This window comes from Mesosutterella faecium, from assembly GCF_022809315.2.
GTDB classification, from domain to species: domain Bacteria; phylum Pseudomonadota; class Gammaproteobacteria; order Burkholderiales; family Burkholderiaceae_F; genus Mesosutterella; species Mesosutterella faecium.
In genome coordinates, this window is record NZ_JAKZJU020000001.1 from 1805378 (window position 1) to 1862498 (window position 57121).

At 65.0% G+C, this 57121-nt stretch carries 46 protein-coding genes and 1 riboswitch (2 of these 47 cut by a window edge); of the genes, 23 read left to right on the forward strand and 23 right to left on the reverse strand.

Translation table 11 applies throughout. From position 1 onward, the window contains the following. On the forward strand, window positions 1–937 hold the 3' portion of the coding sequence (gene cuyB / locus MUN46_RS08310; protein WP_243376384.1) for a cysteate racemase. The gene continues 182 nt to the left of window position 1, outside the view; the window shows 937 of its 1119 coding nt (coding positions 183–1119); its start codon lies beyond the left edge, outside the window; the stop codon is at window positions 935–937. Between the two features lie 355 nt (window positions 938–1292). Here cuyB and MUN46_RS08315 read toward each other — a convergent pair whose 3' ends face one another. The 3 genes from MUN46_RS08315 to MUN46_RS08325 all read right to left on the reverse strand — a co-directional run bounded on the left by MUN46_RS08315 (window position 1293) and on the right by MUN46_RS08325 (window position 4574). Continuing rightward, window positions 1293–2324 carry a LysR family transcriptional regulator gene (locus MUN46_RS08315; RefSeq protein WP_243376385.1) on the reverse strand — a complete coding sequence of 344 codons (1032 nt, stop codon included), beginning with the start codon at window positions 2322–2324 and terminating at the stop codon, window positions 1293–1295. Window positions 2325–2469: 145 nt separating this feature from the next. Then, window positions 2470–3996: a flavocytochrome c gene (locus MUN46_RS08320; protein WP_243376386.1), complete on the reverse strand. Its 1527-nt coding sequence runs from the start codon at window positions 3994–3996 to the stop codon at window positions 2470–2472. Window positions 3997–4238: 242 nt separating this feature from the next. After that, on the reverse strand, window positions 4239–4574 hold the full coding sequence (locus tag MUN46_RS08325; RefSeq protein ID WP_285230592.1) for a hypothetical protein: 336 nt from the start codon (window positions 4572–4574) through the stop codon (window positions 4239–4241). Window positions 4575–4799: 225 nt separating this feature from the next. Here MUN46_RS08325 and MUN46_RS08330 point away from each other — a divergent pair, with 225 nt between their 5' ends. Both MUN46_RS08330 and MUN46_RS08335 read left to right on the forward strand, forming a co-directional pair. Then, on the forward strand, window positions 4800–5825 hold the full coding sequence (locus MUN46_RS08330) for an AAA family ATPase (RefSeq protein WP_243376388.1): 1026 nt from the start codon (window positions 4800–4802) through the stop codon (window positions 5823–5825). A gap of 15 nt (window positions 5826–5840) precedes the next feature. Next, complete coding sequence (locus MUN46_RS08335) at window positions 5841–6989, forward strand: vWA domain-containing protein (RefSeq protein WP_243376389.1); 1149 nt, start codon at window positions 5841–5843, stop codon at window positions 6987–6989. Between the two features lie 87 nt (window positions 6990–7076). Here the strand turns inward: MUN46_RS08335 and dsbI are convergent, their stop codons facing one another. Then, window positions 7077–7748: a protein-disulfide oxidoreductase DsbI gene (dsbI, locus tag MUN46_RS08340; RefSeq protein ID WP_243376390.1), complete on the reverse strand. Its 672-nt coding sequence runs from the start codon at window positions 7746–7748 to the stop codon at window positions 7077–7079. A gap of 15 nt (window positions 7749–7763) precedes the next feature. Beyond that, window positions 7764–8426 (reverse strand): thioredoxin domain-containing protein, encoded by a 663-nt coding sequence (locus MUN46_RS08345; protein ID WP_243376391.1) that lies wholly within the window; start codon window positions 8424–8426, stop codon window positions 7764–7766. Between the two features lie 199 nt (window positions 8427–8625). On the opposite strand from MUN46_RS08345, the gene MUN46_RS08350 reads away from it, so the two are divergent. Beyond that, complete coding sequence (locus MUN46_RS08350) at window positions 8626–9564, forward strand: LysR family transcriptional regulator (RefSeq protein WP_243376392.1); 939 nt, start codon at window positions 8626–8628, stop codon at window positions 9562–9564. A 177-nt stretch (window positions 9565–9741) separates the two neighbouring features. On the opposite strand, the gene MUN46_RS08355 is transcribed toward MUN46_RS08350, so the two are convergent. After that, on the reverse strand, window positions 9742–11583 hold the full coding sequence (locus tag MUN46_RS08355; protein ID WP_243376393.1) for an aryl-sulfate sulfotransferase: 1842 nt from the start codon (window positions 11581–11583) through the stop codon (window positions 9742–9744). 381 nt (window positions 11584–11964) lie between these two features. Here MUN46_RS08355 and MUN46_RS08360 point away from each other — a divergent pair, with 381 nt between their 5' ends. From MUN46_RS08360 to MUN46_RS08380, 5 genes are all read left to right on the forward strand, one after another. Further along, window positions 11965–14304 carry a molybdopterin-dependent oxidoreductase gene (locus MUN46_RS08360; protein WP_243376394.1) on the forward strand — a complete coding sequence of 780 codons (2340 nt, stop codon included), beginning with the start codon at window positions 11965–11967 and terminating at the stop codon, window positions 14302–14304. Between the two features lie 122 nt (window positions 14305–14426). After that, window positions 14427–15350 (forward strand): carbon-nitrogen hydrolase family protein, encoded by a 924-nt coding sequence (locus MUN46_RS08365; RefSeq protein WP_243376395.1) that lies wholly within the window; start codon window positions 14427–14429, stop codon window positions 15348–15350. Further along, a complete protein-coding gene (locus MUN46_RS08370) occupies window positions 15347–15889 on the forward strand; it encodes a YbaK/EbsC family protein (protein WP_243376396.1) in 543 nt (180 codons plus the stop codon). The genes MUN46_RS08365 and MUN46_RS08370 overlap by 4 nt, the downstream gene beginning before the upstream one ends. Further along, a complete protein-coding gene (locus MUN46_RS08375) occupies window positions 15886–17124 on the forward strand; it encodes an RluA family pseudouridine synthase (RefSeq protein ID WP_243376397.1) in 1239 nt (412 codons plus the stop codon). The genes MUN46_RS08370 and MUN46_RS08375 overlap by 4 nt, the downstream gene beginning before the upstream one ends. 129 nt (window positions 17125–17253) lie before the next feature. Continuing rightward, the gene (locus MUN46_RS08380; RefSeq protein ID WP_243376398.1) at window positions 17254–18615 is read left to right on the forward strand and encodes an MATE family efflux transporter; all 1362 of its coding nucleotides are present in this window, start codon (window positions 17254–17256) and stop codon (window positions 18613–18615) included. A 91-nt stretch (window positions 18616–18706) separates the two neighbouring features. Here MUN46_RS08380 and MUN46_RS08385 read toward each other — a convergent pair whose 3' ends face one another. Beyond that, complete coding sequence (locus tag MUN46_RS08385; RefSeq protein WP_243376399.1) at window positions 18707–20308, reverse strand: amidohydrolase; 1602 nt, start codon at window positions 20306–20308, stop codon at window positions 18707–18709. A 327-nt stretch (window positions 20309–20635) separates the two neighbouring features. Here MUN46_RS08385 and leuE point away from each other — a divergent pair, with 327 nt between their 5' ends. Then, a complete protein-coding gene (gene leuE, locus MUN46_RS08390; protein WP_243376400.1) occupies window positions 20636–21277 on the forward strand; it encodes a leucine efflux protein LeuE in 642 nt (213 codons plus the stop codon). Window positions 21278–21431: 154 nt separating this feature from the next. On the opposite strand, the gene MUN46_RS08395 is transcribed toward leuE, so the two are convergent. Next, window positions 21432–22550: a porin gene (locus MUN46_RS08395; RefSeq protein WP_243376401.1), complete on the reverse strand. Its 1119-nt coding sequence runs from the start codon at window positions 22548–22550 to the stop codon at window positions 21432–21434. A 371-nt stretch (window positions 22551–22921) separates the two neighbouring features. Here MUN46_RS08395 and MUN46_RS08400 point away from each other — a divergent pair, with 371 nt between their 5' ends. From MUN46_RS08400 to MUN46_RS08410, 3 genes are all read left to right on the forward strand, one after another. Beyond that, window positions 22922–24337 (forward strand): flavocytochrome c, encoded by a 1416-nt coding sequence (locus MUN46_RS08400; RefSeq protein ID WP_243376402.1) that lies wholly within the window; start codon window positions 22922–22924, stop codon window positions 24335–24337. A 270-nt stretch (window positions 24338–24607) separates the two neighbouring features. Next, window positions 24608–24955 (forward strand): NifB/NifX family molybdenum-iron cluster-binding protein, encoded by a 348-nt coding sequence (locus MUN46_RS08405; RefSeq protein WP_243376403.1) that lies wholly within the window; start codon window positions 24608–24610, stop codon window positions 24953–24955. 159 nt (window positions 24956–25114) lie between these two features. Then, window positions 25115–26038, forward strand: coding sequence for a poly(ethylene terephthalate) hydrolase family protein (locus MUN46_RS08410; RefSeq protein ID WP_243376404.1), 924 nt, complete (start codon window positions 25115–25117; stop codon window positions 26036–26038). 139 nt (window positions 26039–26177) lie between these two features. Here the strand turns inward: MUN46_RS08410 and MUN46_RS08415 are convergent, their stop codons facing one another. Next, complete coding sequence (locus MUN46_RS08415; protein ID WP_243376405.1) at window positions 26178–27665, reverse strand: lyase family protein; 1488 nt, start codon at window positions 27663–27665, stop codon at window positions 26178–26180. A gap of 162 nt (window positions 27666–27827) precedes the next feature. Between MUN46_RS08415 and MUN46_RS08420 the strand changes: the two genes are divergently transcribed. Continuing rightward, window positions 27828–28787: a LysR family transcriptional regulator gene (locus MUN46_RS08420; RefSeq protein WP_243376406.1), complete on the forward strand. Its 960-nt coding sequence runs from the start codon at window positions 27828–27830 to the stop codon at window positions 28785–28787. Window positions 28788–28931: 144 nt separating this feature from the next. Further along, window positions 28932–30320, forward strand: coding sequence for a C4-dicarboxylate transporter DcuC (gene dcuC, locus MUN46_RS08425; RefSeq protein WP_243376407.1), 1389 nt, complete (start codon window positions 28932–28934; stop codon window positions 30318–30320). 76 nt (window positions 30321–30396) lie between these two features. On the opposite strand, the gene MUN46_RS08430 is transcribed toward dcuC (MUN46_RS08425), so the two are convergent. Further along, window positions 30397–31731 carry an NAD(P)/FAD-dependent oxidoreductase gene (locus MUN46_RS08430; protein ID WP_243376408.1) on the reverse strand — a complete coding sequence of 445 codons (1335 nt, stop codon included), beginning with the start codon at window positions 31729–31731 and terminating at the stop codon, window positions 30397–30399. A gap of 207 nt (window positions 31732–31938) precedes the next feature. Here MUN46_RS08430 and MUN46_RS08435 point away from each other — a divergent pair, with 207 nt between their 5' ends. After that, window positions 31939–33054 (forward strand): M20 family metallopeptidase, encoded by a 1116-nt coding sequence (locus MUN46_RS08435; RefSeq protein ID WP_243376409.1) that lies wholly within the window; start codon window positions 31939–31941, stop codon window positions 33052–33054. A 71-nt stretch (window positions 33055–33125) separates the two neighbouring features. On the opposite strand, the gene MUN46_RS08440 is transcribed toward MUN46_RS08435, so the two are convergent. The 3 genes from MUN46_RS08440 to MUN46_RS08450 all read right to left on the reverse strand — a co-directional run bounded on the left by MUN46_RS08440 (window position 33126) and on the right by MUN46_RS08450 (window position 35229). Then, a complete protein-coding gene (locus MUN46_RS08440; protein WP_243376410.1) occupies window positions 33126–33335 on the reverse strand; it encodes a hypothetical protein in 210 nt (69 codons plus the stop codon). A 318-nt stretch (window positions 33336–33653) separates the two neighbouring features. Continuing rightward, window positions 33654–34004, reverse strand: coding sequence for a hypothetical protein (locus MUN46_RS08445; protein ID WP_243376411.1), 351 nt, complete (start codon window positions 34002–34004; stop codon window positions 33654–33656). A gap of 634 nt (window positions 34005–34638) precedes the next feature. Further along, complete coding sequence (locus MUN46_RS08450) at window positions 34639–35229, reverse strand: hypothetical protein (protein ID WP_243376412.1); 591 nt, start codon at window positions 35227–35229, stop codon at window positions 34639–34641. A 360-nt stretch (window positions 35230–35589) separates the two neighbouring features. On the opposite strand from MUN46_RS08450, the gene MUN46_RS08455 reads away from it, so the two are divergent. Beyond that, window positions 35590–36081 carry a hypothetical protein gene (locus MUN46_RS08455; protein ID WP_243376413.1) on the forward strand — a complete coding sequence of 164 codons (492 nt, stop codon included), beginning with the start codon at window positions 35590–35592 and terminating at the stop codon, window positions 36079–36081. A gap of 281 nt (window positions 36082–36362) precedes the next feature. Here MUN46_RS08455 and MUN46_RS08460 read toward each other — a convergent pair whose 3' ends face one another. From MUN46_RS08460 to MUN46_RS08475, 4 genes are all read right to left on the reverse strand, one after another. After that, on the reverse strand, window positions 36363–37544 hold the full coding sequence (locus MUN46_RS08460; protein WP_243376414.1) for an MFS transporter: 1182 nt from the start codon (window positions 37542–37544) through the stop codon (window positions 36363–36365). A gap of 15 nt (window positions 37545–37559) precedes the next feature. Beyond that, window positions 37560–39086, reverse strand: coding sequence for a UxaA family hydrolase (locus MUN46_RS08465; protein WP_243376415.1), 1527 nt, complete (start codon window positions 39084–39086; stop codon window positions 37560–37562). Between the two features lie 388 nt (window positions 39087–39474). After that, window positions 39475–41340, reverse strand: a complete 1866-nt coding sequence (gene thiC, locus MUN46_RS08470; protein ID WP_281069856.1) for a phosphomethylpyrimidine synthase ThiC — start codon at window positions 41338–41340, stop codon at window positions 39475–39477. 85 nt (window positions 41341–41425) lie between these two features. Then, window positions 41426–41529, reverse strand: a riboswitch (TPP riboswitch). Window positions 41530–41543: 14 nt separating this feature from the next. Beyond that, a complete protein-coding gene (locus MUN46_RS08475; protein WP_243376416.1) occupies window positions 41544–42293 on the reverse strand; it encodes a FadR/GntR family transcriptional regulator in 750 nt (249 codons plus the stop codon). Window positions 42294–42624: 331 nt separating this feature from the next. On the opposite strand from MUN46_RS08475, the gene MUN46_RS08480 reads away from it, so the two are divergent. After that, complete coding sequence (locus MUN46_RS08480) at window positions 42625–43542, forward strand: fumarate hydratase (RefSeq protein ID WP_243376417.1); 918 nt, start codon at window positions 42625–42627, stop codon at window positions 43540–43542. A 3-nt stretch (window positions 43543–43545) separates the two neighbouring features. Then, the gene (locus tag MUN46_RS08485) at window positions 43546–44142 is read left to right on the forward strand and encodes a FumA C-terminus/TtdB family hydratase beta subunit (RefSeq protein WP_243376418.1); all 597 of its coding nucleotides are present in this window, start codon (window positions 43546–43548) and stop codon (window positions 44140–44142) included. 343 nt (window positions 44143–44485) lie between these two features. Here MUN46_RS08485 and MUN46_RS08490 read toward each other — a convergent pair whose 3' ends face one another. Beyond that, a complete protein-coding gene (locus tag MUN46_RS08490; RefSeq protein WP_243376419.1) occupies window positions 44486–46888 on the reverse strand; it encodes an autotransporter outer membrane beta-barrel domain-containing protein in 2403 nt (800 codons plus the stop codon). Window positions 46889–47317: 429 nt separating this feature from the next. Between MUN46_RS08490 and MUN46_RS08495 the strand changes: the two genes are divergently transcribed. From MUN46_RS08495 to MUN46_RS08510, 4 genes are all read left to right on the forward strand, one after another. Continuing rightward, a complete protein-coding gene (locus MUN46_RS08495; protein WP_243376420.1) occupies window positions 47318–47692 on the forward strand; it encodes a DUF488 domain-containing protein in 375 nt (124 codons plus the stop codon). 208 nt (window positions 47693–47900) lie between these two features. Beyond that, window positions 47901–48893, forward strand: a complete 993-nt coding sequence (locus tag MUN46_RS08500) for an aldo/keto reductase (protein ID WP_243376421.1) — start codon at window positions 47901–47903, stop codon at window positions 48891–48893. Between the two features lie 92 nt (window positions 48894–48985). After that, window positions 48986–49504 (forward strand): flavodoxin, encoded by a 519-nt coding sequence (locus MUN46_RS08505; protein ID WP_243376422.1) that lies wholly within the window; start codon window positions 48986–48988, stop codon window positions 49502–49504. A gap of 104 nt (window positions 49505–49608) precedes the next feature. Next, window positions 49609–50508: a LysR family transcriptional regulator gene (locus tag MUN46_RS08510; protein WP_243376423.1), complete on the forward strand. Its 900-nt coding sequence runs from the start codon at window positions 49609–49611 to the stop codon at window positions 50506–50508. A 118-nt stretch (window positions 50509–50626) separates the two neighbouring features. On the opposite strand, the gene MUN46_RS08515 is transcribed toward MUN46_RS08510, so the two are convergent. The 5 genes from MUN46_RS08515 to MUN46_RS08535 all read right to left on the reverse strand — a co-directional run. After that, window positions 50627–51964: an MmgE/PrpD family protein gene (locus MUN46_RS08515; RefSeq protein ID WP_243376424.1), complete on the reverse strand. Its 1338-nt coding sequence runs from the start codon at window positions 51962–51964 to the stop codon at window positions 50627–50629. Window positions 51965–52042: 78 nt separating this feature from the next. After that, window positions 52043–53440: a C4-dicarboxylate transporter DcuC gene (dcuC, locus tag MUN46_RS08520; RefSeq protein WP_243376425.1), complete on the reverse strand. Its 1398-nt coding sequence runs from the start codon at window positions 53438–53440 to the stop codon at window positions 52043–52045. Between the two features lie 131 nt (window positions 53441–53571). Further along, a complete protein-coding gene (locus MUN46_RS08525) occupies window positions 53572–54762 on the reverse strand; it encodes a mandelate racemase/muconate lactonizing enzyme family protein (protein ID WP_243376426.1) in 1191 nt (396 codons plus the stop codon). A gap of 329 nt (window positions 54763–55091) precedes the next feature. Further along, entirely contained in the window at window positions 55092–56504 is a 1413-nt protein-coding gene (locus MUN46_RS08530; RefSeq protein WP_243376427.1) for a DASS family sodium-coupled anion symporter, read from the reverse strand. A gap of 325 nt (window positions 56505–56829) precedes the next feature. Next, on the reverse strand, window positions 56830–57121 hold the 3' portion of the coding sequence (locus tag MUN46_RS08535; RefSeq protein ID WP_243376428.1) for an AEC family transporter. It continues 674 nt past the right edge of the window; the window shows 292 of its 966 coding nt (coding positions 675–966); its start codon lies beyond the right edge, outside the window; it ends in the stop codon at window positions 56830–56832.

Genomic DNA, 57121 nt, shown 5'->3' on the forward strand with positions numbered 1-57121 from the left:
GCTCGCCTGCGACGCCGCGCTGCGGCTTCAGGCGAAGGGCGCCGACGTGATCGTGATCCCGAGCGCCCGCGTCTCCGGGTACCTCCCGGAGCTGCAGGCCGAACTCACCACGCCGGTGGTCGCCCTGGGGCCCGAAGACTGCCCGGACTGCGCCGCGAAGAAGCTCTTCGAGTCTGCTCCGAAGCCGGTCGCACGCGGCTTCAGGCTCGGCCTGATCGGCGGGCTCGGGCCCGCGGCCACCGTGGACCTCTTCAACAAGATCGTGAAGGCGACGCCCGCGAAGACCGACCAAGAGCACTTCAAGCTCATGATCGACGAGGATCCGCAGATTCCGGACCGCACGGCCTGCCTGCTCGCCGGCGGCACTGATCCCACGATCTCCCTCTACCACACCGCGAAGCGCCTCCAGGACAACGGGTGCGACGCGATCATCATCCCCTGCAACACGGCCCACGCCTTCCTGCCCTACATTACGCGGCGCATCCGCGTGCCCTTCATCGACATGCAGGTGGCGGCGCTCGAAGACATCCAGAAGCGCTTCAAGGAGCCCAGAATCGGGCTGCTTGCCACCTCCGGCACCGTGAAGACCGGCATCTACTCGAAGAAGGCCGAAAAGATGGGGCTGCCGCTTTTCGTCCCCGACGAGGAGCACCAGAAGCTCGTGATGTCTGCCATCTACGGCCCGAAGGGCGCCAAGGCGGGCTACACCGAGGGCGAATGCCGCGATCAGCTGCTCGCCGCCGCCGAGTACATGGTGCGCGAGAAGGGCTGCAACGTGCTCATCCTCGGCTGCACGGAGCTGCCGCTGATCCTGGACGAGACCGATGCCTTCCCGATCGCCGGGACCACGGTCGCGATCGTCGATCCGACCGCGGTGCTCGCGCGCAAGGTCGCCAAGCTCGCGATGGACGAGAACGCAAAGCGCGGGGCGAGGTAACAGGCTCCGCATTAAGCGCCGTCTCCGGCGCTTTAAGGCCCCGGGACCCGGGGCCCGCGCCCCGCGGGGACTGTCCCCCGCGGGGATTTTTGTCTCTCTGGCCCCTGTTTAAGCGAGTTGTTTCCGCTTTGTATCCCGCAGAACACTTCGTAGCACTTTTAAACCCCTGATTTCAGGCTTCTCCGGTAAAGTTCTTTCCGTGCGATGGGACAGCACAGGGTGCTTTCCCACCGGCCCTGCCGCCGACAGGGCCCTGGCGCATGAGGCAATCTCTCCTTTGGATATGGTCGGTATAGACCTAATTTTAAGCGTGGCATGAAGTGTGCCACGCTATTTTTTTGTTTCTTATAGAATTTTAATCAGTGTTTTTAAACGCCCCGGTTCGTCCGGCGGCACAAGCCCCTTCGGCCGCGCTCCCCCTCCTGCGCCAGTACGCTTCAATCAGCCTGAAGGCCTCGCTGCGGTCCCGCTCAAAGGCGGCCCCGACTTCCGCGGCGAGCCTGCCCGCGATTTTTCCGAGCAGCGCGGCCCGGGGGTTGTCCCGCGCGAACACGACGCTGTAGGTCCAGGAATCGCGGCGCCAGTGCCGCAGGATCGGCACCAGGCGCCCTTCCCGTAGATCCGAGAGGAACATGGAGACCGGCAGGTCGATCGAAATGCCCCGTTCCGCGAGCACCGCGTCCCGTATGGCCTCCATGTCTGAAAACACGAAAAGGTTGCGCCAGCGGCAGGCCTGCCTTCGGCCCGTTTCCTCATGCGTGAGGAAGGCGCTCGGAGGAAAAAGGTCAGCTGAGCGGATGATGCCGTCGTGGCCGGTGAGATCTCCGGGGTCGGCCGGCTCGCCGTGCAGTGAAAGATACCGGGGTGAGGCGAGCGGCACGGTGCTGCCCCGGATGGAGGTCCGGGCGTCAAGCCTCGGATCGGAGACATCGGCAGCGGTAAAGAGAATGTCGCACCGGCCCTCAAGCACGTCGCTGACCGTCATGCCGGGCTTCACTTCGCACATCAGCCCTTCGACGCCCTTCTTCTGAGCCAGCCGGTAGAGCGCTTCGCCTATCTGGCGCTTGCACATGGCGATCGGTCCGGAGACTGTGATGCGGGGCAGGAGAGCGCCCCCGGCGCTACGGACGGAGTCGACGGCGGCCGCAAAAGCCCGCCAGGGCGCCTCGATCCGGTTCAGGGCGCGCTCGCCCAGCGCGGTGAGCCTGCAGGGCCTCACGCCCCGGTCGACCAGCCTGCCGCCGAGCTCCTTTTCCAGCCACTGAATGCGCCTTGTCACATTCGAGGTCGTGCAGTCGCATTCAACGGCTGTCTGAATGAAGCTGCCGGTTTTCGCCAGGGACAGGAACGTCTGCCAGATCCGCGCATCGTAAGGAGAAATTTTCATACCGCGGCCGAATGCTGAAATCCAGAGTGCATTTTTTCATTTTGACCCTGAAAATACTGGGAACAGATTAGGTGTTTCCCCCAAAAAAAGAACCCGCCGGCCTCCGGGAGAGAGAGACTGGCGGGCTAGCGCAAAGCGGCGCTGCTCAGCGCTTCGCGACCTCACGGCCCGCGATGCGGCCGTTCACGACGCAGTCGGTCGTCGCGCAGGAGCCGAGGCGGACCGCCCCGTGGACGCCGCCCGTTGCCTCGCCGGCTGCAAAGAGCCCCGGGATCACCGCACCCTTGTTGTCGAGCACCTCCGCTCTGGAAGTCGTGAGGATGCCGCCCATGCAGTGGTGAACCTTGGGGGAAAGCCGCGTCACGAACCAGGGACCGTCGCCAAAGGTGTGCAGGTCCTCGTTGACGCGGCGTCCGAGGGGATCTTTCCTCGTTTTCACCGATTCGTTCACTTCGGCCACCGTCTTGAGGAACGCTTCCTTCGGGATTCCGTGGGCCCTGCAGAGCGCATCCGTGTCCGCGTATTCCTTGAGAACCCCGATCGCTTTCTGGCGTGACAGAAAGCCCGGACGGATCTTTTCAAATAGCGCCGCGCTCTTGGCGTCGCCTACCGACAGGCACTCGTGCCCCATGCCCAGATGCGCGAAGATCGCGTCACAGCGGATTTTTCGGTCGGCCAGCTCGTTTACGAAGCGCTTTCCCGTGGCGTTGTCGATCCAGAAGCCGTAAGCCTGGGTGTGCCCGGCCCAGGCCCAGCCGATTCCGAAGCCCTTTTCATCCGGGCTCGTGTAGGGCAGACACTGGATCCAGTCGGTCTGAATCATCTGCGCCCCGATCGTGGCGGCCTCGCGCCAGGCCTCGCTCGTCGCGCCGGGCTGATTGGTGCTCTGGATGCCGCTGCCCAGCCTCGGGTCGAACATCGAGCGGTAGGCGATGTCGTTGCCAAACCCGCCGTAGGCGAGCACGATGCCCTTGCGGGCGCGGATATTTTTCGCCCTGAGGGCCGAAGGATTCTTCCCCAGGCGGTAGCCTTCGCGGATCGTCACGCCCTCGGCCGCTCCCTGGTCGCTGAGCCAGATGCGCTCCATGAAGGTGCGGGTGCGGGGCCTGACGCCTGCCTGGGCAAGCTTCGCGAGAAGCTTGTTCACGATCTCGGAGCCGCTGCCGTTGATCGTGTAGAGGCTGCGAGGCACCGAGTGCCCGCCCTCGTGCTTGAGAATCGTGTCGCTGAACTTCACGCCGATCTCGTCCACCAGCATCCGGTAGGCGCCGTAGGCCTCCCTGCAGAGCGTGCGCACCTTGTCGGCGTGGTTCAGGTACAGGCCGGCCTTCATCATGTCGTTGTACATCTGCTCGGGGGAATCCTTGATTCCCTTGCGCTTTTGAATCTCCGTGCCGGGCACGCCCATGATGCCGCCGTTGATGATGGAGTTGCCGCCCGCGGTCGGCATCTTCTCGAGAATGACGACCGAAGCGCCGGCCTTATGGGCCTCGTAGGCCGCGCACAATCCCGCAAAGCCCGAACCGACCACGATGACGTCGACCGTCTCGTCCCACTTCGCGGGAAGAGGCCTGCACGCTTCCGCCGCACGCGCTCCGGCGCTGCCGAGCGCGAGGCCCATTGCTGCCGTCGTTCCGAGAAAGCGCCTGCGGTTGATTTTCTGTGTACTCATGCTGTCTCTCCTTAACTAACGAACCACGCTTTCATTTAAACAAAGGGGAGAAGCCGCAGAAACCCGTCCCGCGCAACGCTTTTTGAATGCGGCGCAATATGCGGAGGAAGAAATGAAGGGAGGATCTAATGACAGAAAAGCGCCGGCTCCTCTCTTCTTGAAAAGAGAAGGCCGGCGCCTCTATTTCCAGTCCCCTGCCCTTGAAGGAGCGGCCGAACCGCGTCCGCCAGGGACCCAGGAAATCAGAGAGCGGACTTGATCGCGCGGCGGGTGGCCTTGGTGGCCGCACGGCTGGCGGCGCGCTCCGCTGTCCCGGTCGGGTCCTGCGCCGCGTCGCGCACTTTCTTCGCCTTCTTCACCGCCTTGCGGGCGGTCTTCGCGTCCTGGGCCGCGTTCCGGCCGGCAACGCTCTGCTCGACCTTCTCGCGCGCGGCCTGCTTAGCCTGGCTCTGGGCCTCGGTCTTTGCCGCATTGACGGCGGCGTCGGTCACGGAGCCCACGGCGGAGGCGCAGGCGCCCGTGCTGTAAAGAATCGCGGCCGCCGCGACCGCGGCGGCGCAAATCGTCTGTTTCATCATGGTTTTCTTCTCTATTTCTGCAGAATCCGGGGCTCAGGCCTCAATAAAAGGCCTCCCGGTTCCGCCCGGATCGATTCCAGGCGGATCGTCCATTATAGTTTCCGGAATTCGGAAAATCGCGCCCGGACAACACCGGCCCCTCTCCCCTGTTTCCAAACGGCGGGGCCCGGACTTATCATCAAAGGCTCCGCCCATTACATCCCCTGCAGGGAAGAAAACCCGCCCATGAAGTACTCAGACATCAAAGCCTCGGTCCTCGAACAGTTCGCAGCCCCCGGAGGGTTCTCGGTCGTGCCCTACATCACGGGCTGCCCCGGGGGCGGCAAATCCGCCTGCGTGAGGGAGATCGCCCGCGCGCTTCAGGAGCGGCGCGGCATCCCCGGCTCCCGGGTGATCGAGTTCAACCCGTCGCTGCGGGATCCCGTGGACATCCTGGGGATCCCGGACACGCGGGGCGAGTACTGCCGGTGGCTGCCGCCCGAAGAGTTCTACGCGATCCGCGCCGGGCAGGGCCCCTCCGTGCTCATCATCGAAGAGCTCTCCGACGCCTCGATGGCGATGCAGAACCCGCTCTGCCGGGTGATCCTCGACCGCTGCGCCGGGCAGCTGAGGCTCTCGGAGGAACTCTACATCCTCGCCACCGGCAACCGCACGCAGGACCGCTCCGGGGCGAACCGCCTCAGCACGAAGCTCGGGAACCGGATGCGGGAGCTGCGCTTCGACACGGATCTCGAGGACTGGTGCCGGTGGGCCGCCCTCAACAACATCCGCCCGGAGATCGTGGGATTCCTTCGCTTTCGCCCGGCCCTTCTCTCGGACTTCGATCCGCTCCGAACGGTGAACCCCACGCCGCGCTCCTGGGAGGACGCCTCGAAAATCCCGACGAGCCTTCCCGAACCGGTCTTCTACGAGCATCTGGCGGGCTCCGTGGGCGAGGGAGCAGCGGCCGAGTACGCGGGCTTTCTCAAAATCTACCGGAGCCTGCCCGACATGGACGAGTTCCTGCGAAATCCCGCCCGAGTGAAGATCGGAAAAGAGCCCTCCGTGCTCTTTGCGCTCTGCGCAAGGATCTCGAGCGTCGTCTCGAAGGAGAACTTTCCAAAGTTCTACAAATTCTTACGCACCCTGCCCGACGAGTTCTGCGTGATGGGCGTGAGGGAGTGCCTGCTCGCCTGTCCCGCGATCGCCTCGACCAAGGCCTTCGCGGACTTCGCCGAGCGGCACCAGAACGCCCTTCTCGGCCAGAACTGATAAAAGGGACAGAAGATGGAGGAAGCGCAAAGAAAACTTTCTCTGGCGAAGTCGCGGCTGCTCCTTTGCTCCCCGTTTTTCGGCTCGATCGTCTGCAGGCGGCCGCCCATTCTCACCGGCCGGGTTCCGACCGCGGGCGTCGACGCCCGCGGCAGGCTCTACGTGAACCCGGACTTCATCGAGTCGCTGAGCACGGGCGAGCTCGTCTTTCTGCTCGCCCACGAGACCATGCACATCGCGCTTCTGCACGCGCTGCGCGAGGGCGGCCGCAGCCACCTCATCTGGAACATCGCGGCCGACGCCGTGATCAACGCGAGGCTCAGCCTCCTTAAGATCGGCACCCCGATCGAGGGCGGCGTGAGCCTGCGCGGCTGCGCCGGCCGGTCCGCCGAAGACGTCTATGACTTTCTGCTTGAAAAATATGCGAAAAACAGGGGCGTGCCCTGGACCTACAGAAAAACGCGCGATCCTTTAAACGGCGACGTGGATGCCCGCGGCGCCTCGGGCATGAGCGAGGCGCAGCGGCGCGAGGCCGAGATCGAGTCGAGGAGCCTCGTGGCCGAGGCCGCCGCGGCGGCCCGGATGCAGGGCGGCGCAAGCCCGGAGCTCGAAGCGCTGATCTCCTCGATCCTCGGGCGGCCGATTCCCTGGCCGCTCGCGCTCGAGCGTTTTCTCTCGGCCCGCAGCAGCCAGAGCCAAAGCTGGAGCCGCCCCAACCGCCGCTACCGCAGGGTCGCCTACCTTCCGGAGACTTCGCCCCTGCCTTCAGCGGGCGAGCTGGTCGTAGGCATCGACACCTCCGGGTCCCTGTCGGAAAAAGACCTGGGGATCATCCTCGGGCGCCTCAGCGAGCTCGCCCTGCAGTTCCGCCCCACGCTCCTGCGGGTTCTTTACTGCGACAGCGAAGTGCGCCGCGAGGACGACTTCACGATGGACGACCTTCCCATCGTCCAGGCCTCGGTCCCGGGCCGCGGGGGCACCGACATGCGGAAAATCTTCGAGTACATGGCGCGCCGGGGAATCGAGCCCGACGCGGTGGTGATCTTCACGGACGGAGAGACTGAATTCCCGGAGAAAACGGAAGTCCCCACGATCTGGATGATTTCCTCCGACAGGACGGCCCCGGCCGGGGCCGGAGAGACCGTCCGCATCGGCAGGTTCTGAGGAGCCGGCGCGGCGAGGAAAAAAAGCCCTCCCCCCGGAAGAAGGTCACCGGAGGGAGGGCCGGCCGCTCTTGGAGAGAGAAAAGCGTCAGGCGGTCTTGCGCACGAACTTCACGTAGAGGAAGCAGGCGGCCATCACGAGGAGGATCACCAGCATCAGGCCGAAGGCGAGCTCGCAGCACTGGGCCATGCTCATGAACTTCCACTTCGGAATCAGGTACCACGAATCCGAACTGTTGTACATGTTGATGAACCACTCCTGCAGGGAGGAGAGCTGGGTGCCGTCGGGCACCACCGCGAGGTCGTAGCCGCAGTCGCCCGTCGGCTTGAACCAGTCCGGGGCCCAGTCGGCCAGCGGAAGGTCAAACGGATAGTGCGGGTCGGTGGAGCAGCCCTGCATGCCGAACATCGCGGTCGGGTCGTCGCTGTGCACGGCGTGGTGGATCGCGGAGAGCTTCACGGAGCACTTGAGTCCGTAGACAGCCCCCGCGATGGAAAAGACGTAGCCCAGCGCCTTGAGCACGAGGTTTTTGGGAGAGATCAGGCAGAGGATCCCGCCCACGGCCATCGTGAGGAAGCCGAACCGGATGTAGACGCACTGCTCGCAGGGAGCCATGTAGAGCCACACCTGGAACACGTAGTGGGCGATGAGGACAAGCAGCACGCACACCGCGGTCATCAGGGCCCAGGGCCAGCGCATGTCCTGCCAGGAGGCCACGGTCCCCACCGGGTCGCCCTTCAATTGATCAAACCATTTCATCGCTGTGCCCCGCCGTCACATCTTGGAGAGCTTCTTCACGAGGGCCACAAAGCCGTCAATCGACTTGATCGACTTCGTCATCACCAGCCACTTGCCGTTCACGACATAAGCCGGAATGCCCTGGATCTTCGCCACGGCGTACACAGGCTTCCAGGAGTCGGCGAGGCTCTTCACGGCAGCGCTCTTGCGCTCCTTCGCGAAGTCTGCCGCAGAGATGCCGGTCGCGGCGGTGAGCGTTTCAATGAAGGCGCCCTCGCCCTTCGTCCAGCGCTCCCCCTTCCTGTGGTAGGCCTGGTACACGGCGTCCTTCGCCTTCTTAAAGAGCGAGTTCGGGGCTTCGATCGAGCGCCCGGCCTTCTGGTCCATCAGAATGCACATCGCGAAGAACTCCGAGGCGCAGCGGCCGTACTTGCCTTTCGTCTCAAGGTGGCGGGGCTCGAACTTGAGTCCTGCCTTCTCAAACATCGGGACGGCCTTCGGATCAACGCCGATGTCATAGCGGAAGCAGAAGGGGCAGTCGTAAGAGAAGATCTTGATCACTTTGCCCTGGCCGCCTGCGAGCGGAGTGCTGAGCTTCTGATAGTCCACCCCCTCCTTGAAGTCCTCCGCGAAGGCGAAGCCGGAAAACGAGGCTGCGGCAGCCGCGACGGCGGCGGCAATGAAAGAACGGCGCTGCATTTTTTTCTCCTTTAGGTGCTTTCAAATTCAGAAACAGGGCTGAGGCGCTCGGCCCGCGGCCCGTTTGTTCTGGGAAAAATTTTCCGCCCGGCCCCTCTTTTTCGTTAGTGACAGATTCCCCGCCCATATTGAAAGAAAAAGGATTCATAATTGCAGAATATGAAAAGATCTCTCCGTCTTCATTCTTTGCCGAAGCGCCATGTCTAAAAATTCAAAAAACCCGACCCTGTCCCTGTCCAGGCTGCAGCTGCTGGAGTCGATTTTCAGGAACCGGTCGCTGTCGGCCGCCGCGAAGGAATGCGGCCTTTCGGTTTCGGCGGCGAGCCGCCAGCTCTCCCAGGCGAGAGAGGATTTCGAGGACGAGCTTTTCGTGCGCTCCGGCTACGACATGATTCCCACCGACCGGATGAGCGAGCTCGAGGAGGAGCTCGCCCCGCTTCTGTCGAGGCTGCAGTCGCTCACGGACAAGGAGGACTTCGATCCCTCGAAGATCCAGAAGACCTTCCGCATCATGACGGCCGACAACGGGTTCATCGCCTTCATCGCCCCGGCGCTCAAGGACATCAACCGGCAGGCTCCGAGGGCGAGCATCGAGATCCTCAACCTCAGCCCCGACAGACTGGGGGAGTTCCTGCGGGAGGGGCGGGCGGATCTTGCCATCATGCCCCGGGTGCCCGCGGCCGCGGACCTCGCCTCCCTGCCCCTGGCCCGAATCAGGAAGCACATCATGATGCGCCGCGACCATCCCCTTGCGCTCGATCTGATCCGCAACGGAGTTTCCAGCCTCACGATTGAAAAAATCATCCGGTGGCCGCAGGCCTACACCAGCCTCACCCCTCAGGCCAAAATTCTTAAGTTAGAGGAGGCCCCCTGCCACCTGAGTTTTCCCTACCTGAACTCTTCGCCCGCCGTGCTGCTTGATACGGACTACATCGACTGGGTTCCCGAGTCGTCGGTGAAATACTGGGAAAGAATTCCCGGGCTCATCAGCTTCGAGCTGCCGGACTCCATCTGCCCCCCGTTCACGCCAAAGCTCATCTGGTCGCGGCGCAGCAGCGGCAACCCGGAAAATGTCTGGCTCAGAAGCCTCATCATCGGAAAGGCGCGCGAAAACTACGGGCCGGCGCCGGAACCCTAAGAGGACGGGAAAGCCTCCTGAGGCTCCCCGTACCGAAAGCCCCATCGAGCATTCCCGGGGAAGGCCCTGCGCAAAACAGCGCTGCAGCCAAAGTCTGCAGCGCTGTTTTTTCTGTTTTGAAGCCGATTTTCCTCAGGCGGGAGGAGCCCTCCGCGGCAGCCCCCGCCTAAAGCGAAATCACAGGTTTCCGTCCGTATGGTGGAACGCCTTCTGGATCCTGAACGGCATCGCCTGGTATCCCATGGAGCCCAAAATTCGGATCTCGACCGCCGGGGTCTTGGAGCCGTAGTTGAATTCCATCAGATACGGATTAGGCGCGCCAACCGCCTTTCCGTGCTCGAGCTTCATCTCCGGCGTGGCGGAATAGACCATGACGGAGTCCTTGTCCGCCTCGTACTGCACGAGGGAGGTCACCGGGCTGTACCACTTGTGGCCCAGCTCCTTGCCGTACTCCCAGAGCTGCTGAACCGTCCTCTTCTGCTGGTCGATCTTGAAGATGACGGCGCGGCTGTACTTCATGTCAGCCAGGGCCGGCTGCTCAAAGTGGCGCCCGTCGCCGTTGTCGAACACGGAGAGATAGACGAACCGCTTGTCGGACTTCTCATCGATGCGGAACGCCGTATGCTGGGTCCAGGTCCAGTCGAAGTCCGTGTTCTCGCAGATGCCGTGCTCGCACTTCAGGGGCTTGCCGTCCTTGTCGACCGGCGTGAGCGTGAGGCGCGCAAGCTCGGGCTTCCAGCCGTCGGGCGCGCCGAGAATCCACTTCACCTTCTTGTCGCGTCCGATCTTGACGATCGCGGACTGGTGGCGCGACGAAATGATGATGGAGTCATCCGTCGGGTCATAGTCGACGGAATTCACGTGCGCCCAGTTGCGGCCGATGCCGACCCCGGTGATGTCGCCCCACTTGTCGCTCTTGTCCTGCTCCGCCAGGTCCTTGGCGGAAAGCGTCTTGCCGGCTGCGTTGGCGTCCAGGTTGAGGCAGACCGCGCCCTGGTCCAGCGACTTGATCACGATCGAACGATAGGGATCGAGAATGTCAAACAGACGCCATTCGTCCACCACCCGGCCGTCCGGAGAAAGCTCCGTGATCACGTCGCGCACGCTCCTCACGTTCTTGCCGTCGGCGCGCTTCACGTCGCTGCTCGCAACGCGCAGGAAGTAATGCCCGTTCTGCGCCTGGTCCATGGAGTGGGAGAAATCGTTGTAGCTGATCGGCAGGCGGCGGTTGAAGATCTTGCGCCCCATGATGTCGTACTTCACGTAGCGCTGCCCGTAGCCCCAGGTGAGGGCTCCGTCCTTGCCCTGCTGGAACCCCATCATGACCCCGGCGTGATAGACGCTTGCCATATCATAGATGCTGTCCGGATTCAGATACCAGCGCACCTCGCCCGAGGCGTCGATGATGGCATTCTGCGGATAGAAGGACCATTCCAGGGCACCGCCCGCGGGGTTGTTCCAAATCACCCGGGAGCCCTTCGGGGGAGACACCAGGAGATTGTTCACCAGATAGAGGCGGTCCTTGAACTTGGGATCGCTCTTGACGACCCGGGTCTTGAACATCGTGGACTTCATGCTGACCGAACCGTTCACTTCTGTGTTGACCGGCGGCGCGTAAATGGTGTACTTCTCGGAGATCGCCTTTCTCTCTCCGGTTTCCGAAATCCGGGTGTAGGAGACTTCGACCGTGTTCACATAGTCCGGGTAGAGCCCGAAGACCGGAATGCCGCCGTGCGTGCGCAGCTCGGAATCATCCACCGTGTACTTGATCTCAGAGCCGTTTGGCTTGGGCACAATCCTCACGGTGACGCCGGTGAGCTGGTAACCACCGTTCCTGATGATCGCGGTGAGAGGGGCGATCTTATAGGGGTTGGTGATGATCTCACCGATCTGCCCCTGCTTCGCATACCGCACCTGAGCTCCGGAGGAGCCGCCGGCCGCATAGGCCGCGGTTCCGGTCGCAAGCGACAGCACAACGGCTGCGCAGGCCACTAAAACGGGTTTTGCGCGGAACATCATAAATTTCTCTCCTTAAAAATCATTTGAAATTTCAGGCTGTCCGTTTCCTGCGGCAGCCCCCGTCCTGCATGGGGAAAATTCTCCGGCGCGCCCGCCCGAGAAAACAGAGAGAAATTCACTGCCAGATTTGCAAAATAATAAAATTATTTTTTCTTTATTCTCAAAATGAGGGTCATTTCTTTCCAAACCGTTGAAAATACAGCGTCTGGCATTCAAATAAAGGTAAAAATAAAAATTTTAATATTGAATATTCCGCAAGCATTCAGCCTCCTTTTGCCATGGAAGCGGGGCCGAGCCACTTCCGCGAGGGCTCAGGGCGGCGGGGCACGCACAAGCTTCATGAATGGCGGAAAATAAAGTCCCGTATACGAGCAAGCGACCATGAGCACTCACGAGCCTATTTCACCGGGACTGACCACCGCCTCGCACTGGGGCGTCTTCCGCGCCTGGCCCCAGGCGGGGAAAATCGGCGCCGCCGCCCTCAAGTGCGACCGGCGCGGAATCCCGAACCTTCGCGCGGTCACGGAGCTGCCCTTTCTTGAAAACCGGATCCGCACGCCCGCCGCACGGGCCTCCTTTCTGGAAAAGCGGGCCGGCTACACCCACCTGCGGGGCGAGGACCGCTGGGTGGCGCTCTCCTGGCCCGAGGCGCTTGATCTGGCCGGCTCCGAGATCAACCGGATCTATGACCTCTACGGCCCCTCGGCCGTCTTCGGGCACTCCTACGGCTGGAAGTCCTCAGGGGCGCTGCACGCCCCGGCCGCCCTCATCCGGCGGATGCTCGCCCTGCGGGGCGGGTACGTGAGGGGCGAGAACAACTACTCGAACGCCGCGATGCGGAAAATCCTCCCTTACGTCGTGGGCCAGAAGCACCTGCGGCCGCAGTGCCTCGAGGTGATCGCGGAGCACACCGAGCGGCTCGTCTTCTGGGGGGCGGACCCCGAGGTCACAAACGAGATCGACTGGTTTTCGACGGTACACTCGTCCGAACCGGCCTGGGAAAAGATCGAGCAGAGGGCCCGCTCGGGGGCCCTGCGCACTTTTGCCGTGAACCCTGTGCGGCCGCTTTCGGCCCGGCGCTTTGCCTCCGAGTGGCTGCCCGTGAGGCCCGGAACCGACGCCGCGCTGATGCTCGCGATGATCCACGTGCTCGACGAAGAGAACCTCTGCGACCGGGATTTTCTCCGCACCCACGTGCACGGGCTCGAGGCTTTCCTCGACTACGTGCGGGGCAAAGACGACGGCTGCCCGAAGAGCCCGGACTGGGCCGCTCCGATCTGCGGCCTCCCCGCGGAGACGATCGCGCGGTTCGCCCGCGAGCTCGCCGCCCACAGGACCTTCCTGATGCTCGGCTGGGGGCCGCAGCGGGCGCGCTTTGGCGAGCAGTTCCACTGGGCGGGCTTTGCCCTTGCCGCCTTCCTGGGGCAGATGGGGCTGCCGGGCGGCGGCGTCTCGGGCGAGAACCACACGGGCGACGGCGGCGCTCCGGAAAGCGCCGGCCCCTGGGTCGAGAACCTCCCGGTCCCCCAAAGCGCCGCGCCCTGCCCCGTGATCCCAACCGCGCGCTTCGCCGACTGCCTGCGGCACCCGGGCCGCACGATCGACTTCAACGGGCGGCGCTGCACCTACCCCATGCTGCGGCTCATGCTCTGGGGCGGGGGGAACCCCTTCGCCCACCAGCCCGACTCGCTCGGGCTCTACCACGCCTGGCGCTCCCAGCAGCTCGAGGCCGTGATCGTCTGCGACACGCACTGGAGCGCGACCGCCAAAATGGCCGACATCGTGCTCCCCGCCTGCACGTTCTTCGAGCGAAACGACATTTCGGGCGTGGGCGAGTACTCGAGGGACGGGATCGCCGCGATGCACCGGATCATCCCCCCGATGTACGACTCGCGCACCGACTACTGGATTTTCTCCGAGCTCGCGGAAAGGCTGGGCGTGGGGAAGGCCTTCACCCAAGGGCTGGATGAAGAGGGGTGGCTGCATCGTCTCTACGGGGAGGCGGCCGGCCGGGCCCGGGAAAGCGGGCTCACGCTCCCCTCCTTCAACGCGTTCTGGGAAAAGGGCTGGGTCCCCTTCCCGGTTCCGGAGAAAGCCCGCGGCTTCGTCGACTTCGCCCTCTTCCGCGAGGACCCGGAGCGGCACCCACTGCCCACGCCTTCCGGGCGCATCGAGCTCTTTTCGGAAAAGATCGCCTCCTTCGGCTACGGGGACTGCCCGCCGCACCCCGCCTGGCTCGACCCCGCCCCGGAGGATCCCCGCGTGCGGAGCCGCTTTCCGCTGCGGCTCGTGAGCCCGAAGAGCCGCTTCAGGCTGCACAGCCAGCTCGATCCCTGCCCGAGAAAGGACCGGGGGCCCTCGGACCCCGAGTGGCTGCGGATCCACCCGCGGGACGCCCGCGCCCGCGCCATCGCCCAGGGCGACCTCGTGCTCGCCCGCAGCCCCCGCGGCGCCCTTCTCGCCCGGGCCTCGGTCACGGAGGACGTGATGGAGGGCACGGTCGCGCTCGCGCACGGCGCGTGGTTCGAGCCGGAGTGGGTGGGCGACGAGCTCCTTGACCTCCACGGCTCCTCCAACACGCTCACGGAGGACGTCCCCACCTCGGCGCTTGCCTGCGGGAACACCGCCTCGGCCTTCGATGTCGAAGTCTGCCGCTGCCGCGAGCAGGACTTCCCCTTCAGGCCCTTCGCTCACCCGCTCCCCGGGGGACCGGCCCACTGAAAAAGGCGCACGCTCTCCGCCCCGGCGGGCGCCCCGGGGCGGCGTCCCCGCCCCGCCCGCCCGGGGCGATAATTTGAAGGTTTCGGAACTTTCATTTTTTCCCCGCACAAAGGAGCTCTCCCTTGAAGGATCTGAAGAAAAACTGCCGCGCCGCGGTCATTCAGTGCGCCCCCGTGCTTTTTGACAAGGAGGCCTCAGCCCGCCGGTGCGCGGAGCTGATCGGCGAGGCCGCCAAGGAAAAGCCCGACCTCATCGTGCTCCCGGAGCTCATCGTGCCGGGCTACCCCTACGGCATGACCTTCGGCTTCACGGTGGGCAGCCGAAAGGAGCCGGGCAGGCGCGACTGGCTGCGCTACGCGAAGAACTCGGTCCTCGTGCCCGGCCCCGAAACGAAGCTCTTTGGCGAGGCGGCCCGCGCCGCCCGCGCCTGGGTGAGCGCCGGGATCTCGGAACGCGACCCGGTGACCGGAACCCTCTACAACAGCAACGTGATCTTCGCGCCCGACGGGAGGCTCGCCGCCCTGCACAGGAAGCTCAAGCCCACGGGCGCGGAGCGGCTCGTCTGGGGCGACGCCGACCGGAACTTCTTTCCCGTGGTCGACACGCCCTGGGGGCCGATCGGCTGCCTCATCTGCTGGGAGGCCTACATGCCGCTCGCGCGCGCCGCGCTCTACCAGAAGGGCGTCACGATCCTCATCTCCTGCAACACAAACGACAACCCGGAGTGGCAGGCGACGGTGCGCCACATCGCGCTCGAGGGGCGCTGCTACGTGATCAACTGCGACCAGTTCTTCCGGCGCTCCGACTACCCCGCGGACCTCGAGGAGCGGGAGGCCGTCGAGGCGCTGCCCGAGACGGTCTGCAGGGGCGGCAGCTGCGTGGCCGCCCCCTTCGGGCACTGCCTCTGCGAACCCGTCTGGGACCGCGAGGCGATCCTTTACGCCGACCTCGACCTGGACCGGGTCGCCGCAAGCCGCATGGAGTTCGACCCCTGCGGGCACTACGCGCGGCCCGACGTGCTGCGCCTTGAAGTCAACGACAAATGACGAACGGACAACCGCAGGAAACCCCGGACATGGACACGAAGGAAAACCGTCAGGCCGTGATCGGCTTTTTGGAGCAGGCAGGCATCCCCTTTGAGCGGCTCGACTACGAGCCGATCCACACCGCCCAGGAGGGGCTTGAAGTCGCGCGCCGCCTGGGGTCGTTCTGCTGCAAGAACCTCCTTTTTAAAAACAGGAAGGGGAAGTTCTTCCTCTTCATGATCCCGGGCGGGCGGCGCTTTCCCTCGGGCGCGGTCGCCCGGGCGCTTGGCACCGGGCACCTCTCCTTTGCCTCCCCGGAAGAAATCGGGGAGCTCCTTCACGCCTTCCCCGGCTCCGTGGGGCCGCTCGGCCTCATCTTCGACCGGGACTCGCGCGTGCAGCTCGCCCTCGAGGAGTCGATCCTTCGCGAGCCCTTCATCGACTGCCATCCCTGCGACAACGGCTGCAGCCTGAAGATCGCCGTCGCCGACTTCACCGGGCGGTTCCTGCCCGCCGCGGGCCACGGCTTCATCACCTTCAGGCTTCCGGAGGAGGCGTGATCGGCTTTCCCTTTTCAGAGCCCCCCTCCAAAGAGGCCCGGGAAGCGGCCGGGCGCGCCCCGGCGCCCGCGGGCTTCAGGGGACGGGCCGGGGTGCTCGTGTTGCGCCGGGGGCCGGAGCATCAGGCGCTCTACGCCTTCGAGCCCCTTCTGAGCGCCCCCGCGCGCTGGGAGGATCTTCATGGCGCTCTCTGGCCCGAGCGGCTCGAGCCTGAGATGCCGAAAGTTGAGCTCGTGAACGGCCGGGGCGAAAAAGCGAGCCTCACGGAACTCTCCCGGCGCTTTCTCTCCGGGCGCTCGCAGCCCCTGTCCGCCCGGCACGCGGGGCAGTGGCGGGAGGCTTTCTGCCGGGCGATCTCCTCCCCCACCGTGCGGCTCCTTCTTGAAAGGAACGTCGCTTATCGCGGCTGGGAGCCCGAAGGCAGCGCCGAGTGGTGGGTCGGGGCGCCTCCCCCGCAGGAAGTCCGCTGGCCCGGCGCCTTCTATCCCCCGGCCCGGACCGCGGCTCCCCTCGTGCGCTTCCTCCTTGAAGGGTGCGGCTCGGGCCCTGAGAGGCCCCTCTGCCTGGGGCCGATGGATCTGCCCGTGCTCTACGAGGATCAGGATCTCGTCGTCGTGAACAAGCCCTCGGGCCTGCCCTCGGTGCCCGGGACGCGCGAGGTCTGGAGCGCGAAAAGGCTCCTCGAGCAGCGCTTCGGGTCGCTCTTTGCCGTGCACCGGCTCGACATGGAAACGTCCGGCATCCTCCTTTTCGCGAGGAACCAGGAGGCGGCCTCGGCGCTCGGGCGGGCCTTTCGGGAGCGCCGGGTGCGAAAGCGCTACCGGGCGCTGCTCGAAGGGGTGCCCGCGCAAAGCCGCGGAACGGTCGCCCTGCCGCTTGCGGCCGACGCGATGGACCTCCCGCGGCACATGGTGCTTCCCCCGGCGGCCGGCGGCAAGGAGGCCGCGACGCGCTTTGAGACCGCCTCGGTCCTCAAGTGCGCGGACGGGCGGCGACGGGCGCTCGTGGACCTCCTTCCCGAGACCGGGCGCACGCACCAGCTGCGGATCCACTGCGCGCACCCCGCGGGACTGGGCTGCCCGATCGAGGGCGACTCGATCTACGGCTCGCAGGGCTCGCTCGCGCTTCGCTCCGGGCGGCCGCTGTGCCTTCACATGGCCGAAATCGAGTTCGAGCACCCGGCGGAGGGCCGCCTGATGCATTTCGCCGCGGAGCCCGGCTTCGGCCGCCTTTAAGGAAGTCCGGCCGGGCGGGGCCTCCTCCGAAAGACCGGCATAAAGGGGCAGCCGCGGCGCCCTTTCAGGCAAGACACTGACCTGCGGCAGCCGTAGAATGAATCTTTTCGCTCACGGAGGGGGTCAGTCATGGCGTCAAACAAACGCGACATCGACATGCTGCACGGGACGCTCTGGGACAAAATCTTTATTTTTGCCCTGCCGCTTGCCTTCACCGGAGTGATGCAGCAGCTCTTCAACACCGCGGACGTGGTCGTGCTCGGCCGCTTCGTCTCGAGCGAGGCGATGGCCGCGGTCGGCAACAACGTGCCGGTGATCGGCCTCATCGTGAGCCTCTTCATGGGGCTCGCGCTCGGCGCGAACGTCGTTGTCGCGCGCTTCATCGGGATGGGCAGTCCCGGGGAGGCGAACACGGCCGTGCACACGGCCCTCACCCAGGCGGTAAAGTACGGGCTTGCGACCCTCGCGCTGGGCGAAGCGCTGGCCGGCCCCTTCACGTCGCTGCTCGGGGTCCCCGCCTCGGTCGCCGCATATTCGGAAACGTACCTTCGGGTGCTGCTGCTCGGCCTGCCCTTCGTCGCGGTCTACAACTTCCTCGCCGCCATCTACAGGAGTACGGGCGACACCCGCACGCCGCTTTACGCGCTCATCGCGGGCAGCCTCTTCAACATCGCGGGGAACCTCTTTTTCGTGCTCGCGCTCGGGCTTGACGTCGGGGGCGTCGCGCTGGCCACCGTGCTCGCGAACCTCCTTGCCGCCTCGATCCTCTACGTGAAGCTCACGAAGGTCGAGGGCCCCCTGAGGATTGATCGCAGAAAGCTCTTTGCCTCCGACCGGCGCAGCGCCCGGGCGATCTTCCGCATCGGGATGCCCGCCGCCGTCCAGAGCATGGTCTTTTCGCTCTCGAACCTCGTCATCCAGTCGGCGATCAACAGCCTGGGGCCGGACGCGATGGCGGGGTCCGTGGCGGGCTTCACGATCGAAATCAACATCTACTGCTTCATCAACGCCTTCGGGCTTTCGGCCACGACCTTCGTGAGCCAGAACTACGGCGCGGGGAACCTCGAGCGCTGCCGGCGCGCGACCTGGGTGTCGATGCTGCTCAACTTCGCGGTGACGTTCCTGCTGATCGGGGTCGTGCTCGCGGCCGGGCGGGAGCTGCTCTCGCTGTTCACGACGAGCGAGGCAGTGATCGCGCTGGGCTTCGTGCGAATTCTCTACGTCGTGACCCTGGAGCCCGTGAACGTCATCATGGAAACGGTCTCGGACGCGATGAGGGGCTACGGGTATTCGCTGCCGCCGGCCGTGATCACGCTCGTGCTGATCTGCAGCATCCGCGTGATCTGGGTCTACACCGCGTTTGCCGCCTCGCCCACCTTTGAAACGCTGATGACGGTCTACCCCATCAGCTGGATCGCGACCACCGTGGCGCTGTGCGCCCTCTACTGGCACCACCAGAAGAAGATCCTCCCCCGGAAGGCGGCCCTTTAAAGTCTCAGGGGGGACGGGTGAGATAAGCCCGGCCGCGCGGCATGCCGCCCGGCCGGGCCAAAGGGAAAGGGCCTCTTTCCGCTTCCCGTTCTCAGCCCTCGGTGTAGACGAGCCTTCCCGCGTGGTAGAAGGAGGCGATCCGGACCGTGTCGAGAGCTTCCGGCTCTATCGCGAAGGGGTCGTCCGAGAGCACGCTGAAGTCCGCCTCAAACCCCGGGGCGATCATCCCCACGGGGTCTTCGAAGGAAAGGAGCTTTGCGGCCCCGCCCGTGTAGCGGTAGAGCGCCTCGCCCACGGAGACCGCCTGGTCCGGGTTGATCGAGACGCCGTTGTAGGTGCGGCGCAGCACCGCGGCCTTCACCGAAACGAACACGTTCTCCGGATCCATCCAGGTGGTGGCCGGAGCGTCGGAGGAAAGCGCGAAGGGCACGCCGCTCTCGACGAGCGAGCGCACCGGGTACATGCGCGCGAACACCTCGGGGACGAGCGCCTGCTCGTAGCCCTCGTACTCGGCGAAGGCGAAGATGATCTGCGTGGTGAGGCCGTAGTTCACGGCCTGGCGGCGGATCTGCTCGAGCTGGCGCTTCGTGATGAGGGAGACGTGCTCGAGGCGGACGCTGGGAACCCGCTCGAGCCAGCCCTTCTTCCCTTCGAAGAAATCGACGATCCGCTGGATCGAGAGGTCGCCCATCACGTGGATCGAGACCTGAATCCCGTTTCGCTTCGCGTACTCGACCGCGGCCGCAAGCACGGGGAGCTCCAGCGTGCACATGCCGTGCGAGGAGCTGCCCTTGTAGGGCTCGTCCACCCAGGCGGTCTGCCCGGAAATGGAGCCGTCGGCGAAAAGCTTGATGCCTTCCACGCGGATGCGGCCGGTCTTTTCATCCTCGGTGAGGTCGGGCATCCCTCTGGGGTCGTCGCCGCCCGTCCAGATGCGGTAGAGCCCGGCCTGCGTGTAGAGCCCCCGCCCGGCCGCCGCCCGGAAGACGCGGAGCGTGTCGGTCTCGCCCCCGGTTTTCGCCATCATCTCGGTGATCGCCGCATAGCCGCGCTCCCGGTAGTGCGGAGCGCACTCGGCCATCGCCCGCACGGCGTTCTCGAAGTCCGGGCGCTCGATCGCGCGCTGGATCAGGCGGTTCGCGGAGAGCTCGGTGAAGACGCCGTTCGGCTCCCCGTCGGGGTCGTGCCCGATTTTCCCGCCCTGGGGATCGGGGGTGTCGCGCGTGATGCCGGCCAACTCAAGGGCCCGCGTGTTGCAGACCCCGGAGTGCACGTCGGAGCGCAGCAGGTAGACGGGCTGGGTGGTGCTCACGCGGTCCAGGTCGTGGCGCGTGGGCGTCCTGTGCTCGGCGAGCTTGCTCTCGTCGTGCCCCCAGCCCATGATCCAGTCATTCGGGCCGCGCCCGAAGTTCGGGTGCTTCCTGAGCGCCTCGAGGATCTCGGCGATGCTGTGCACCGCGGGGATCGTGCAGGGCACCGCGTGAATCGTCTGCGCGACGAGCAGCGGGTGCGTGTGCGCCTCGATGAAGCCCGGCACCACCGCGGCGCCGCCCAGGTCCACCGCGCCGGGCTCGGGCGCGCCCTCGAGCCTGCCCACCCAGGCGAAGCGCCCGTTCTTGATCCGGAAGGCGTCCGCGAACTTGTCCGGCCCCTCGCCGGTGAAAACCTTCGCATTGAAATAAAGGCTGTCCATTTATGCCCGTCCTCTTTTTTACGCTGCGGCAGAAAGACAAAAACACAGAAATTTGAATATAATCCCGTTGCGCTCAGGCCGCACGCGGCCTGGAACGCGCGTCAGATTGGAAGACAGGAAAAAGCAGGTCTTTCCCTCTTTTGAATGCATTCAGTCCCAAGAGATCCCGCCCGCGGACCACGCCGGCAGCTCTTCTCCTGATGAATGCGTAAGAACGGAGCGGAGCGGCCGGCGGTGAAAAGCGGTCGGGCGAGAAACCGAATCCGCTTTTTTTATTGTCCGCGGCCCTTCCGGGCGAAGACCGAAGGCCGCGAGGAGTCCTGTCCCATGCTTGAAAATCTCGGCGTCGTCAACCTCTGGACCTACGCGCTCGGCGCGCTCGTGCTTGTGCTCATGCCCGGCCCCAACTCTCTTTTCGTTCTCAAAACGAGCGTGACCAAAGGCGCCCCCAGCGCCATGCAGGCCGCCTGCGCGGTCTTTCTGGGCGACGCCATCCTCATCGCCTGCGCGTTCCTCGGGATCGCCTCGATCCTGCAGGCCCACCCCGCGCTTTTCACCGCGGTGCGGTTCGCGGGCGCGGGCTACCTCGCCTGGCTGGGGCTTGGCGCGCTCGCGAGAACCATGAGGCGGCGCGGCCGCGCGCCGCAGGAGGGCGCCGCCCCGTCCTCCGGAGGGAAGGCTCCCTTTAAGACCGCGCTCCTTCTTTCCGTCACGAACCCGAAGGCGATCCTCTTTTACGTCTCGTTTTTCGTCCAGTTCATCGACCCGGCCTACCCGAGACCCTGGGTGCCCTACCTCGTGCTCGCCTCGATTCTCGAGGCCTTCAGCGTGCTCTATATGAGCAGCCTCGCCTTCGCGGGCTCGAGGATCAGCCGTCTGGTCGCCGCCCGCCCCGGGCTCGGCCGGCTGGGCAGCGCGCTCGAAGGCTCCCTTTTCCTCGGGTTCGCGGGCAAGATCGCAAGCCTCTGAAAGCCGCGCGCAATCCGGAGCCCCGACAGTTTAAGAGCCGCCTTCCCCGGCAAGGGAAAGGCGGCTCTTTCTGACTTTCAAAAGCCTTCAGGCGGGGAGCGGCCGGGAGGAGTTCCTTTCGGCCGCCTGCCCCGCGGCAGGCTTTACGCCCCCATTAGAAGCGGTGCACCAGGCCCACCATGACGGAGGTCGCGTTCGGGGTCTGATCCTTCAGATCGTCCTTTTCCTGAGCGTAGGTCGCAGCGCCGTAGACATTGGTGCGCTTCGAGAACGGATAGGTGTAGGCGAGGCCCACGCCAAAGCGCTTGTACTCCTCGTCGCCCTTCACGCCCTCGGCGTCGCGGTAGCCCACCTGAGCGAGGAAGTTGCCGCCGAAGGCGGGCACCTTGGCGCCAACCGACACGCCCCAGCCTTCGTAGCCCTCATTGGCGAGCGTGGCGGTGTGCTTCACGTCGCCCAGCGTGAGGTTGGCGAGGCCCTTGCGCACGATCGCCTGGTTGTCGAAGTAGTTGGCCTGCGCGTAAAGGGTCATGAAGCCGAAGTTGTAGTTGCCGCCGAGCAGGATGCTGTAGCCGTTGTCGGTGTTGGCGGTGTTGCCGCTGTTCTTCCACATCGTGTAGTCAGCGAGCAGCACGCCGTGGAAGGCACCGGCCTTGTAGTTGAGGCCCAGGGCTGCGTAGCGGTCGGCAGAGGCCTTGTTCTCAACGCCGGTGGTGTTGGAGACCTGGTCGGTCTTGAAGGAGTACTCGGCCGTGAGGCTCAGGCCGCCGACCGCGGGGGTGCGGTAGGCGATCGTGTTGTCGGTGCGGCCCCAGTCGGTGCCGGTGAAGTACTCGACGCCCGCGTCGCCGTAGAGGACGCCAAACGGGGTGACCGCAGAGCCCATGGCGATGGAGCCCGCGGTGCTCGTCACCTTGCCCAGGCGCCCGGCGTAGAGCGTGCCGTAGGAGCCCGAGACGTTCACGGAAGCTTCACGGCCGAAGAGACGGCTCATCGTCTGCGTGCCGTCGTCGGTGTTCATGCCCGACTCCAGCGTGAAGCCCACCTTCACGCCGTTGCCGAGGTCCTCAGAACCGCGCAGACCCCAGCGGGAGCCGGCGGCCTGGCTGCTCTTCATCGAGAAGGTGTCGGTGGAGTCCGTGCCGTCGTCGGCGCGGTAGTGGGTGTAGTTCACGCCCGTGTCGATCAGGCCGTAGAGCGTGACCGAGGGGGCAGCGTAGGCCGAAGTGGCGAAAGCGCCCGCGAGGACGGCCGCAACGAGAGACTTTTTCATTTTTTCTCCTTCGTGATGATCTGTAAAACTTGTAGATCGAAACCAGGGCCGCCGCTGAGGATGACAGCCCTGGAAACATTCGGATCATACCCACTTATTGATTGCGCACAAAGGCAGTGTTGTTTTTACGCAACACACTTTTACCTATTTTTTCTCTTTTTTCTCAATACAGTTAGATGAGTGTCCTTCCGATGAAGCGGCTTTAAATGTAAATTTCCATAAATACCTATTTGGTAGTATTTTTAAGCCCGCGCTCTTCTTTATAATCACATCTGTTTCAGTTTGCGCACTGTACCCCCGGGGCACAGAGGCAGATTTCAACCGGCGGGCTCTTTCGCTGCAAAGAGGCCGCCTCCAATAGTGGAGAGATGATGAAGAAGATTGTTCTTGCTTTAGCCGTTGCTGCGGCTTTCGGCACCGCGAACGCGGCCCAGAATGTGAACACCGATGTGGTCGTGGTCGGCGCGGGCGGCGCGGGCCTTGCTTCCGCGGTCGAGGCCCACGACCTCGGCGCCAAGGTGATCGTGGTCGAGAAGATGGCCTTCCCGGGCGGCAACACGACGCGCGCCGCCGGCGGCCTGAACGCTGCCGCGACGCCCCTGCAGCAGGCCAAGGGCATCTACGACACCCCCGAAATCATGTTCTACGACACGATGAAGGGCGGCCACTGGAAAAACAATCCGGACCTCGTCCGTACTCTGGCCGAGCACGCGAAGGACTCCGTCGACTGGCTGCTCGCCCTGGGCGGCGACTTCCATGACGTGGGCCTCATGGCCGGCGCGACCCGTCCCCGCACGCACCGCCCGACCGGCGGCGCCCTGGTGGGACCGGAGGTGATCCGCACGCTCTACACCGCCGCTGAAAACCGCAAGATCGACATCCGCGTGAACACCCGCGCCGAGTCGATCAACAAGGCGAACGGCAAGGTGACCGGCATCACCGTGAAGGGTCCGGACGGCGAGTACACGATCAACGCGAAGGCCGTGGTGATCGCGGCCGGCGGCTTCGGCGCGAACAACGCGATGGTCGCCTCCTACGTGCCGCGCCTGAAGGGCTTCTCCACCACGAACCATCCCGGCGCGACCGGCGACGGCCTGAAGATGGCTGAAAAGGCGGGCGCTGCCCTGATCGACATGACCGAAATCCAGACCCACCCGACCGTGGTTCCGGGTGACGGCACGATGATCACCGAGGCCGTGCGCGGCAACGGCGCCATCCTCGTCAACAACGAGGGCAAGCGCTTCTACAACGAGCTCGAGACCCGCGACAAGGTTTCCGCCGCGATCCTCAAGCAGCCCGGCAAGACCGCCTGGCTCTTCTTCGACTCCGACATGCAGAAGTCCCTGAAGGCGACCAACGGCTACATCAAGCAGAAGTACTGCCTGAGCGCCAACACGCTCGATGAGCTCGCCGCCAAGATGAAGGTCCCGGCCGCCGCCCTCAAGGCGACGCTCAAGGACTACGGCGCCGCCGTGGCCGCGAAGAGCGACAAGCAGTTCGGCCGCGAGAACCTTCCGCGCGCCCTCAACAAGGCCCCGTTCTACGCGATCACCATCACCCCGGCCGTGCACCACACGATGGGCGGCGTGAAGATCGACACGAAGACCCAGGTCTATGACACCACCGGGCGCGTGATTCCGGGCCTCTTCGCCGCGGGCGAAGTGACCGGCGGCGTGCACGGCGGCAACCGCCTCGGCGGCAACGCCCAGGCCGACATCGTGACCTTCGGCCACATCGCGGGCCAGCAGGCCTACATCTACAGCCGCACCTCGCAGCTGAAGAAGTAAGACCAGGAACTCCCTGCGGGCGCTCTCTCTGGAGGGCGTCCGCAGGGACTCTCCAAAGGGGCGCGCCGGATCCTTCCGGGGCGCCCCTTTTCCATTGGGCCCGGAAGCCGCCCTTCCGCTTGGGAAAGAGCCTCCCGCCCGGTAACAGTCCTGTGAGTTCGGAACAGCCGCTTCTATGGGAAAGCGAGCCTGAAGGAAAGCTCCGGCCGGCGCGGTCTCAGGCATAGAATCCCCCCTATCGAAACCACCTGCTTAGAAAAGGAGTCTGTCATGAAGATTGCCGTTCCCGTCGAAGGCGAAGAGATTTTCCAGCATTTCGGCCGCGCCCCGGCCTTCAAGGTCTACGAGGTTGAAAACGGTGCCGTGAAGGCCTCGTCCCTCGTCGCCTCCCAGGGCACGGGCCACACCGCAAAGTCCGCGGACCTCGCGGCCGTGAAGCCCGACGTGGTGATCTGCGGCGGCATCGGCACCGGAGCCGTCGCCGCGGTCGAGTCCTCGGGCGCGAAGCTCGTGGCCGGGGCCTCAGGCCGGGCCGACGACGCCGTGAGCGCCTACCTCGCCGGGCGGCTCGAGAACCGGGAAGACGCCGTCCACGCGTGCGGCTGCGGCTGCCACTGATCTTTTCAAAGTCTTAAAAGCCCCGGGGCTTTTTCAGCGCTCCCGGCTCACCGCTTCTCCTAAAAGGCGCGGCGCTTCCCAGCCGCGTGCGTCAAGGGAGCCTCGGCCGGGAGTTTTTTGCGTTTAAAGAACATCACCAATTGGGAGGGCAACTGCCCCATGCATTCTTTATTTGGCCGGGCCAGGAGGCTTGTGCAGGGGGTGCTGGCTCTTTGCAGCCTGTCCGCCCTCTTCTCCGCCCCCGGGGCCGCCCTGGGCTCGGCGGTTCCCGACCGGTATGAGACCGCCGTGAAGACGCAGGCGCCCCTGGAGCAGAAATATCTCCGGCCAGGGCCTTTTCCCACGGCAAACCTAGAGCATCCGGTCCCTGAGAAATGGAAGAAGTACATCGTCTGGTATCCGGCCGGCCTCGCTGAAGCGGAGAAAGCCCGCCCGGTTCTCGTCCTATGCAACGGAACAGGCGTGCGCGCCTCGAGCGCCGCGGCCATGATGAGGCATTTCGCCTCCTGGGGCTTCATTATCCTCGGCAGCGAGGACGAGAACTCCTGGGAAGGTCTGTCCGCACAGAAGAGCCTCGAGTGGCTGCTCGCGGAAAACGAGAGGAAGGGCAGCGTTTTCTACCGCCGCGTCGACCGGAAAGCGGTCGGCGCCTTCGGACACTCCCAGGGAGGCGTGGGCGCCGTCAACGCCGTAACGGTCCAGCCCGGCCGCCGGCTTTACAAGGCGGCCGCAGTCGAGTCGCCCACCGGGCTGCCCCTGGCCCGGAACCTCAAATGGACCTATGCCCCTGAGAAGGTGGAGATCCCGGTCTTCTACCTCGCGGGCAGCGGATTCTTCGACAGCCGGATCATCATCCCGCCCCAGGAGCTGCTGCGCCTTTTCGAGCTTTCCTCCCGAAGCCCCTTCAGAGTCATGGCCATTCGCAGGGAGTCCGACCACGGAGAGATGCTCTACAAAGCCGACGGCTACGTGACCGCCTGGTTCCTCTACTGGCTGCAGGGCGACAAGGCGGCCGGCGCCGTGTTCAGAAAAGGAGGCGAGCTAGCCCGTAATCCGCTCTACGAGAAGGTGAGGATCGAATAGGATTACACGGCTTCTCTCCGCCCGGGGGCAGGCGGGGCGACCCCGTATTTTTTCCTCCCGGCGCGTCCTGCGGCCCCCAAAAGGATGCTGGGGCGCCGCATCTGAAAGGCATCGCCCCCGGCCCGCCTGCACCTCCTTTTTACGCGCAGAGCGCCGTGAAGTCTTTCTCCAGCCGGCTCTCGGCCGCCTGCAGCTTCGACTCGACCCCGCCCGTCCAGGCCTCGTCGGCCTGAAGGCGCTCCCGGGCTCCCTTCGAGAGCCGCTCGAGCTCCGGGGCCTGCGGGCCGCCCTCGGTGCGCCGTCCCTCGACGATCGCACGGGGGTCGAGCGTCTCCCGAAAGTCCTTCTCGCCAAAGGGGAACTCTTTCGGAATGCCGGCAAGCCCCTCTTTTTCAACCATGCCCTCGTAGACCGCCTTCGCTTCCGAGTAGCTCAGCGTGAGCGGCGTGAGCGACCTCTGCCTCGCGTAGGTGACCAGTTCGCTCGCGAACCTGTGGCCCTCCCTGAAGGGGATGCCGAAGCGCTGCATCATCACGTCGGCGATGTTCTGCGAGGCGGTCCAGTCGAGGTTGAGCTCCTCGAGCGCACGCTCCGCGTTCACGCGCAGCAGCCCCAGCACCCCGGCGAAGGCCTCGAGCACACGCGCCGCGTCAGCGAGGATCGTGCGGTTAAGCTGCTCGTCCTTCACGTCGTACATGCCGGGGGCGAGGTCGTGCGCGCGGAAAAGGATGGAGGAGACGCGGCCGAGGACCTCGTTTGCGTCGCGCCGGACGTCGATCAGGCTGCCCGGGTTCCGTTTCTGCGGCATGGCCGAGGAGGCGTAGGTGCTCGTCACGAGGATCCAGGGGCGGGGCTGCGCGTACTGCGTCATCACGTCCTGAATGAACTGGGTGACGTGAAGCAGCGGTCCGGCGAGCTTGAGCCCCGCCTCGACCGGCACGTCCACCGCCGAAATCTGCCCCGCGTCGTAGGCGTTGTCCACGATGCCGTCAAAGCCCAGGTACGAGGCCATCGCGCGGCGGTCGAGCGGCCAGGGCGTGCCGTTGAGCACCGTGGTGCCCATGGGCGAGAGGTTGAGCCGGGCCCAGAACTCGCGCAGGCTGTCGAAATCGCGCCTGAAGCCCTCAAGGTGCCCGAGCCAGGCGTGTGCGAGGCTGTCGGGCTGGGCGGCCACGCCGTTCGTGTAGCAGGGGACGATCGTCGAGCGGTTTTCATCGCAGAGCCGCAGCAGCGCCGCGCGCACGCGGTTGAGCGCCTTCATCAGCGCAAGCGTCTCGTCGCGGATCATCGCCCGCTGGAAGGTCGCGTGCATGTCCTGGGAGGAGCGGCCCGCGTGCATCAGCGTCACCTCGATCCCGGCCTCGGCCACAAGCAGCGGCTCGTAGCGCACGTACATCCGGGGCCGCGGGCTGCCGGGCTTCGCGGCCCGCGCGATCACGCGCTTCAGGGCCCGGCACCAGGCGGGCACCTTCGAGCGGTCGAGGAGCCCGAGCCGCGTGTTGACGACAAAAGTCGCCTTGTTGATCTGCGAGAGCCAGAAAAACTCGTCCCGGGGCGGCTCGCCGCTCCAGGGCTCGAGATCGGAGAGCCGGCCGGCCTCGCCGGTTGAAGGAACACCTAACGCCATTGTCAATTCTCCTGGATACGTTGGACAAGCCGCCCCGCCGAAGGGGACAGCGCGGCATCAGTATGCGGCCTTTTGCTTTTGTTCTGAAGGTCAATAAAAACAAAAATAAATTATCATTAATGGCAAATCAACCCCGGACATCGGTAAGGAGCCTCCCCCGCTATGCGCAGAGACATGAACCTCGAAAGCTGGCGCGTCTTCGCGGCCGTGGCCCGCTCAGGCGGGATCACCGCGGCCTCGTCCGCGCTCGGCATGGACCCGCCCGCGATCAGCCGCGTGCTCTCCTCGCTGGAAAAGGCGGTGGGCGGCGCGCCGCTTTTCGACCGCAGCAGCCACTCGCTCGCGCTCACCGAAAGCGGGCGCCTCGCCCTGCAGACCGCCGAGCAGATGCTCACGCTGCACGACGAGCTGATGCGGGGCCTGCAGACCGACACCGAGCAGATGAGCGGCACGGTCCGGGTGGGGATTCCGCAGGCGGTTCTGCAGGACTTCGCGATGCCCTTTCTCGTCGACTTCGCCCGGCGCTACCCGGAGATCCATCTCGAGGCAAGCGAGTACAGCCAGGGCCTGCCCGTGAGCTTCGCCTCGCCTTCGGGGCCGCTTGACGTCGTCATTTCCTTCGGCCCCGACCCCGCGCACCCGAACTTCGTGCAGATCCACTACGGCACGGGCCGCACCATCGCCTGCGCCTCCCCGGTCTATCTCGCGCGCTACGGCGTCCCGAAAACTCCCGAAGACCTCATCCGCCACATCGGCGTGCGGTTCAACAGCCCGCTGCGCGGGACGTTGCGCGAGCTGCGGCAGGGCGGCCGCACGGTGCCGCTGCGCTTCGATCGCGAGCTTTCCTTCAACTCCGTCATGACCGCGAAGGCGGCCGTCCTGATCGGCGCGGGCATCCAGCCCGACATGGCCGACATCCACTGCTACCGGGAAATCATGAAGGGCTCCCTCGTCCCGGTCCTCAAGGACTGGAGGGGCGAGCCGCTCGACCTCTACATCTACACCCGGCCCGAAATCCTGCGCTTCAGGCGCGTGAAGACCTTCATCGGCGAGTTCCGCCGGAAAATCACCGAGACGCTGCGCCTGCGCGACGAGGCGCTGCGGGTCTGCGGCCTGCTCTGAGCCCCCTTCTTTTAGCAGAAAGCACAAATCATTCTTAAGTCTTTTGCCATTGTTTGAAAAACCGCCCGCCGCGATCATTGCTTCCGTGCCATCGCCGGAGGGGGCCGCATGCCGCCCCCGCGGTCCAAACAAAGGAGAGACTCAATGAACGAACTCATGCCCTACCTCGCGCTGCTTGTGGTGGTGCTCACAGGCGTCGGGATCGTAAAAAAACTCCAGGTGAACATCCTGCTGCTCTTTGCGGGACTCGCCCTCAACCTGCTCGCCATCCTGGGCGGCGTGGACAACCTGATGCCCAAGGGGGCCCGCTCCACGGGCTTCATCGGGTTCGACCTCTTCGCGCTGCTTTCGGCGCTCTCGCGCAACCAGGCGGCCACCACGGGCTTCATCATCCTCGTGGCCGGCGGCTTCGCGGCCTACATGGACCAGATCGGGGCGACCGACAAGCTCGTGAGCGTGTGCATGAAGCCGCTGCAGAAGCTTCACGCGAACCCCTTTCTGATCCTGGGCGCGGTCTTCGTGATGGGGAACCTCCTCGGGCTCGTCGTCACCTCCGCGGCCGGCATGGCGATGCTGCTTGCCGTCTCGGTCTATCCGCTGCTGATCGGCATCGGCGTCTCCGGAGTGGCCGCGGCCGCTGTGATCGGCTCGGTGCTTGTGATCAGCTACGCCCCGTCCTCGGCTATCGCGGTGCTCTCGGCCACCACGGCCGGCGTGGACCCCATGACGTACCTGATCCACTACCAGCTGCCCGTCGCAGTGCCCGCGATCCTCGCCACCGCGGTCTGCCACGTGCTCGTGCAGTCCTGGTACGACCGCAGGGACGCCGCCCGGGGGCTGCTCGTCAAAATCGACCCGAAGACGGTCGCTGAAAAGGCGGACCGCGCGGCCGGCAAGCCCTGGTTTTACGCGCTGCTGCCGATCGCGCCGATCGTGATGCTCTTCATCTTCAACAAGATGGTCTACAAGACGGTCGTCCTCGATGTCGCGACCGCAATGTTCATGGGCTGGGTGTTCGCGATCCTGGTCGACCTCGCCTGCCGCCGCAATCTCGTCGAGTGCTTCAAGGACGGCTTCGCGATGTTCAAGGGCATGGGCCACATGATGCAGAGCGTCGTGGGCCTCATCTTCGTGGCTGCGCTCTTTGCCGCGGGGCTGAAGAACGCGGGGCTCGTGTCGCTGCTCATTGACGCGGCCCGGGGCGCGGGCTTCGGCATGACCGGAACGGGCCTTGTCGTCTCGGCCGTGATCGGCATCGTCACCGTGCTCACGGGCTCGGGCGTCGCCTCCTTCACCGGACTCGTGCCGATCGCCCCGCAGGTGGCCGGAAGCCTCGGAGGCGACCCCGCGGTGCTCGCGATGATGATGCAGCTCTCAAGCGAGTTCCTCCGCCCGCTCTCGCCCGTGGCCGGCGTCATCATCATCGTGGCGGGCTTCGCCGGGGTCTCTCCCCTCACCGTCGTGCGCCGCACCTGGCTGCCGTGCCTCGCGGGGCTCGCGGTCGCGCTCGCCCTCACCATCCTCCTCTTCTAATAGGCCGAGTCTTTCAGCGGGCGGGAGCGGGGCCGCTCCCGTCCGCCGCCTGGCCTTCCCGCTCCCCCTCTCTTTTTCACGCCTGGCCGCCCGGGGCGGCTTCCCCGCCCCGCGGCTTCCCTTCCTGCGGCTCCTCGAGGGGCCTTGGCCTCGGCCGCAGGATCAGCCTCAGGCTCTGCGCGTAGGTGAAGTAGTTCCAGATCCAGTTCAGGAGCACGAAGAACTTGTTCTTCACGCCGAGAATCGGGCGCAGGTGCACGACAAGCCACAACGTCCAGGCCGGCAGCCCCCCGAACTTCATCCGCCCGATTTCGGCCACGGCGCGCTTCCGCCCGATCGTGGCCATCGTGCCGAGGTTCCGGTAGACGAAGGGCTGCATCGCCCCGCCCTTTTCCTTCCGCTCGAGGTTGCGCGCAAGAAGCGAGGCCTGCTGCAGGGCCGCCTGCGCGAGCTGCGGGTGTCCGTCCTTCCATTCGGGGTCGCCCAGGACCAGGCTCTGGTCGCCGATCGCAAAGACGTCCTCCAGCCCCCGCACCCGGCAGCAGCGGTCGGTGAGGATGCGCCCGCCGCGGCCGAGCGCCCCGGGAGGCAGCCCCTCGACCGGAACCGCCCGGATCCCGCTCACCCAGATCACGGTGGCCGATTCCAGGGTCCCTCCGCCCGCGCTCACCACGCCGTTCCTGCAGTCCGTCACCCGCCAGCCGTTGTGCACGTGCACGCCCATCTTAAGGAGGTCCTTCTCGGCCCTGGCCGACGAGGCGGGATCCATCGACTTGAGCAGCCTCGGGCCGGAATTGAGAAGGTGAATGTGCATGCGGCCCGCGAGATCCGGATAGTCCCTCGGCACGACGTCCTTCTTCATTTCGGCGAGCGCCCCGGCGATCTCCACCCCCGAGGGGCCGCCGCCCACGATGACGAAGTTCAGGTACCGCTCCCGCTTCTGCGGGTCCTCCTCGGTCTGCGCGCGCTCGAGGGCGAGAAGGATGCGGTTTCTCAGCACCATCGCGTCCTCGACGGTCTTCATCGGCAGGGCCTCCCGCTCGATGCCGGCCTGGCCGAAGAAATTCGTCTCGCCGCCCATCGCGAGCACCAGATAGTCGTAGCCGATGGGGCCCACCGAGGTGAGGAGCACTTTGGCGCCGGGGTCGACCCCGCGGACCTCCGCCATCCGGAAGAGGCAGTCACGGCAGCCCTGGAAGAGGCGGCGCAGCGGAAAGGAGATGCTGCTCGGCTCAAGCCCTGCCGAAGCCACCTGGTAGATCAGAGGCGAAAACTGGCTGTAATTGTTCCGGTCGACCGCCACGACCTGGAAGCCGCGGCCGCGCAGCTCCATGGCGAGCCTCAGGCCGCCAAGGCCCGCGCCCGCGATGACGACGCGGGGCATCCCGTTGGTTCTGATGTTGGCTTTCATTTCTGATGGAGGCACTTAAAGATGTATTTTCGATACCTCTAATATGCCATGAGCCGGCATGACCCGTCAGGGAAAAATGCGCGCTCTTCAGCGAATAAGGATTCTTTCTAGCCGGGCTGAGCACGGGCCGGCGCTTCTTCCCCGGAAATTCCGCGGGCGTGTATGCTCCTCAGTCATTCAAATCCTTTTTTTTGAGGAGGAGGCACCATGTCACTGCTCGAAGACTACATCCGAGACCTGAAGGAAATCGTGAATTTTGACAGCGGCACCGGAAACGCCGCGGGCGTCACCCGCGCCGCCGGCATCATGCAGCGCCACTACGAGTCGATCGGCTTCAAGGCCGAGCTCGTCGACCTGGGCGAAGAGGTCGGGCGCGGGATGCTCGCCGTGAACAAGCCCGGGGCCGCGCACTACGACGTCCTTCTCAACGCCCACCTCGACACGGTCTTCCCGGACGGGACCGCGGCCGAGCGCCCCTTCAGGCTCGAAGGCGACCGGATCACGGGTCCGGGCTGCATGGACTGCAAGGGCGGCGTCATGGCCTTTTACTATGCGCTGAAGACCCTGCCGCGGGAGACGCTGGACCGGCTTTCCATCGCGGTCGCCTGCAACCCGGACGAGGAGACGGGCTCGAAGAACTCCCACGAATGGCTCTCCGGGCTCGCGAAGAAATCCTCCTGCGCGCTCGTGGGCGAGCCGGGGCGTCCGAACAACGCGCTCATCCGCTCGAGAAAAGGCATCGAAGGCTACATCGTGAGCTTCACGGGCCGGGCCGCGCACGCGGGCAACAACCCCGAGCAGGGGCGCGACGCGAACCTCGCCATGATGCGCTTCACGCTCGAGGCGGTGAAGTTAAACGACCTGCCCGCCGGGGTGTCGGTGAGCGCGACGCTCGTGAAGGGCGGCACGATCCAGAACTCGATCTCGGACACGGCGGAGGTCTATTTCGACACCCGCTTTAAGACCGACGAGCAGGGCGCGGCGCTCGACCGCGCGATGCGCGCGCTCGCCGCGAAGAGCTGGGGCGACGGGATCGGCGTCACCCTCCGAACCGACCACGGCAGGCCCGCGATGCCCTACTCGGATCTGAGCCGCCCGCTCGTCGAAAAGATCACCGAGGCGGCCCGCAAGGCGGGGTTTGAGCCGCTGTGGGCCGACGCGGGCGGCGGCTCGGACGCAAGCTACATGGCCCGTGCCGGCATTCCCGCCGTGGACGGCTGCGGCCCCGCGGGCGGCGGCGCGCACTCGAAGAACGAATACATGCTCGTGAACACGATCGAGCAGAGGATCGCGATGATCCGCAACTTCCTCGCTTCGCTCTAAGGCGCCGCCCCCCAAAAGCGCGGGCAGGCTCCGCTGCCCGCGCGTGCTTTTCCTCCTCAGGCGCCCGGGCTTTACTTGAAGAGCGCCTTGAGGAGGTCGAGCAGCCCGAAGGTCGTGCGGCTGTAGGCCCGGTTGTAGAGGGCTTTCTTCGGGTGCAGGAGGCCCATGCCGCGCCGCCCGTACCCGGGAATCAGGGCCCGCTTGACTGACCTTTTGAGCCTCCCCGTCGTCCGCGCGCTGATGCTCGCCTTGAGCGAGGGCTTTCTGAATCCGATTTTCATTGATCCGCTCCTTTCCGCCGCCTGACTCGACCGACGCGGCGCTTCGTGTCCTCGGGACCGCGGCCTCCCTTTTCCTTTTCGTTCACCGCTTTCAGCGGTCCTGGCCTGCCCCGGGGCTGCCCGGCAGCCGGAGCCTCCGAAGGCGGCGGCAGTCCCATTGCCGCTCTCAGCCCTCTATGATGTCGCTGCTGCGCCTTCTGCCGTAGCTCGAAGCGAGGTGCATGGGGTCCAGGCCCTGAAGCTCCATGAGCTTGCACTGCCTCGTCTCAATGCGGTTCACGCGGCAGAGGATCTCGGTCAGCTTGGACTCGATGCGGTCTAGCTGCTCAGCAAGCCGAGCTTTCTCAAATCGATTTTCGCCGTCAGAACCACATTGAGAGGCAGATTGTTCGCCCCGGTGCCGCTCATCGAAACCCACGCCATAAAAATCGCCATCACGCATTGCTTCGCTTCCTTCCGCGTTTTAAATCTCAAGAGAGCGTCTTCGTCATTCTCCGCTCCGGGCGTGGACATCCTCACCCCCCAGCTGCCGGAGGACTTGTCCTGAGCCACGGAGCCCACCAGCACTCCGTCGACCCAGTAATGCTCCGCCGTTCCGCCGCCCTTCTCCCATCCGGACGTGCGGTCCGGGCGGAGGAATAAGGGCACATCAAAGTCCACAGCGTTCAAGTTGCTTCTCTCCCTGTTTGCGCAGCCTCCCTGATGCCATCTGGCACCCGGGCGGCCGCAGCCGTTGCCCGATCTATGTAGCATACGCCCCATCTTTCTTAAACGACGAGTTCGCGCCGCCAGAAGGCCGCGGCGAAGCCTTAAAGCCGCTCCTTCCGATCCACGAAAAGCATGGGGCCGCGCCCTGTCCAACCCCGGGAACCTGCAGACAAAAGAAAAGTCCTCGGCCGGAATCCGCCCTTCCGGCTCTTTTCCGGCAATGCTGCAAGGAGCGCCCCGCCCCTGCCCGGCTCCGGGACGAAGCCCCGGCATGCGCCGATGCCCGTTGGAAAGCCAGCCGGCGGGATGTGGGCGCCGCTGTCTCTCCGGCTTTCCGAAAGAGGCCCGCGCTCTGACGCGAAGGGCATGACAAGCCTGGCTAAAAGCCCAGGCCCGGTTTCTATTTGCAGCATCTCCGGAAGTGCGGCTTGGCCTGGCCGCTGCCTATCATTTTGATGAGGATGCCGATCGGGAGAAAAAGATGCTTGCCCGCTGCGGCATTCGGCGCGGCGGGCTTGTCCCCGCCAGGGAGTTGAAGCTTTTGAAGGAGTCCGGTTCCGTCCAGTAATTGACAGGGGAGGCTTTCCCCTCAAGCTCAGGGCTTTTTCTTTTCGAGCGCCGCGGCCGCGCAGCGCGCGATCCGCTCGAGTGCCTTCGCGTCGCAAAGGGCGGCGTCGATCAGGCTTTCGCGCTCTCCCTCCGTGAGGCTTGTTCCGGCGAAGGCCGTTTTCGCGCGGGAAACAAAGCGCGCAAAGGCTTTCTTCTCCTGCCCCGCGAGCAGCAGCTGCCGGTACTCGGACGTCGCCCTGGGACTTGCCTTCTCTTCGCCTGAGAGATCGGAGGAAGCCCAGTTTTCCGCGCAGATCGTCGCAGAAAGCGCCGCCTTAAGAGGCACACCGCCCACGCCGGAGACCGGGATGAAAGCGCCGGCAAGCGCCGCGGTCTCCTGAATCAGGAGGCTCTCGGCCCGCGGCTGCAGGCTGTAGGAGCGCTCGATCCCGCGGGTGAGGCGCACCGCGGCCCTCAGCAGCACGTGCGCGGCCCGCAGCTCGGGCTCCTCCAGGACTTTCTCCTCGCCGCTTCGCCTGAGCTCATCCTTTACAAACTGCGCGGACAATCTGTAGTTGAGCAGTCTGTGGTAGGTGTACCGCTCGAAAAAACCGGTGATGAAGCGCAAGGAGGGCATGAAAAACTCCCGGAGAGAAACTGTGCCAATCCTGTAGGAGGCTATCCTCATTCTAAAGATAAAGCAAACCGAAAAACCAAGGAACCTAGAAGCGCCCCGGGCGGAGGACGCGCTTCACGCCTTGTGAAAAGTCCTCCGTTCGTGCATACTTAGGCTGAAAATCAGGCCGCCAGCCAACAAGTAAGATTCACCGGAAGACCCGGAGCACCGCTGCAGGCGCGGTGAAGAGGAAAGGGACAATGCGGCCCCGGCTTCCGCCGGCAGGATCCCGCCGCGCTCACGAGAAGATACCGCTGTTTTGCACCGTCCGCGCCCTGCGCCGCCCGGACGCCCTCGTTTCAATATTGGGAGAAAGAAGACATGGCACTTCCCTACAACTGGGACATTGCAACGCTAGACGAACTCATGGAGTATTACGCGGACTACGAAGGGGTGGACCTGCAGTCGCTGCCCGACCGGCTCGAGGATGAAAACGCGCCCGTGCCCGTGCGCTATGAAAAATACCTGGACTACAACGGCTCCTGGATCGAGCGGCGCTTCTACCCGGTCGAGGCGCTCAAGGTGCTGCTCTGGAAGGGAGACCTCGTGCCCTCGAGCGGGCTCGAAAACCTGCTCGACCTGCCCCGGTCCGACATCGAGAAGCTGCACCGGTACGCCTTCTGCCGGCCGGTCGGCATCAACCGGCGCGGCGAATGGCTGTTCGACGCGGACTACATGCTCAAATGCCGCAAGGCCTGGCTCGCGGAAAAGGAAGGCGGGGATCCGAGGCGCTTCGGGGTGAAGCCCGCGGGCCCGAAGGAGGCGGAGTTCAACTGGTTCTCGCTGGACTTCAAGGCGAGGGATCCGGACTGACCGGAGCGCGCAAAGGCCGGAAAGAGAAGGCCGCCGGGAAAGGAAACGGCCCTTGCCCCGGCGGCGCACAGTTTTTAATTATGTCACAGGCAACCCGGCGGAAACAATAGAGATTTTCTATATGGCGGAAAACAGTCCCCCATGCGATACTTTTCTCGTGGCCGGAGAAAAGGCGCGGATGGTGAAAGCATCGCGGGCCGCTCTTCCGGCAATAAAAGCCCCGGGCTGAAAGCGCCATTTTGGTCTGCTATCCCTAAACCCCGGGGCTTTTTCATGCCCGCTTATTTCTTCGCAAGGGGCTTGGGCTCCTCCAGGGCCTGCGAGCGGCCTATCGTCTGCGCAAAGAGCGCGGCCGCGCCCAGCGAGCCCGCCATCGCCATGAAAATCCAGAAAACGCCGGCCACGGAGGCGAGGGCCCCGAAGGCGAGCGGCAGCGCGGCGTGCCCGGCCTGGGTGAGCATCGAGCGCAGCCCGATCGCCTCGCCGGTGCGCCCCGCGGGACTCTGCGTCTGCAGCAGGCTCATCACGTTGGGCTGGCTCGCCCCGAGCCCGGTGCCCAGCACGAAGGCGCAGGCCAGCAGCGGCGGCATCGAGGTGAAGAAGGGGAACAGGAAGTAGGCGGCCGCCCCCATCAGCATCACGAAGACCATGAACTGCCACTCGCTCACGCGCCCGGAGACAAACGGCATCACGAGGCGCACGAAGAAGGTCGCGGCGTAGAACGTGCCCACGAGCCAGCCGATTTCGGTCGCGGTGAGCCCGACGGCGTTCCCGTAGACCGGAAAGACGAAGGTCTGCAGGTCCCAGGCGATCGTCACCATCGCGGAAATGATGAGAACGTTTCGCACGGGCGGATGGCGAAAGAGGTCGAACGCCCCGGTCTTCTTTTTGCCCGCCTTGCGCCCGGGAGCGCGGGGAAGGCGGCGCGAGAGGTCGATCGCGGCGGCAAGCCCGAGGAGCGCCACGGCAGCGCCCAGCGCAAAGGCCGCCTGATGGCCCGCGCGGTCGATCACAAAGCCCGCGGCGATCGGGCCGGCAAAGCCCGCGGCGGCGGTGGCGGTCGCAAGCCAGGCGAAATTGGCAAGCCGCGTCTCAGGGGAAGAGAGAGCGCCGATCATCCTCTGCGAGGAGAGCGACGCCGACATGAGCCCGACGCCTGCAAAGCAGCAGCCCAGCCCGAGCGGCACGAGGCCGAAGCTTCCGGTCGGGAGCGCCGCGGGGATGGCAAGCCCCAGCAGCGTGAAAATGCCGGCCACGAGCACGGGCTTTCGCTCGCCCTCCCGGTCGATCCAGCGCCCCCAGGAGAGCGACAGCAGCGCCGGGAAGACGGCGAGCAGGCTGATCAGGACGCCCACGGCAAGGCTTCCGTAGCCGTGTGCGAGGGCGTCCAGGCTCGAGCCCATGCGGATGATGGAAAAGCTGAAGGTGAGGAGCGCGACGGCGAGGTAGATTCGATTTCTCATTTTTGCGCCGCCTGGTTAAATCGTCGGACCCGTGGTCCAGATGTTCATCGAGTTCACGTAGCCGCAGCGCTCGGCTGCCGTCGGCTCGCCCCCGCAGGCCCGCATCAGCGCGTCAAACACGCGCCGCGCGGCCTCTTCGAGCGGCTCGGTCCCGTCGATCACGCCCGCGACCGAGCAGTCCATGTGCCCGCGCATCAGGCTCCAGGTCCGGGCGTTGCCCGTCACCTTGACGACCGGAACGAAGGGAAAGCCCTGCGGCGCCCCGCGGCCGGTCGCAAAGAGGATCGCGCTGCAGCCGGCCGCCGCAAGACCCGTGAGCATCTCGGGCTCGCGCCCCGGCGCGTCCATCATCGTGAGCCCCGGGGCCTCGGAGACCGCCCCGTAGGGGACGACGGCCTGAAAGACCGCGCTGCCCGCCTTCGCAAGGGCCCCCAGGGACTTCTCCTCGATCGTGGTGAGGCCGCCCGCGATGTTGCCGCGGGTGGGCTGACCGCCGCGCATGTCGACCCCCATCGCGCGCGCCCTCGCCTCCATGGCGGCGACCGCTTCGAAAATGGAGCGGGCCACCTGGGGGTTCGCAGCCCGGCGGGCTGCGATGTGCTCCGCCCCCATGAATTCCGTGGTCTCCCCGATCACGACCCGCGCGCCGGCGTGAACAAGCGTGTCCACCACGCGTCCGATCGCCGGATTGGCCGAAAGCCCCTGGGTCGTGTCCGAGGAGCCGCACTTAAGCCCCACGCGAAGCTTGGCGATCGGAACCGGAACGGGCTTCGCCTCGATTTTCTCCCAGAGCCGCCCGACCGCCCCGCGGATCTTTTCTACCGAAGCTTCGAGCCCCCCTTCCTTCTGCAGCACGACAAGCTCGACCGGGCGGCCGCTGCGGCGGATCTCCTCCGCGACCCACTCCGAGCGGACGCTCTCGCAGCCGAGGCTCACGAGCACGACGGCCCCGAGGTTGGGGCTCCTGCCAAGGTTCACGAGCACGCGCTCGACCTGCCGCACGTCGGGCGCAGTCTGCGAGCAGCCCTGCTGGTGCGTGAACAGGGCGGCGTGGGGCGAGGCGGCGCGAAGCACGACGTCGTTTACGCAGGCCACGGCGGCCAGCACTCCCACGAAGTTCCGGGTGCCCGCCGTCCCGTCAGGCCTCGGATAGCCCTGGAAAGTGAGCCCCCGGGCGTCAAAAAGAGGGGGCTCCAGGGCGGCCCGGCCGGGATAGAAGGTCTCAGGCAGAGATTCGCCCGGACGCTTCTCGCCGGATGCCGCGGCCAGGTCGCCGCGGCCGCGCTCGCTTTCCAGGTTCTGCACGTGGACCCAGGCGCCGGGCTCGATGTCCGCGGCGGCGCGCCCGATCTCCTCGCCGTACTTCAGCACGGGCCCGCCCTTTGAGATCCGGACGAGCGAGGCCTTGTGGCCGAAAGGCACGTCTTCGAGAAGCCGGACCGGGGCAGCCCCCCGCACTACAAGCCCCTCTCCCTTCCTGCCGTCAGAAAGCAGCGTCGCCACGTTGTCGCGCGCGCTGATCCGAATGCCGGTTGCGCCCATAGGATCCTCCCCTTCTTTTTGTCGTATCGGGAAATTTATAAGCAGACTTCAGCCATCATAACGCCTGGCCTCCGGCGCACCCAAAGAAATCTCCTTCCAAACTTCCCTGTCTTTTTTCTGCCTTCTGCCGCTCTTGCGGCGGGGAAACGGCGCTTTAGGGCCTGGCCCCGTACTCCTTCTGCTTTTCGGTGCCTTCGTTCTTGTCTTTGAAGCGGGCCGGAGAGCCTCCTCGCCCAGGGCTTTGCCCCGCCCGGGCGGGCTTTGCGCGCAGCGGCAGCCCAGGGCCTGCGCGGGAAGACCGGCAGCGGACGGCCGGCTCTGCGGCCGGACGGCCCGCTCCCCGCGCAGTCTTAAAGCGCGAAGCCCTGGAAGCGGCCGGGCTTTTTTTTCAGCGCCCGGAGGGGGCCCGTCCCGCCAGCCCCTCCTTCAGGGCCCACTGCCTCACCTCTTCGCTGATCCGCATCGAGCAGAACTTCGGGCCGCACATGGAGCAGAAGTGCGCCTTTTTCATGCTCTCCTTCGGCAGCGTCTCGTCGTGCATGGCAAGCGCCTTCTCGGGGTCGAACCCCAGGTGGAACTGGTCGAGCCACCGGAATTCGAACCGCGCCTTGCTCATCGCGTTGTCGCGGATCTGCGCCCCGGGCAGCCCCTTGGCGAGGTCGGCCGCGTGGGCCGCGATCTTGTAGGCCACGATCCCCTCGCGGACGTCCTCGCGGTCAGGCAGCCCCAGGTGCTCCTTGGGGGTGACGTAGCAGAGCATCGCCGTGCCCCGCCAGCCGATCATCGCCGCCCCGATTGCGCTCGTGATGTGGTCGTAGCCCGGCGCGCAGTCCATCGTGAGAGGCCCGAGCGTGTAGAAGGGAGCCTCGTCGCAGGCGGCGAGCTCGTCCTCGACGTTTTCCATCACGCGCTGCATCGGGATGTGGCCCGGACCCTCGATCAACACCTGGACGTCGCGGGAGCGCGCCACCCGCGCGAGTTCGCCAAGCGTCCGCAGCTCCGCCTTCTGCGCGGCGTCGCACGCGTCGTAGATGGAGCCCGGGCGCAGCCCGTCGCCCAGGCTCACCGCGATGTCGTAGCGGCGCAGGATCTCGCAGATCTCCTCGAAGTGGCTGTAGAGGAAGTTCTCCTCGCGGTGCGCGATGCACCAGCCCGCCATGATGGAGCCCCCGCGCGAGACGATGCCGGTGAGCCTCGGGAGGGTGAGCGGGATGTGCTCAAGCCTCAGGCCCGCATGGATCGTGAAATAGTCCACGCCCTGCTCGGCCTGCTCGATGAGGGTGTCGCGGTACACCTCCCAGGAGAGGTCGGAAGCGACGCCCTTCACCTTTTCAAGCGCCTGGTAGAGCGGCACCGTCCCGATCGGCACGGGACTGTTGCGGAGAATCCACTCGCGCGTCTCGTGAATGTGGCGCCCGGTGGAGAGGTCCATCACCGTGTCGGCTCCCCAGCGGACCGACCAAAGCATCTTGGAGACCTCGCCCGCGATGCCGGAGGAGACCGCGGAAGTGCCGATGTTCGCGTTGATCTTCGTGAGGAAGCTGCGGCCGATCAGCATCGGCTCGGACTCCGGGTGGTTGATGTTGGCGGGCAGCACCGCGCGCCCGGCCGCAATCTCGCGCCGAACGAATTCTCCCGTCACCTCGGGCGGGATCTCCGCCTCGAAGGGGCGGCCCGGGTGCTGCGCGAGAAGAAGCCGGCGCTCTTCGGGCGGCAGCTTTTGGAGGCTTTCCTCGTAGGCCCGGCGGTTCATGTTCTCGCGGACCGCGGCGAACTCCATTTCCGGAGTCACGATGCCCGCCTTCGCGTAGTGCAGCTGCGTGACGCTGCGGCCCCCGCGGGCCTGGCGGATGGGCCTCGTGCGGTTAAAGCGCAGGGGGGCTGCTTCGCTGTCCGCCTCGCACTCGCGCCCGAAGCGGCTGGCAGGAGCCGCGGTCGTCTCCGTGTCCCCGCGCTCTTCAATCCAGGGCTCGCGCAGCGCCGGAAGCCCCCGCGCGATGTCCACCTTCTTCTCCGGATCCCCGAAGTCGCCCGACGTGTCGTAGAGGAACACCGGGGGGTTCACTTCGACGCGCCCGTCGGGCAGCTGCGTCTGATCCTGGTCGACCGCCCTCATGGGCACGAGGATGTCGGGGCGGGAGCCGCGGACGTAGACGCGGCGGCTGCCCGGCAGGGGCCCCAGCCCCTGAAGCAGCGTCTCGTCGGGGCGGGGCTCCGCGCGTCCTTCGGGATGGATTTCGATCTTGTCAGTCATGGGGATCTCCTTTTCATGCGTGTCTGCTTTTCGAAGGAAATCCCGGCGGAAAACCCTGCAGATGCAGGGCGCAGGGCCGATGCCCTGCGCGTCCGGGGCGTTTTCCTTCGGCGGTATTGGCCGCATCAGGTTCGCGGGTCTTTCTCAACCGAAGGCCTGCGCAGCCTTCCGGTACCCCGAACGCCTCTTTCGTGTTCAGCGCGTTATTTTAGGCTTCCGCGGCTGTACTTCCAGCCGCGGGCCTTCTGCTCGCGGATGAGCTCGGCCTTCGCCCCCTCGAGATGCTCGCGCATGAGCCGCGCGGCAAGCTCCTCGTCGTGGACGGCGATCGCCTCGCAGATGCGGCCGTGGAAGGCGACCGACTCGCGGCGGCGCGCCTCGGTGGAGAGCGTGAGATGGAAGGAGTAGCGCTGGACCTCGGCGAAGAAGCTGTTCACGATCTGGATCATGCGGTTGCCGCCGATCGCGATCACCTTGCGGTGGAACTGCGCCCAGGCGCTCTCGCGCGCATCAACATCGGAGTCCGGGGAGTTCGAGGCCGCCACATACCCCCGCAGCTCCCTCACGTCCGCTTCGGTCGCGCGGCGCGCGGCAAGTCTTGCGGAATAGCTTTCAAGCTGAATCCGCAGGTCGAAGAGGTCGAGGATCGACTCGACGGAAAGCGGCGCGAGGAAGGGGCCGATCTTCGAGAAGACGGCCCCGGGGTCGGCCCTCTGCACGACCACGCCCCGGCCCCTCTCCTGCTTCACGATGCCCACGTACTCGAGCGCCTTGATCGCCTCGCGCACCGGCACGCGGCTCACGCCGAGCGACTCGGAGAGCTCGCGCTCGGAGGGCAGGATGGACTCCGGTGCGTACTCCCCGGAGAGGATGCGCTCGCGCAGTATCTCCGCCGTCTGGCGAAACAGCGGCGTGGAATCACGATCGAGATGCACCTGGGCTTTCGTCTGCATGTCCTTCCTTTTTTGAGATTGAATGCGAAATGTCCGCGGACCAGATAATCTGATTAGTTTATTACGCCTGTAGGCGATGGCCTCGTCCCTTTGTAGTATACTGGTATACCGTTGGAAACGCGCGGATGACCGCCAGCGCATGGGACCCTGCGGCAGTTTCAGAAACTGAAAATGAAGGTTTTTGAAATGAAAGGCGCTCAAGGGTTTTAGGCCTCTACTTTCGGCGGACCCATCTACGTAGAATGAACCGGTGTCAGCGGGAGCGGAGGGCTTTTTTTGAGGCCTCGCTCCCGCCGAATCCAGAACAACCCTAAAAACTAGTGAGGACGACATGAGTGTCCTTGAATTACCCTACTCCCAGGTTTTCGACCTCCTGCACAAAATGTGCACGACCGTCTCGCCCGACTGCCTGAGCCTGATGAAGAAAAGCGCGGCGAAGGAAACCAACGCCGAGGCTAAGACCTTCCTCGAGACCATGCTGAAGAACGTCGAGCTCGCCGGCCAGAAGGACAAGCCGGTGTGCCAGTCGCCGGGATTCCCCTCGGTGTGGATCCGCTGGGGCGAGGCCGTGCAGCCGAACCTGACCAACCTGATGGGCAACATCACGAAGGCCGTGATCGAAGCGACCAAGCAGGGCTACATCCGCCCCTCGATCGTGCACCCGCTCACCCGCTTCAACCCGGGCGACTCCTCGGGCAAGGGCGTGCCGAACTACGAGCTGCGCTATGAGAAGGACCTCCCCTACTGCGAGATCGTGGTGAGCGCGAAGGGCTGCGGCGCGGAGCTGCCGAACGTCGCGAAGATCCTCACCCCGGCCACCCTCGGCAAGAACTACTCGGGCCTCAAGAAGCTCGTGCTCGACACCGTGGTCGGCAACAACGGCTTCATGGGCGCGCGCGGCTATCCCTGCCCGCCCTTCTCGCTGGGCATCGGCCTGGGCGGCCAGATGGACGTCGCGGCCAAGCTCTCGCGCGAGGCGATCTCCACCCGCAACTGGCTCGACCACAACCCCGATCCGCTCTTTGACGAGCTCGAGCAGGAGCTGCTCGCCGACATCAACAAGCTGGGCAACGGCCCGGCGGGCATCGGCGGCGACACCACGGCCCTGGCCGTGAAGATCGGCTGGGCCTGCACCCACACCGCGATCTGCCCGGTGGTCATCAACTTCCACTGCTGGGTCGCCCGCCGCTTCGGCATCCGCTTCTATCCGGACGGCCACACTGAAGAACTGTTCCAGGCTGGAGAATAAGAGATGGCTACTTATGAACTGACGCTTCCGGTCGACGACGCCACAATCGAAAAGCTCCATGTCGGCGACATCATTTACCTCAACGGCCAGGTCTGCACGGCCCGCGACATCGCGCACCTGAAGCTGCGCGAGCTCGCCGAGCAGGGCAAGCCCTTCCCCGAGGACCTGCGCGGCGGCGCGATCTTCCACGCCGGCCCCGTCATGAAGAAGGACGCCCAGGGCAACTGGCACCTCTCCGTGATCGGACCCACGACCTCGATCCGCATGGAGCCCCACGCCGACTTCGTGGGCGCCCAGGGCGTGAAGATCCTGATCGGCAAGGGCGGCATGGGCCCCGGCACGCGCGCCGCGCTGCAGAAGTACAAGCAGGTCTACGTCCAGGCCTGCCCGGGGTGCGCCGTGGTGCTCGCCGCCGGCATCGTCGGCTCCAAGGCCCCGCACTGGTTCGAGCACGGCATGCCCGAGGCCATGTGGCCTCTGCAGGCGAAGCACTTCGGCCCGTTCCTGGTCACCATGGACTCCTACGGCAAGAGCCGCTACGACGAGATCCACGAGCACGAGGTGAAGGTCGAGGAAGAGATCCTCGCCACCCTTAAGTAAAGCCGCTTCATTCCCGAAGCCTAACAAAAGCTCCGGGAGGAGCACGGCGGAAAGCCGGCCCGAATTCCGATCGAATCCGGGCCGGTTTCTTTTTTTGCGCGCCGCAGGCAAGGGCCGGAGGCTTTCCGCTTCCGGGCCCGCGGGCCCCTGGCGCTGCGGCCCGGCCTTGAGCTGCGCCCGCCCGAGGCCCCTGCTTTTTTCCTTCCCCGGTTCCTTTGTCAGGAAACGCCCTCCATGCTTTGGCAAGCGCAGAAAAAGGGCCGGGGCTTCTTTTTTTCTGGAAGAAACCCAGGCCCTGAAGCTTTTAAGGCGGGAGACCCTGGGGCCTCAGCCCTTAGGCGGATCAGAAGGCGCAGCGCAGGCCCGCGTTCGCCTGCCACTTGGTCTTGATGTCGCCCGCCGAGCTCTTTTCGAGATCGGCGTAGAGGAAGACGTTCCGGCGCAGGGTGAAGTCCGCGCCGATGCCGTAGCTCACCCAGGTGTCGCCGCCGTCAGCCTCGCGGCGGTACACCGCGTCGCGGCCCGTGAGCACCACGCTGCGGTCGCCCGAGAACTCATGGTAGAGGTCGAACTTGAGGTAGACCTTCGAGGGCGCGAGCGACTCGGAGAACCGGAAGTCGCGGCCGAAGCGCACCCCGAGCCTTCCGATCACGCTGTCGGTGGAGTCCTGATGGACCCGGATGCCGTTGCTCAACCCGTAGCTCGCGCTGTCGAGATAGGTGTAGACCAGCTGAGCCTGGGGCTCGATCATCAGACTGTGGGGGAGCTCAAACCTCCTGCCGCCTTCAATCGCGAACGACCAGGCGTCGTTGCTGTAGGAGGCTTTGGCTTTCTGGCCGCCGCTCGTGATCGTGTAGTCGTCCTTGAGGTGCGTGTATTTTCCGATGACGTCGGCGTAGCAGCCCGCGTCGTTGCTCCAGGAGAGGTAGAGCGAAGCGCCCACGGAGTCGAGGTCGCCCGAGCCGTTCGTGAACTTCGGGTCGTTGTCGGTCGTGTGCACGGCCCCGCCCAGGATGAAGGTTCCCCTGCCGTTCTTCGGGCGGAAGGCGTAGTCCGCGCCCAGCTGGTAGAACTGGTAGTTGTCGCGGAAGCTGCCGTTCGCGTTCGAAGTCATGCGGCCGGCCTTGGCGCGCACCCAGACGCCCGCAGCGTCGGCGCCGTAGCGGCGGATCTCGCCCATGCGCTTGTTGAGCGTGTCGAGCTCCAGGAACGAGGTGGCCGCGGCGTAGTTGAGCGAGGCGTCGGCGATCACGACCTCAGCCGCGGGGGTCGGATCCTTCTGCAGCCCCACGATGTACCAGTTGGTGCCGTATTTGTTTTCGTCCGTGCTGTTGACGTTCTGGTCGACGACCGGGGTGTAGTCGTAGACGAAGCCGTCGGAGAGCTCCGTTTTCTCGGTGTAGGCGCTGAAGGCGACGCCTGCGGGCGTGTTGGCGAACCAGATCGGGCTCTCGCGGCTCACGCCGTCAAGCTTCAGCCGGTCCACCGGAAGGACCTTGAAGGAGCCGCTGCCGGACTTCACGTAAAGGAAGTCGTTGCGGCCTTCCACCGCCGTGTGGCTTGAATCCTTTCCCTCCCAGTCGCTGTCTGAGACCTCGTAGCCCGGCTCCTTGAGCGGTCCGCTCTTGTTGGCCGAGGTGAGGTCCATCATGAAGATGCCGCCTTCGCCCGTGAGGCTTGAGAGGGAGAGCTGCTGGGTGAGCCCGGATTTTCCGGTATGGCGGTTGAAGCCGTGCAGGTTGACGATGCCGCCGTCCTTGACCTCGAGGTTCTGCATCACTTCAATCGGCAGGTCAGGCACCCACTGGGCGCCGTTGGAAAGCGAAACCGTGAGATTGCTCTTGTCCGAAAGGTTCGTGCCGTGGCCGTGCCAGTAGGACTCGGCGTTGTCGAGCTTCACGTTCATCGTCCCCTTCTTCGTATCCAGGTTCCCGAGCAGCTGCACGGTGTGGCCGCCCGCCTGGTTCACGTTGATGGTGGCGCCGTTTTTGGCCGACAGGGCGTCGTTCTTGCTCATGCCGGGACCGTAGCCGCTTTCATAGGCCTCGGAGAGCCCCTCGCTCAGAATGGTGTTGACATAGACGTTGCCCAGAAGGTTCACGCGCACCTCGTCGCCGGTGGCATAAATCGCATTGTTCGCCACCGTGAGCGACTCGGGGTTTTGGACGCTCACCCTGGAGGTGATACTGACGTCCCCGAGGTTCACGACCGCCTTGTACATGGCATTGAGGGCCGTGGAATTCACCTGGACCGGGGAACCGCCGGAGGCGCGGTCGTCAACGCCCGTAATGTCGATGCTGGCGGTGTAGGAGCCCACGTTGTAGGTCGCGCCTTCCTTGGCAAAGAGGGCCTCCTGGATCTGATAGACGGAGTCCTTCGAGACGTGGATCCTGCCGGTCGAAGTGACATCGAGGCTCTTGATCGAATAGGTGTTCCCCTCGACTGCCTCGCACTGGTCCTTCTGGAAGTCCGCGACGTAGCCGTACAGGCCGGTGCCCCGGTAGTCCCAGTCGACCTTGAAGGAGAAGCTGCCGTTTTCGCTTCCCAGCTTGTAGCCGTGGATCTTCGGGCTGTAGATGTCATCGCCTTTGGCCACCGTACCTGCGTAGGAGAAGTCTCCCGCTGCCAAGGCCGGGCAGGAAGCGGCCGCAAGCGCTGCGGCCACGGCGGCGGCCAGCCCCGCAAAGGCTGCGCCATGGGCGCGGATAGTTCGGTGTTTCTGAAGACCTGGTCTTTTGCCTGTCATCTGCTCTCTCCTTTAAATAGTGTGATGAATCCGTTTGCTTTTTTTCTTTCCGCGAAACCCTGCAGAAAAAGGCCGCGGACTGGCTTTCCAGTTTAAAGCTTTTTTAAATTTTGTTAAACCGCCAATGCGGCATAAGATCCGCCGAAAAACTTATTTTTAAGTTTGAATGCGTGCAAATCTGGACGCTTTACCGCGTGTTGGCAGCATTTTGCGGCAGAAGAAATCCTTTTCCCCGGGCTTCCAAAGTCCAAGTTTCGCAGCAGAATCTTTACATTTCTAAAAGGCACTGCACTCGGAGCGCCCCCTGCAAAGCATCCGCAAGACCCCCGTTCCGCGCAACGCGCCGCCGGACCCCGGCGCTGCCTTTCGGACTATGATTCAGCAGCAGTTCCAAGGCACTTTCCCTTTTTTCTAAAGGAGCTTGCGGCGATGGCTTCGCATCAGATCCTTTTGCAGCGCATTTACGACTCCGAGCGGCTTCCGGGCTCCCGGGTCCTCGTCGACCGGCTCTGGCCGCGCGGCGTCAAAAAGGAAGCGGCCTCGCTTGACCTCTGGGCGAAGGACGCGACGCCCTCAAGCGCCCTGCGCGTCTGGTACCACAGCCACCCGGAGGAGTTCAGGGACTTCAGCGCCCGCTACCTCGAGGAGCTGCGCGCGAACCCGAAGGCCGCTGAGTTTGCAGAATGGTGCCGCGAGAAGCTCAAGACTGAGGACGTGATCCTTCTATTTGCGACCCGCAGGAAGGAAAACCACATCCAGGTGCTCAAGGCCTGGCTTGAGGAAAAGCTCTCGGGCGCGGCCTGACCGAAAGGGACTCGCCGCTTTTCCTTCCCCCTTTGTTCTGTCCGGCCGAAGAACCCGCCGGCCTCTCCCCGCGGCCTGTTCTCAGCCGTTCCCGCGCGCACTATTCAATAGAAAATTTAAATTAAATCTAGCTATTTTCAATTGGATTATTTTCAATCCGGCGCATACCATCTCCTTCTCCCGCAAAACCAGACAAGGAATGAATTGAATGCAGTACGTTAAATTCGGCAGCACCGGCATGGACGTCTCCCGCATCTGCCTTGGCATGATGAGCTTTGGCGCTCCGGGCGAAGAGCACGGGGTCTTCCCCTGGGCGAAGAGCTACGACGAGGGCCGCGAGATCTTCAAAAAGGCGGTCGACCTCGGCATCAACTACTTCGACACGGCCAACGTCTACCAGATGGGCACAAGCGAGGAGGTGACCGGGCGCTTCATCCGCGACTTCGGGCTGAACCGCGACGAAATCGTCGTCGCCACCAAGGTGAACTTCGAAATGCGCCCGGGCCGCCCCAACGGGGGCGGCCTCTCGAGGAAGAACATCTTGGCCGAGATCGACCACAGCCTCGAGCGGCTCGGGCTCGACTACGTGGACCTCTACCAGATCCACCGCCTCGACCCCGGCACTCCGATGGAGGAGATCATGGAGGCGCTTCACGACGTGGTGAAAAGCGGCAAGGCCCGCTACATCGGCGCCTCCACGATCTTCGCCTGGCAGCTCGAGCGCATGCAGGGCATCGCCGAAGCGCACGGCTGGACGAAATTCGTGTCGATACAGCCCCAGTACAACCTCATCTACCGCGAGGAGGAGCGCGAGATCCTGCCGCTCGCCGCGGACCGGAAGATGGCGGTCGTGCCCTGGAGCCCGCTCGCGGGCGGACGCTGCGCCCGCCCCTGGGGGACGGTGACGCGCCGCAGCGCGGTGGACAAAGTCTCCCCGATGGTCTGGGGCGCGACAGAGGCCGAGGACAAAAAGGTCGTCGACAACCTCGAGGCCGTGGCGAAGGCGCACGGGCGCTCGATGGCGGTGGAGGCGCTCGCGTGGATGCTGAGCAAGCCCGCGGTCACCGCGCCGATCGTGGGCGCGACCTCCGTGCGGCACGTCGAAGAAGCGGTCGAGGCGCTCGACGTCCGGCTCTCCGAGGACGAGGTGAAGGCGCTTGAAGCCCCCTACGTCCCCCACGTGAAGACCGGGCAGTACTGACGACTCCGGGCGGCGGCATAGCCGTCCCGGGTCTTTCTTCTCAAGACTTCCGGGGCCGCCCTTCTCTCCGGGCGGCCCCTTTAAATCAAGCCATGTCAAAGACTCTTGTCATTTATTACTCGCGCTCCGGCGAAAACTACTCCCGGGGCCGCATCGTGCGTCTCGCCCGCGGCAACACGGAAAGGGCCGCGGACATGATCCGGGAGGCGGCCGGCGCCGACCTTTTCCGGGTCGAGGCCGTCGAAGACTACCCCGAAGACTACCGGGCCTGCACCGAGCAGGCGAAGGACGAGCTCGAGCGGGGCGCCCGCCCGGCGCTCAAGCGCAGCCTGTCCGACCTCTCCGGCTGGGACCGCATCGTGGTCGCGGGCCCGTGCTGGTGGGGGACGTTCCCGATGGCGCTCTTCACGCAGCTTGAGGCGCTCGACTTCACCGGGAAAAAGGTCTTCGTCCTCGTGACGCATGAGGGCTCGGGGTTCGGCCGCGCCGAGCGGGACGCGAAGCGCGCCTGCCGCGGGGCCGCCTTTGGAGAGGGGCTTGCGGTCTGCGGGCCCGATGTCGACCAAAGCCGCGCCCTGATCGAAGCCTGGGCCCGGCGCTGCCTCGCCTGAGGGAAGAGGGAGAATCCAAAGGACGGCGGGCTTTCCCAGCGCGGTTTTGCGCCGCGACGCCCGCGCTACCATAGAAGCTCTCTGGCAGCCTTCCGGGAGTCCCCATGACGATCAACATTTCCGTGCGGCAGATGGAGTTCGTCCTCGAACTCGCCCGCGTCAAGAACTTCAACCGGGCGGCAAAGGAGCTTTTCGTCTCTCAGCCCACCCTCACCTACCAGATCCGGCAGATCGAGGAGGCGGCGGGCTTTCCGATCTTCCTGCGGACCCCGAAAGGCGTCGCCCTCACCCCGGCGGGCGAGCAGTTCGCGGCAACGCTGCAGGCCGTCACCGGGGAGCTCTCGCGCTCGATCGAGCAGTGCCGCAACTTCGCCTCGCGCTACAGCGCGGACATCCGCGTGATGATGCCGATCCGCTCGGCCCTTTTCTTCCTCCCGGAGGCGATCCGGGAGTTCTGCGCCGCAAACCCCGGCATTTCCGTCACCCCGGGCTTCAACTGGGACCGGGGCCTCGACATCTTCCTGCGCGGCGGCAGCGACGTCCTCTTCGCGCTCGAGGACGACGTGAAGGCGATCCCGGAGCTCGCCCTCACCCCTCTTTTCAAAAGCCGCATCTACCTCGTCTGCCCGAAGGGCTCGGCGCTTGCCCGGAAGAAAACCGCCCGCGCGGAAGACCTCGCGGGGCAGACCCTCATGGTGGGCGGTCCCTCGCCCGCGCCGCTGCGGGCCGTGCAGGAGCGCGTGACGAAGGCCTCGGGCTGCAGCTACTTCACGAGCCAGAGCCACGACATGTCGCTCACCTACGTCGCCTCGGGCACCGGGGTCGTGCTCTCCCCGGGCTTTCTGAACGACCACTCGGGAATGTTCGCCTGGGTGCCGTTTGAGTGCGGGGAGACGATCTCCTGCGTACTCTGCACGCACCGCGGCGACCGCCGCCCGATGGTCTCGCGCTTCCTCCGGACGCTCCTCTCCCTCTACGAGCGGCATCCGGACTTCCCGGTCTGAAAAACAAAGGGGGCACAAAAAATCCCCCGGAGGAAAAAAGAGCGCCGGAAACGCTGCTTTTTTCTGCCGGGTGGAAAAGCCCCCCTCAAGACCTTCGCGGCCCTGAGGAGCGGCGGGATCAGACGAGCCGCATGTACTTCAGCAGCACGCCGACGTCAGGCTGGTTCTCGATGCCGCGGACAAAGGAGATCACCTCCTCGCACCCCTTCTCGCCCAGCATCGCGGCGGCGTTTTTGAACTTCGCGACGATCACGGAGGGATCGGCCTGGTCGTTCGAGTTCCAGACCTTGTGGGAGACGGTGCTTCCGTCCTTGAAGGTGATCGTCACCTCGGCCACGCGCCTCGGGAAGAGCTTCGTCGCCTCCGGGTCCTCGGTCACCTCGACGCGGCGCGCGAGATCGAGGATCTCCGGGTCGCGCCGGACGCTCTCGGCGAACTGCGGCAGGCCCACCGTCCCGTACTTGAGCGAGATGGCGAAGCAGTAGGGAATCGAGAACTTCGCGACGTCCTCGGACTCGGTCTTCATCGCACCGGCGACGTCGACCGAGACCTTGTAGGTCTTCACCGAGATCTTTTCGATCTGGCTGCGGTCGATCGGATGCTCCTTCATGATCGCGTAGAGGCAGTCAAGCGGCGAGTTCGTGTGGCCGCAGGAGGCGTAGACCTTGAAGAAGGCCGTGTCGGAGACGAGGTTCTCCTCGGAGGGGTTCTTCAGGTTCTCGATGTGGGGGTCCGTGCAGGTCGCGGCCACAAAGCCCTTCTTGCCCAGCAGCGCGCTGTGCGAGCCCGTGAGGCCGCGCAGCGCGAGCATCGCCGCGTCAACGCCCGACTGGCAGGCCTCGGCGATGTTCACCGCCTTCGCGTGCGTGCCGAAGGACTCGACGAGTCCCCCCGCCATCGTGCAGGCGATGCCGATCGCGTTGTTCGCCTGCTCGGGGGTGAGCCCGAGGAGGTTCGCCGCGGTGGCGGCCGCGGCGATCGTGCCGCAGGTGCCCGTCGTGTGCCAGGTGCGGTAGTGGGTGGGGTTCACCGTGCGGCCGAGCCTCGCGAACATGTCGTAGCCCACGATCACGGAGCGCAGGAACTCGCGCCCGGTTTTTCCGTTCGCCTCGGCCAGGGCGAGCGCCACGGGCAGCGTGATGGAGCCCGGGTGGCCGATCGCCGTGCGGTGCCCGTCGTCGAGCTCGCAGACGTGGCCTGCGATGCCGTTCAGAAAAGCCGCGGAGCGCACCGGCAGCTTCTCGACGATCGAGAGCGCCGTCGCCTCGGGCCGGCCCCCGGCCTGCCTCAGGTAGGCCCCGGCGATTTTCATCTGCGGATAATGGGCTCCGGCCAGCGCGCAGCCGAACCAGTCGAGAACGCGCAGCTTCGCGTCATCCACGAACTTCTTCGGGATTTTCTCAAAATCGCAGCCGGCCGTGAATTCGGCCAGTCCCTTTTGAATCGGTTCTTCCATATCGCACCACCTGCAAAATTTGAAAAGAGGTTAAAAAAAGGGACCCTCGGGGAGGGTCCCTTGCGTCTTGTCAGACCATTAGAACATCAGGATGAAGGTGACAAGCAGGCAGACCACCGTCGTGAGAATCAGCGGCACGGCGTTGCGCTTCACGATGCGGAACGGCGAGACGTTGGCCATGCCGGCCACGGCCACAATGGCTCCGGTCACCGGGGACATCGTGCGCCCGAGGCCGGTCATCGTCTGCAGCGGCAGCAGGAAAGTCGCGGTGTGGATGCCCCACTGGGTCGCGATATCCGGAATGAGCGGAGCAAAGGAGAAGAACGGCGCATTGCCCGAGCCCATCAGGAAGGAGATCACCAGAATCACAAGGCACATCGCGAGGACCATCGGGATCGCGCCAAGGCCCACGGCCTGAGCGCCGTCGATCAGGGTCTTCACGGCGCCGATCGCGATCAGGCCCTTGCCGAACACCTGGCCGGCGATAATGAGCGAGACCACCACGGAGAGCGCTCCGCCCATGCCCTTGAAGAAGTCCTTGAGGCCGTTCATGACCTCGATCGTCTTGCGGGTGCGGATCAGGTCAAAGAGCATGGCGACCATGACCGAGAGCACGATGGCAGTCGGCACGCCCACCTTGATCTTGATGCCGTAGCGGCCGAGCACGACCGGGTTGAACAGGAGCAGGATGAACAGCGGCAGAACCGGCAGCAGAGCGTAGATCTTCGGGATCCTCGCCTCGTCGGCGGCCTTCTTCTCATCGATTTCAAGAGAGGCCATCTCATCGGCCGTGAGCGGCTCGACGCCTTCCTTCTTATCCCAGTAGCGCTGGGCGAAGTACATCGACACGAGCATCGTGATCAGCATGAAGGGATAGATCACCATCTGCCAGTTGATGAAGTAGTCGGCCCACTCGATGTTGGCGGTCTTCGCCGTGAGCAGGCAGTTCGCGGAGCCCGGCCCTAGGTCGAAGAAGCGGCTCGCGGCGATCGTGCACACGGCGGTCATCTTCGGCACGCCGGCGCGGATCATCACCGGGTAGAGGGTCACCATCATCATGAGCGCGAGGCCGGCGGCCGAGGGGATGGCCATGCCGACGATCTGGGTCACGATGAGGCCGAAGCCCGCGAGGACATAGGGCGACTTCACGTACTTCAAGGGGCCGCCCACCACGTCGTAGAGGGCGCGGCCGGCGTGGACGCGGTCCATGTACTTCGCGAAGCCCGCCATGCACATGATGGACAGGCCGAGCTTGGAGAGCGTCGAGGACATGACGTTCTCGACCACGAGGAAGATGTCGAAGAAGGCCGAGCCGGTGCTCTTCTTAAGCCCCAGCCCCGGACCCATCCCGAAGGCGACGGCGATGGCGAGCATGATGACGCCGGCCACGAGCAGGACGGCGGCCGCGTAGGCCTTCTTCCCGATCAGATAGCCCGCGATCACGGTCAGCACGATCGCGATGATAAGACCAATCATATTGACTCCCTTAAATGTCTATGGGCCGGCTCGGAGGCCCCGCGCCTTTCAGCCGGGGCGCTCCGGCCGGCTTCTTATCGTAAGGGGCGGGCGTCCGGTTGAAAAGCCCCTCCCCTTACGAGCCCTGCCGCTTACTTCACGGTTTCCTTCGGAGACTCGGCAATGCACTCGTCGGTGAGCTCCTGGCCGATGCCGGGCAGCTCCGGGATCTTGTAGCGGCCGTTCACCGGCAGGTAGTCGTACTTGCAGGTGCGGCGGTTGCCGTCGAGCAGCGCGTAGCGGTGCAGCTCGTGGATGGCGAAGTTCGGGATCGCGCACTCGAGCTGGAGCGATGCCGCGGTCATGATGGGGCCGCCGCAGACGTGGATCTGGCAGGTCGTGTCGTAGATGTGGCCCATGTCGCAGATCTTCTTCGCTTCGGAGAAGCCGCCGCAGGTGCCGAGGTCCGGCTGGATCAGGTCGATGATGTGGTTCTCGAAGAACGGACGATAGCCCCAGCGGGTGAACACGCGCTCGCCGGCGGCGATCGGGATGTTCACGTTGTCGTGAACCTGCTTGAGCTGCATCGGGTTGAGGCTCATCACCGGCTCTTCGTAGGCGGAGATGCGGAACTCCTCGATCATGTGGCCGAACTCGATGGCCGAGGTCGTGTCGGTGAGGGCGTGGGCCTCGACGATGATGTCGATCTGGTCGCCAACGGCCTCGCGGATCGCCTTGAGGCGGTTGTAGCCCACCATCAGGTCGCGCTGGGCGAAGCACCCGTAGAGGTTGCGGCGCTTGGCGTAGCCCTCGGTGTCGATCTCGTTCACGTCGACCTTGATGCAGTCGTAGCCCTGCTCGAGCGCCTTCTCGGCGGCCTTCGCGTACTGCTCGGGGGTGATGAGGATGTCCTTCTTCTCAGCGTTGCCCCAGCCGAACTGCAGCTGGGAGGCGTAGGTGCGCAGCTCGTCGCGGCACTTGCCGCCCAGCAGCTGGTAGCAGGGAACGCCGAGCGCCTTGCCCTTGATGTCCCAGAGGGCCACGTCGATCGCGGACATGCCGGCGGAGACCACCGTGCCGCCGCCCTGGCCCCAGAAGGTCTTCTTCTGGAGCTTGTCCCAGATGAACTCGGTCCTCATCGGGTCGAGGCCGATCAGAAGGCGAGCGAAATCCTTGGCCATCCCGAAGCCGGCGGAAGCGCCCACACCGTAGGCGAGGCCCACTTCGCCAAAACCTGAAATCCCCTCGTCGGTGTTGATGCGGACCACTACCGGGCGCCACTTGGAGACGGCGGACTGCAGCGGATTCTTGACATCAATGATGTCGACACTCGTAATCTTCATGCTTTTCCCCTGAAATGAGTTCAGATAGTTAAAAAGCCGACGGCCCTGACTTCACAGGACCTGCTCTGCCTGGGCGGACGCACGGGGCGCGGGGCTTTCAGGCCCCGGGCCCGCCGGGCGGCCGCCCGACCCTGCTCTTTATGCGGAGCAATTAGGCAGGGGGAATCATAAGGTACTTCCAAAGTATTAATCAATACGCAAAAGAGGGCGTTTACCGCAACTATCTTTTGCGTCTGGCGCAAAAGGGGCGGGACCACCGCACGCGCCTCCTGCAGCCGGCCCCGCTTCCCTTAAAAGGCGGGGTCCGCCCGGAGGCGGCCCCGCGCTTGTCAGTACAGGCCGATCAGCTTCCACCAGGCCATGCCGATCGTGAACCACACCACGGTGTTGATCGTGCAGATGATGAAGCCGTTTCGCCACCACTCGCCCTGGCTCACGTAGCCCGCGCCGAAGTAGACCGGCGCGGCGCCGTTGCCGTAGTGGGTGAGCGAGATCGGGAGGTTCGCGAAAATGCCGAAGGCGACCGCCGTCATAAGGGGCGGCGCCCCGCAGGCGACCGCCACCGCGACGAAGGCCGCGTACATGGCCGAGATGCGGGCCGTGACGGAGGCGAAGCAGTAGTGGGAGTAGATATAGATGAGGGAGATCACCACAAAGGAGGCGATCCAGCCCATGTGCGCCGAGGAGACGCCGCCCGCGATGAGCGCGGCCGCCCACTTGATGAAGCCCGACTTCGCGAGCGCCGTGGCAAGCGACATGAGCCCGCCCATCCAGAACATGGCGTCCCAGGCGCCCTTTTCAGAGAGGACGTCCTTCCAGGAGAGCACCTTCGCGATGAGCATGATGGAGACCGCGAGCATCGCGATCGGGGTGGCCCCGAGGTGGGTGAGGCTGCCCGTCGCCCAGAGCACGAGGCACATCACGAACACAAAGGCCAGCACCTTCTCGTCGGTGCTCATCGGGCCCATCCGGGAGAGCTCCTGGGCGGCGAGCTTCGGGGCGTCGGGAATCTCCTTCAGTTCGGGGGGCGCAATCTTAAGGAGCACGATCGGCACGAGAAACAGGCACACGAGCCCCGGCACAATGGCCGCGAGCGCCCACTCGGTCCAGGTGAGCTCGACCCCCGCGGCGCTCGCCGCGAGCCCGACGCAGAGCGGGTTGCCCGCCATCGAGGTAAGGAACATCATGCAGGTGACGGCATCGGCGTGGAAGCCCACCTGCATCAGGTAGCGGCCGATCTTGCCGGCGCTCGCGCCCGGCTCTGAGCCGAAGGCGCTGCTCAGGGACTGCACGATCGGGTAGAAGACGCCGCCGCCGCGCGCGGTGGCTGAAGGCATCGCGGGCGAAATGACGAGCTCAGCAAGACAGATCGAATAGCCGAGCGAGGCCGCGCTCCTGCCGATCGCCTTGATGATGAGAAAGGCGATGCGGCGGCCGAGCCCTGTCTTGATGAACCCCCGCGAGAGGAAGAACGCGCACACGATCAGCCAGATCGTGCCGCTGCCAAAGCCCATCAGGGCGTCCTTGGTCTTGAGGATGCCGAAGAGGGCGCAGAGCGTGAGCGAGAGAAAGGCGACCGCGCCCATGGGGATCGGCTGCAGGATGAAGCCTGCAATGGTCGCGACGAATATGGCAAACAGATGCCAGGCTGCGGGCGTGAGCCCCTGCGGGACGGGCAGGAGCCAGATGATCGCACCCAGCGCCAGCACAACGGCCCATTTCTTTAGAACGGATTTGTCCATGGCTGCCTCTTTAGTTTTGCTTGTGGTTCAACCATCGGCCGGATTTGAAGGCTGCGGGAAGCGCCCGGGCGGCGCCTGCTGCCATGTCCGGCCGCGCCAGGGCCTCGCGGTAAAGGGGCTGCGAGGGGACAGCCCGGCTGGCGGGCCCTGCCGCATTTTTAATTATAAAAAACCGGCAGTTGAATGCTCCCCGGGACTAGGCGGAACCCCCCAGGAGCTTTGAGGCGTCTCAGAAAACCGGGGGCGGCTTTACAAAAAAGGGAAGGCCCGGGCAGGGCTCTTCCCCTTTTTTCCTGAAAAACGGGCCCGGCTGCGGGCCCTTCCCTTACCTGATGAAACTCACCGCCATCATGATGAGTGGCAGCGTGAAGACGAGCGCCGAAACCGAAGTGCCGACCGAGGCGGAGGCGAACTCCGCCGGCCCGTCGTGGAGCTTTGCGAGGACGCCCGTCATGGGGCTTACCGGCATGGCGGAGGCAATCACCATCATCTGGCGCGCGAGCGTGTCCATGTCGAAGGCCTGCGTGAGGAAAAACATGATGACAGGCTTGATCACGTTGATCCCGAGCAGGATGAGCCAGACCTCGCGCGGCAGGTGCGCGAAGCGCTTGAAGCCG

Excerpts from the sequence above, each read along its gene's own strand:
- MUN46_RS08315 (WP_243376385.1), bottom strand. The coding sequence starts at position 2,324 with ATGAAAATTTCTCCTTACGATGCGCGGATCTGGCAGACGTTCCTGTCC.
- MUN46_RS08320 (WP_243376386.1), bottom strand. The coding sequence starts at position 3,996 with ATGAGTACACAGAAAATCAACCGCAGGCGCTTTCTCGGAACGACGGCA.
- MUN46_RS08325 (WP_285230592.1), bottom strand. The coding sequence starts at position 4,574 with ATGATGAAACAGACGATTTGCGCCGCCGCGGTCGCGGCGGCCGCGATT.
- MUN46_RS08330 (WP_243376388.1), top strand. The coding sequence starts at position 4,800 with ATGAAGTACTCAGACATCAAAGCCTCGGTCCTCGAACAGTTCGCAGCC.
- MUN46_RS08335 (WP_243376389.1), top strand. The coding sequence starts at position 5,841 with ATGGAGGAAGCGCAAAGAAAACTTTCTCTGGCGAAGTCGCGGCTGCTC.
- dsbI (WP_243376390.1), bottom strand. The coding sequence starts at position 7,748 with ATGAAATGGTTTGATCAATTGAAGGGCGACCCGGTGGGGACCGTGGCC.
- MUN46_RS08345 (WP_243376391.1), bottom strand. The coding sequence starts at position 8,426 with ATGCAGCGCCGTTCTTTCATTGCCGCCGCCGTCGCGGCTGCCGCAGCC.
- MUN46_RS08350 (WP_243376392.1), top strand. The coding sequence starts at position 8,626 with ATGTCTAAAAATTCAAAAAACCCGACCCTGTCCCTGTCCAGGCTGCAG.
- MUN46_RS08355 (WP_243376393.1), bottom strand. The coding sequence starts at position 11,583 with ATGATGTTCCGCGCAAAACCCGTTTTAGTGGCCTGCGCAGCCGTTGTG.
- MUN46_RS08360 (WP_243376394.1), top strand. The coding sequence starts at position 11,965 with ATGAGCACTCACGAGCCTATTTCACCGGGACTGACCACCGCCTCGCAC.
- MUN46_RS08370 (WP_243376396.1), top strand. The coding sequence starts at position 15,347 with ATGACGAACGGACAACCGCAGGAAACCCCGGACATGGACACGAAGGAA.
- MUN46_RS08380 (WP_243376398.1), top strand. The coding sequence starts at position 17,254 with ATGGCGTCAAACAAACGCGACATCGACATGCTGCACGGGACGCTCTGG.
- MUN46_RS08385 (WP_243376399.1), bottom strand. The coding sequence starts at position 20,308 with ATGGACAGCCTTTATTTCAATGCGAAGGTTTTCACCGGCGAGGGGCCG.
- leuE (WP_243376400.1), top strand. The coding sequence starts at position 20,636 with ATGCTTGAAAATCTCGGCGTCGTCAACCTCTGGACCTACGCGCTCGGC.
- MUN46_RS08395 (WP_243376401.1), bottom strand. The coding sequence starts at position 22,550 with ATGAAAAAGTCTCTCGTTGCGGCCGTCCTCGCGGGCGCTTTCGCCACT.
- MUN46_RS08400 (WP_243376402.1), top strand. The coding sequence starts at position 22,922 with ATGAAGAAGATTGTTCTTGCTTTAGCCGTTGCTGCGGCTTTCGGCACC.
- MUN46_RS08405 (WP_243376403.1), top strand. The coding sequence starts at position 24,608 with ATGAAGATTGCCGTTCCCGTCGAAGGCGAAGAGATTTTCCAGCATTTC.
- MUN46_RS08410 (WP_243376404.1), top strand. The coding sequence starts at position 25,115 with ATGCATTCTTTATTTGGCCGGGCCAGGAGGCTTGTGCAGGGGGTGCTG.
- MUN46_RS08415 (WP_243376405.1), bottom strand. The coding sequence starts at position 27,665 with ATGGCGTTAGGTGTTCCTTCAACCGGCGAGGCCGGCCGGCTCTCCGAT.
- MUN46_RS08420 (WP_243376406.1), top strand. The coding sequence starts at position 27,828 with ATGCGCAGAGACATGAACCTCGAAAGCTGGCGCGTCTTCGCGGCCGTG.
- dcuC (WP_243376407.1), top strand. The coding sequence starts at position 28,932 with ATGAACGAACTCATGCCCTACCTCGCGCTGCTTGTGGTGGTGCTCACA.
- MUN46_RS08430 (WP_243376408.1), bottom strand. The coding sequence starts at position 31,731 with ATGAAAGCCAACATCAGAACCAACGGGATGCCCCGCGTCGTCATCGCG.
- MUN46_RS08435 (WP_243376409.1), top strand. The coding sequence starts at position 31,939 with ATGTCACTGCTCGAAGACTACATCCGAGACCTGAAGGAAATCGTGAAT.
- MUN46_RS08440 (WP_243376410.1), bottom strand. The coding sequence starts at position 33,335 with ATGAAAATCGGATTCAGAAAGCCCTCGCTCAAGGCGAGCATCAGCGCG.
- MUN46_RS08450 (WP_243376412.1), bottom strand. The coding sequence starts at position 35,229 with ATGCCCTCCTTGCGCTTCATCACCGGTTTTTTCGAGCGGTACACCTAC.
- MUN46_RS08455 (WP_243376413.1), top strand. The coding sequence starts at position 35,590 with ATGGCACTTCCCTACAACTGGGACATTGCAACGCTAGACGAACTCATG.
- MUN46_RS08460 (WP_243376414.1), bottom strand. The coding sequence starts at position 37,544 with ATGAGAAATCGAATCTACCTCGCCGTCGCGCTCCTCACCTTCAGCTTT.
- MUN46_RS08465 (WP_243376415.1), bottom strand. The coding sequence starts at position 39,086 with ATGGGCGCAACCGGCATTCGGATCAGCGCGCGCGACAACGTGGCGACG.
- thiC (WP_281069856.1), bottom strand. The coding sequence starts at position 41,340 with ATGACTGACAAGATCGAAATCCATCCCGAAGGACGCGCGGAGCCCCGC.
- MUN46_RS08475 (WP_243376416.1), bottom strand. The coding sequence starts at position 42,293 with ATGCAGACGAAAGCCCAGGTGCATCTCGATCGTGATTCCACGCCGCTG.
- MUN46_RS08480 (WP_243376417.1), top strand. The coding sequence starts at position 42,625 with ATGAGTGTCCTTGAATTACCCTACTCCCAGGTTTTCGACCTCCTGCAC.
- MUN46_RS08485 (WP_243376418.1), top strand. The coding sequence starts at position 43,546 with ATGGCTACTTATGAACTGACGCTTCCGGTCGACGACGCCACAATCGAA.
- MUN46_RS08490 (WP_243376419.1), bottom strand. The coding sequence starts at position 46,888 with ATGACAGGCAAAAGACCAGGTCTTCAGAAACACCGAACTATCCGCGCC.
- MUN46_RS08495 (WP_243376420.1), top strand. The coding sequence starts at position 47,318 with ATGGCTTCGCATCAGATCCTTTTGCAGCGCATTTACGACTCCGAGCGG.
- MUN46_RS08500 (WP_243376421.1), top strand. The coding sequence starts at position 47,901 with ATGCAGTACGTTAAATTCGGCAGCACCGGCATGGACGTCTCCCGCATC.
- MUN46_RS08505 (WP_243376422.1), top strand. The coding sequence starts at position 48,986 with ATGTCAAAGACTCTTGTCATTTATTACTCGCGCTCCGGCGAAAACTAC.
- MUN46_RS08510 (WP_243376423.1), top strand. The coding sequence starts at position 49,609 with ATGACGATCAACATTTCCGTGCGGCAGATGGAGTTCGTCCTCGAACTC.
- MUN46_RS08515 (WP_243376424.1), bottom strand. The coding sequence starts at position 51,964 with ATGGAAGAACCGATTCAAAAGGGACTGGCCGAATTCACGGCCGGCTGC.
- dcuC (WP_243376425.1), bottom strand. The coding sequence starts at position 53,440 with ATGATTGGTCTTATCATCGCGATCGTGCTGACCGTGATCGCGGGCTAT.
- MUN46_RS08525 (WP_243376426.1), bottom strand. The coding sequence starts at position 54,762 with ATGAAGATTACGAGTGTCGACATCATTGATGTCAAGAATCCGCTGCAG.
- MUN46_RS08530 (WP_243376427.1), bottom strand. The coding sequence starts at position 56,504 with ATGGACAAATCCGTTCTAAAGAAATGGGCCGTTGTGCTGGCGCTGGGT.